Source organism: Allobosea sp. CS1GBMeth4, assembly GCF_900185715.1.
GTDB lineage: Bacteria > Pseudomonadota > Alphaproteobacteria > Rhizobiales > Beijerinckiaceae > Allobosea.
Genome location: NZ_FYAS01000002.1, coordinates 162,984 through 217,433, shown reverse-complemented (window position 1 = coordinate 217,433; position 54,450 = coordinate 162,984). Strand labels below are relative to the sequence as shown.

Here is a 54,450-nt window from a genome sequence, read left to right as displayed (position 1 = left end):
GCGATCGTCGTCGGCAGCAGGAGCAGCGACGAGGCGAAGATCGGCGGGATCACGCCGGCGGTGTTGAGCTTCAGCGGCAGGAACGAGGTCTGGCCCTCATACATGCGGTTGCCGACCTGGCGCTTCGGATAGTTGATCAGCAGGCGCCGCTGGGCGCGTTCGACGAAGACCACGAAGGCGATGACGCAGACCGCCATCACCATCACGAGCAGCAGCAGGCCGGTCGAGATCGCGCCCTGGCGGCCGAGCTCCAGCGTCTGCGCCAGCTGGGCCGGGAACTCGGCGATGATGCCGGCGAAGATGATCATCGACGTGCCGTTGCCGATGCCGCGGCTGGTGATCTGCTCGCCGAGCCAGAGCAGGAACATGGTGCCGCCGACCAGGGTGATCGTGGTCGAGACCAGGAAGAACGGCCCCGGTTCGAGCACGAGATTGCCCGAGCCTTGAAGGCCCACGCCGATGCCCCAGGCCTGGAACAGCGCCAGCACGAGGGTGAGATAGCGCGTATACTGGTTGAGGATCTTGCGGCCCTGCTCGCCTTCCTTCTTCAGCGCCTCGAAGGTCGGCACCACGCTGGAGAGCAGCTGGATGATGATCGAGGCCGAGATGTACGGCATGATGTTGAGCGCGAAGATCGCGAGCCGGCCGACCGCGCCGCCCGAGAACATGTTGAACAGGCCGAGCACGCCGGACTGGGTCTGCTTGAACAGATCGGCCACCGCATCCGGATTCATGCCGGGCAGCGGGACATAGGTGCCGAGCCGGTAGACGATCAGCGCCCCGAGCGTGAACCAGATCCGCTTCTTCAGCTCGTCCGCCTTCGCCAGCGCGCCGAAGTTCAGGTTTGCCGCAAGCTGTTCAGCCGCCGATGCCATGCGTCCGGTCCTTGGGTGAAGTCTGGTCTAGAACATGTTCCGCACACGTCCGTACCACTTTCGCGATGCGAACATGCTCGGCGATTCTGTCGCAGCGCGAGATCCGATCGTGCGAACGGAAGCGCCAGACAGGCGAACGGCGGCCAAGGCTTCGGGCCCGGCCGCCGCTCGCATGAGTCATGTAGGCGTGGAAGTCACGCCTGTGAAGCGTCGGCCGCCAGGATCTTGACCGTGCCGCCCGCCTTTTCGATCGCCTCGACGGCGGCCTTCGACGCGCCGGCCACCTCGAAGGCGAGCTTCACCTTGAGCTCGCCATTGCCGAGGATCTTGACGCCGTCGCGCGCCGCCTTCGAGATCACGCCGGCAGCGACCAGCGACTCGATGGTCACGGTGCCCTCGAGCTTGCCGGCCTCGACGGCCTGCTGGATGCGGCCGAGATTGACCTCGTTCAGCTCGCGGGCGAACAGGTTGTGGAAGCCGCGCTTCGGCAGGCGCCGATAGAGCGGCATCTGGCCGCCCTCGAAGCCCTTGACCGCCACGCCGGCGCGGGCCTTCTGGCCCTTGACGCCGCGCCCGCCGGTCTTGCCCTTGCCGGAGCCGATGCCGCGGCCGACGCGGATGCGCGACTTGGCGGCGCCTTCGTTGTCACGAATGTCAGTGAGTTTCATGGTTCGCCCCTCCTCACTTCGCGTCGACGACGCGGACGAGGTGCTTGACCTTCTCGACCATGCCACGCACGGCGGGCGTGTCCTGCAGGGTCGAGCGGCGGCGGATCTTGTTCAGGCCGAGACCGATCAGGGTCTGGCGCTGGGCGGCGTCGCGGCGGATCGGCGAACCGATCTGCTCGACGGTGAGGGTCTTCTCAGCCTTGGCCATCGAGCCCTCCTCACGCGTCCGCGCCGGCATCCGCGCCGGCATCGCGGCGGCGGGTCTGCAGGGCCGAAACCTTGAGCGAGCGGCGCGCGGCGACGCTGCGCGGCGAATCCTCGTTCTTCAGCGCGTCGAAGGTGGCGCGCACGAGGTTGTACGGGTTCGACGAGCCGAGCGACTTCGAGACCACGTCCTGCATGCCGACCGCCTCGAAGACGGCGCGCATCGGGCCGCCGGCGATGATGCCGGTACCGGCCGGGGCTGCGCGCAGCACGACCCTGCCGGCGCCGTGACGGCCCTGGACGTCGTGATGCAGCGTGCGGCCTTCGCGCAGCGGGATGCGGACCAGGCCGCGCTTGGCGGCTTCCGTCGCCTTGCGGATCGCCTCGGGCACCTCGCGGGCCTTGCCGTGGCCGAAGCCGACGCGGCCCTTCTGGTCGCCGACGACGACGAGCGCCGCGAAGCCGAAGCGACGGCCGCCCTTCACCACCTTGGCGACGCGGTTGATGTGGACCAGGCGGTCCACGAATTCGGAATCGCGCTCTTCGCGATCCTGACGGTCACGAGGTTCTCTCGCCATGTCTTCCTCTTACTTGCGCGGACGGTGCCGATCACGACCCGCCGCTCGCTCGAGCGCCCCGGAATGGAGCGGCTTTCCAAATGCGACATGCGGGAAGCCGGTGAGGCCTCCCGCATCCCGCGGTATCAACCGATCAGAAGCTCAGCCCGCCTTCGCGAGCGGCCTCGGCCAGCGCCTTGACGCGGCCATGGTACATATAGGCGCCACGGTCGAACACGACCTCCTTGACGCCGGCCTTGATGGCGCGCTCGGCAATGATCTTGCCGATCCGCGCCGCGGCCTCGACATTCGCGCCCGACTTGATGTCGGCGCGGATGTCCTTGTCGAGCGACGAGGCCGAAGCGAGCGTCAGCCCCTTCGTGTCGTCGATGACCTGCGCATAGATCTGCTTGCCGGTGCGGTGCACCGACAGGCGGGCGCGGCCATTGGCCACCGCCTTGATCGCGCGGCGGACGCGGGCCTTGCGGCGCGCAGTCGCAACTGTCTGCTTGCTCATCCCTGCCGTCCTTACTTCTTCTTGCCTTCCTTGCGGAAGATGAACTCGCCGGCGTACTTGACGCCCTTGCCCTTGTAGGGCTCGGGACCGCGATACTCGCGGATCTCGGCGGCGGTCTGGCCGACGACCTGCTTGTCGATGCCGGCGACGACGATTTCCGTCGGCTTCGGCGTCGTGATCGTCACCCCGGCCGGGATGTCGTAGTCGATGTCGTGGCTGTAGCCGAGCGAGAGCTTCAGCACCTTGCCGGCGACCGCGGCCTTGTAGCCGACGCCGTTGATCTCGAGCTTCTTCTCGAAACCAGCGGAGGTGCCGACCACCAGGTTGTTGATGCGGGCGCGCGAGGTGCCCCAGAGCGCGCGGGCGCGCTTGGTCTCGAAGCGCGGCTGGACGGCGATGGCGCCGTTCTCCAGAGCGACCGAGACCTCCTCGGGAACCTCGAAGGACAGTTCGCCCTTCGAGCCCTTGACCTTGACGAGCTGGCCCGTGACGTTGGCGGTGACGCCGGCGGGAACCGTGACGGGCTTCTTACCGATACGAGACATTGGATTTCTCCTGAGCAGCGGCCTGAAGGTCAGAAGACCTTGCAGAGCACTTCGCCGCCCACGTTCTGCTCGCGGGCAAGATGATCGGACATCACGCCCTTGGGCGTGGAGACGATGGTGACGCCGAGGCCGTCGGCCACGCGCGGCATGGTCTCGACCGAGGAGTAGACGCGACGGCCGGGCTTCGACACGCGCGAGATCGACCGGATGACCGGCTGTCCCTCGTGGTACTTCAGCTCGATGTCGAACTCGGTACGGCCATTGCCGAACTCGGTGGTCGAATAGCCGCGGATGTAGCCTTCCGACTGCAGCACGTCGAGCACGCGGGCGCGCAGCTTCGAGCCCGGGGTCGTGACGCGCGACTTGCGCCGCATCTGCGCATTGCGGATGCGGGTCAGCATATCGCCGAGCGGATCGATGATCGCCATGTGCTTACCTCCTCACCAGCTCGACTTGACGAGGCCGGGAACCAGCCCCTTGTTGCCGAGCTCGCGCAAAGCAACGCGCGACATCTTCAGCTTGCGATAGAAAGCGCGCGGGCGGCCGGTGACTTCGCAACGGTTGCGCACGCGGATGCCGGCGGAATTGCGCGGCAGTTCGGCCAGCTTCAGGCGGGCGAGGAAACGCTCGTCCATCGACTGGTTCTCGTCATTGGCGATCGCGAGAAGGCGGGCGCGGCGGCCCGCGAACTTCTTCACGAGCGCCTTGCGGCGGTTGTTCTTCTCGACGGAGCTCTTCTTAGCCATCGATATCTCCTGGTTTCCGCGTATGAGCCCGAGGGCTCACTGCCGGAACGGGAAGTTGAAGTGCTTGAGCAGGGCGCGCGCCTCGTCATCCGACTTGGCGGTCGTGCAGACGATCACGTCCATGCCCCAGACCTGGTCGACCTTGTCGTAGTTGATCTCGGGGAACACGATGTGCTCCTTGATCCCGAGCGCGAAATTGCCGCGCCCGTCGAACGACTTCGGGTTGAGACCGCGGAAGTCGCGCACCCGCGGAAGAGCGATGGTGACGAGCCGGTCGACGAACTCGTACATCTTGGTCTTGCGCAGCGTGACCTTGGCGCCCACCGGCATGTTCTCGCGCAGCTTGAAGCCGGCGATGGCGAGGCGGGACTTGGTGATGACCGGCTTCTGGCCCGCGATCAGCGCGAGGTCGCCGGCGGCGTTGTCGACCTTCTTGCGGTCGGCCGTGGCTTCGCCCACGCCCATGTTGATGACGACCTTCTCGATGGCCGGCACTTCCATGGCGTTCTTGTAGCCGAATTCCTTGATCATCGCGGGACGGACGACGTCCTCGTAATGCTTCTTCAAACGCGGCGAAAGAGCCGCCTGCTGAACCTCAGCCATCGATCAGATCCCCCGAACGCTTGGCGAAACGGACCTTGCGGCCGTCATCGAGCACCTTGAAACCGACGCGGGTCGGCTTGCCGTCCTTGGGATCGGCGACGGCCAGGTTCGACAGCTCGATCGTGGCCTCCTTGCTGATGATGCCGCCCTCGGACTGGCCGCTGGCGCGGGTGTGGCGCTTGACCACGTTCACGCCGCGCACGAGCGCGCGGTTGTCCTTCGGCAGGACCTGGAGCACTTCGCCGTTCTTGCCCTTGTCGCGGCCGGCGAGCACGACGACCTTGTCGCCCTTCTTGATCTTCGCAGCCATCACAGCACCTCGGGAGCGAGCGAAATGATCTTCATGTGGTTCTTGGCGCGCAGCTCGCGCGGAACCGGTCCGAAGATACGGGTGCCCACCGGCTCCTTCTGGTTGTTGATCAGCACGGCCGCGTTGCGGTCGAAGCGGATCACCGAACCGTCGGGGCGCTTGATGTCCTTGGCGGTGCGCACGACGATCGCCTTCATGACGTCGCCCTTCTTCACGCGGCCGCGCGGAATGGCTTCCTTGATCGAAACCACGATGATGTCGCCGATACGGGCATAGCGCCGCTTCGACCCGCCGAGAACCTTGATGCACATCACACGGCGGGCGCCGGAATTGTCGGCGACCTCGAGATTGGTCTGCACCTGGATCATGGCCTTGATCCTTCCATCTGTGTATCAGCGCGGTTTCCGGGCGAAGGCGTGACTGCCCTGCCCGGACTACGACTGACGGGGGTCGATCGCCCCCTGGCCTCAAAGATGTGACTTACGCCTTGGGAGCGTTGTCGAGCACAACCCAGCTTTTCAGCTTGGAGATCGGCTTGGACTCCTCGATCCAGACCGTGTCGCCCACCTTGAACGACCCCGCCTCGTCATGGGCGTGATAGTTCTTCGAACGGCGCACCGTCTTCTTGAGGAGCGGGTGCGTATAACGCCGCTCGACCTTGACCACAACAGTTTTGTTTTGCTTGTCGCTGACGACGACGCCCTGCAGCACGCGCTTCGGCATGGTCCCCTACTCCTCAGGCGCTCACTGCCGCGGTCTTCGACCGCTGCAGCGTCTTGATGCGGGCGATGTCCTTGCGAACCTCGGTGACCCGAGCGGTGTTCTCGAGCTGGCCGGTGGCGCGCTGGAAACGCAGGTTGAACTGCTCCTTCTTGAGCTTGAGGAGCTCGTCCTGGAGCTGGTCCGCGCTCATGACCTTGAGGTCGGACAGGCGTTGAGCCGATTTCATCTCGCCCTCCTTACTCGGCGATGCGCTGGATGAAGCGGGTCTTGATCGGCAGCTTGGCGGCGCCGAGACGGAGCGCCTCGCGGGCGATCTCCTCCGGCACGCCGTCGAGCTCGAACATGATCCGCCCCGGCTTGACCTTGGCCGCCCAGAACTCGGGCGAACCCTTGCCCTTGCCCATGCGGACTTCGGTCGGCTTCTTCGAGACCGGCACGTCCGGGAAGACGCGGATCCAGACCCGGCCCGCGCGCTTCATCGCGCGGGTGATGGCGCGACGGGCCGCCTCGATCTGGCGGGCGGTGACGCGTTCCGGCTCCTGGGCCTTCAGGCCGAACTGGCCGAAGTTGAGATCCGTGCCGCCCTTGGCGACGCCGGAAATGCGTCCCTTGAACTGCTTACGGAACTTGGTGCGCTTTGGTTGCAGCATGGCTCTTCTCGATCAGCCTTACGCAGCCTGCTCGCGACGTTCGCGGCGCTCACCACCGGAGCGGCCGCCCTCGTCCGAGAGGCGCTTGTCCTGGGCCATCGGGTCGTGTTCGAGGATCTCGCCCTTGAAGATCCAGACCTTGATCCCGCACGTGCCGTAGGTCGTGAAGGCGGTGGCGACGCCGTAGTCGACATCGGCACGCAGCGTGTGCAGCGGCACCCGGCCCTCGCGATACCATTCGAGGCGCGCGATCTCGGCGCCGCCGAGGCGACCCGAGCAGTTGATGCGGATGCCCTCGGCGCCGAGACGCATCGCCGACTGCACGGCGCGCTTCATGGCGCGGCGGAAGGCGACGCGACGCTCGAGCTGCTGGGCGATCGAGTCGGCGACCAGGGTCGCGTCGATCTCGGGCTTGCGCACCTCGACGATGTTGATCGTCACGTCGGCGTTCGTCAGCTTCGAGACCGTCTTGCGCAGCTTCTCGATGTCGGCGCCCTTCTTGCCGATCACCACGCCCGGGCGGGCCGAGTGGATGGTGACGCGGCACTTCTTGTGCGGACGCTCGATGATGATCTTCGAGACGGCGGCCTGCTTCAGCAGCTTCATCAGGGCGGCGCGGATCGCCATGTCCTCATGCAGCAGCTTGCCGTACTCGCCCTTGCTGGCGAACCAGCGCGAATCCCAGGTCCGGTTGATGCCGAGACGAAGGCCGATCGGATTGATTTTCTGACCCATCGTTCTCTCCTCAGGCCTTGGCCGCCTGAACTTCGCGCACCACGATCGTGATGTTGGCGAAGGGCTTCATGATGCGGGCGCCACGGCCGCGGGCGCGGGCATGGAAGCGCTTCATGACGAGCGCCTTGCCGACGAAGGCCTCGGAGACGACCAGATCGTCGACGTCGAGATCGTGGTTGTTCTCGGCGTTGGCGATCGCGCTCTGCAGGCACTTGCGCACATCGGTCGAGATCCGCTTGCGCGAGAACTCGAGGTCGGCGAGCGCGGTCGAGACCTTCTTGCCGCGGATGAGCTGGGCGAGAAGGTTCAGCTTCTGCGGGGAGACGCGCAGATTGCGCGCCACCGCCTTGGCCTCGTTCTCGGGCAGCGCACGGGGGGCGGAGGGCTTACCCATGGCTTACTTCCTCTTCGCCTTCTTGTCGGCCGCGTGGCCGGGGAAGGTGCGCGTCGGCGAGAACTCGCCGAACTTGTGGCCCACCATCTCCTCGGAGACGCTCACCGGCACATGCTTGTGGCCGTTGTAGACGCCGAACGTCAGACCGACGAACTGCGGCAGGATCGTGGAGCGACGGCTCCAGATCTTGATGACTTCAGACCGGCTCGAGGTACGGGCGACCTCGGCCTTCTTCAGGAGGTATCCGTCGACGAACGGACCTTTCCAAAGCGAACGCGCCATGACGGACCTCAGTTCTTCTTCTTGCGGGCGTGACGGCTCGACACGATGAACGTGTCGGTCCGCTTGTTCGAGCGAGTCTTCTTGCCCTTGGTCGGCAGGCCCCACGGGGTGACCGGGTGGCGGCCGCCCGAGGTGCGGCCTTCACCACCGCCGTGCGGATGGTCGACCGGGTTCATCGACACGCCGCGATTGTGCGGACGCTTGCCCAGCCAGCGATTGCGGCCGGCCTTGCCGACGTTGATGTTCATGTGGTCGGGGTTCGAGACCGCGCCCACGGTGGCGTAGCACAGGCCGCTGATCAGGCGCTGCTCGCCCGAGTTCAGGCGGACGATGACGTAGCCCTGGTCACGGCCGACGATCTGGGCGTAGTTGCCCGCCGAGCGCGCCAGCGCCCCGCCCTTGCCGATCTTGAGCTCGACATTGTGGACGATCGTGCCGATCGGCAGCGAGCCCATCGGGGCGGCGTTGCCGGGCTTCACGTCGACGCTGTCGCCGGCCACGACGGTATCGCCCACCGCCAGGCGCTGCGGCGCCAGGATGTAGGAGAGCTCGCCGTCCTGATACTTGATCAGGGCGATGAAGGCGGTGCGGTTCGGATCATACTCGATCCGCTCCACGGTCGCCGGCACGCCGGGCTTGCCGCGGCGCTTGAAGTCGACCAGGCGCAGGGTGCGCTTGTGGCCGCCGCCGCGGAAGCGGACGGTGATCCGGCCGAGATTGTTGCGGCCGCCCGAGGACGACTTGCCCTCGGTCAGCGCCTTGACCGGCTTGCCCTTGTAGAGCTCGCTGCGGTCGACGATCACGAGCTGGCGAAGGCTCGGCGTGATCGGCTTGAAGCTTTTCAAAGCCATGATGACGATCCCTCTCAGAGGCCCGTGGTGACGTCGATGGAGTGGCCCTCTTCGAGGGTCACGACCGCCTTCTTGACGTCGGACCGCTGGCCGAGCCGGCCGCGGAAGACCTTGACCTTGCCTTCGGTGACCAGCGTGTTGACGCTCACCACCTTGACGTCGAACAGCTTCTCGACCGCCGCCTTGATCTGCGGCTTGGTCGCGGTCTTGGCGACCTTGAACACGACCTTGTTGTGCTCGGAGAGCATGGTCGCCTTCTCGGTGATCACCGGCCCGACGATGACGTCGTAGTGCCGCGGATCGAGGTTCTTGGACTGGCTCATTTGAAGCGCGCCTCCAGCGCATCGACAGCCGAGCGCGTCAGCACGAGCTTGTCGCGACGCAGGATGTCATAGACGTTGATGCCCTGGACCGGCAGGACGTCGACATTCGGGATCGAACGCGCCGCCAGGCCGAAGTTCACATCGATCTCGGCGCCGCCGATCACCAGCGCGCTGGACAGGTCCAGCTTGCCGAAATGGCCGAGCAGGATCTTGGTCTTCGGCTCCGCGAGCTTCGCGTCGTCGAGGATGATCAGGCCGGCGTCCTTGGCCTTGGCCGAGAGCGCATGGCGCAGGGCGAGCGCCCGCACCTTCTTCGGCAGCTCGTGCGCATGGTCGCGCACGACCGGGCCGAAGGCCTTGCCGCCGCCGCGGAACTGCGGCGCCGAAGCCGCGCCGTGGCGAGCGCCGCCGGTGCCCTTCTGCTTGTAGATCTTCTTGCGGGTGCGGTCGACTTCCGAACGGCCCTTGGACTTGTGCGTGCCGGCGCGGCGCTTGGCGAGCTGGTAGCGCACCATGCGGGCGAGCAGGTCGGCGCGCGGCTCGAGGCCGAAGATCGCGTCGGACAGCTCGAGCGAGCCGGCCTTGCCGCCGTCAAGAGTGACGATATCGAGTTTCATCACGCGTTCTCCTCAGCCTGGGCCGCAGGAGCCTCGTTCGTTTCGGCCTTGCCCTCGCCGGCGACCTTGAACTTGCCCGGCAGCGGAGCGTCCTTCGGCAGCGCGCGCTTGACGGCGTCGCGGACATGGATCCAGCCGCCGGCGACGCCGGGGACGGCGCCCTCGACCAGGATCAGGCCGCGCTCGGCATCCGTCTGGACGACGCGCAGGTTCTGCGTGGTGACGCGCTCGACACCGAGATGGCCCGGCATCTTCTTGTTCTTGAAGGTCTTGCCCGGGTCCTGGCGGCCACCGGTCGAACCGATCGAACGATGCGAGATCGAGACGCCGTGCGTGGCGCGCAGGCCGCCGAAGTTCCAGCGCTTCATGCCGCCGGCGAAGCCCTTGCCGGTGGTCGTGCCCGAGACGTCGACGAACTGGCCGACGACGAAGTGGTCGGCGGTCAGCTCGGCGCCGACCGGAATCAACGCGTCGTCGCTGACGCGGAACTCGACCAGCTTCTGCTTCGGCTCGACCTTGGCCACGGCGAAATGGCCGCGCTGCGCCTTCGAGACGTTCTTGACCTTGGCACGGCCCGTCCCGAGCTGCACGGCGACATAGCCGTTCTTCTCCTTCGTGCGGTGCGCGACGACCTGGCAGTTGTCGAGCTTCAGCACGGTGACCGGGATGTGCTCGCCGGCATCGGTGAAGATGCGGGTCATCCCGACTTTCTGTGCAATCACACCGGAACGCATCGGTGCATACCTTCCCTTGGGGTCATGTCCATCCGGAGCGGCCGGAAACAGAGGACCCGATGATGGATCAGTCGATGGTCAGACGAAGTGGATACCGGTTCGTCACGCGGACCATCGACAATTCAAAGCTTGATTTCGACGTCGACGCCGGCGGCGAGATCGAGCTTCATGAGGGCGTCGACCGTCTGCGGGGTCGGATCGACGATGTCGAGAACCCGCTTGTGGGTCCGCATCTCGAACTGCTCCCGCGACTTCTTGTCGATGTGGGGCGAGCGGTTGACGGTGAACTTCTCGATCAGGGTCGGCAGCGGAATCGGGCCGCGGACCTGGGCGCCGGTGCGCTTCGCCGTCGAGACGATCTCGCGCGTCGACGCATCGAGGATACGATGGTCGAACGCCTTGAGGCGGATCCGGATATTCTGACCGTTCATGGTCCTGTTGTCTCCGTGACGTGAAAAGGCGAAAGCCCCGAAGGGCTCTCGCCCTCAGATCAGCCTGCTTACTCGATGATCGACGCGACGACGCCGGCGCCGACGGTGCGGCCGCCTTCGCGGATGGCGAAGCGCAGCTTCTCTTCCATCGCGATCGGGGTGATCAGCTCGACCGTCATGGCGATGTTGTCGCCCGGCATCACCATCTCCGTGCCCTCGGGCAGGTGCACCACGCCGGTCACGTCCGTCGTGCGGAAGTAGAACTGCGGACGGTAGTTGGTGAAGAACGGCGTGTGGCGCCCGCCCTCCTCCTTCGTCAGGATGTACGCCTCGGCCTTGAACTTCTTGTGCGGCTTCACCGAGCCCGGCTTGCACAGCACCTGGCCGCGCTCCACGTCCTCGCGCTTCGTGCCGCGCAGCAGCGCACCGATGTTGTCGCCAGCCTGGCCCTGGTCCAGCAGCTTGCGGAACATCTCGACGCCCGTCACCGTCGTCTTCTGCGTGTCGCGGATGCCGACGATCTCGATCTCCTCGCCGACCTTCACGATCCCGCGCTCGACGCGCCCCGTCACCACCGTGCCGCGGCCCGAAATCGAGAACACGTCCTCGACCGGCATCAGGAACGGCTGGTCGATCGGACGCTCCGGCTGCGGAATGTAGTCGTCGACCGTCTTCATCAGCGCGATCACCGCGTCATGCCCGATCTCCGGCGTCACGCCGTCCAGCGCGGCCTTCGCCGAGCCCTTCGTGATCGGGATGTCGTCGCCCGGGAAATCGTACTTCGACAGAAGCTCGCGGATCTCCATCTCGACCAGCTCGAGCAGCTCCGCATCGTCGACCAGGTCGACCTTGTTCATGAACACCACCAGCGCCGGAACGCCGACCTGGCGCGCCAGCAGGATGTGCTCGCGCGTCTGCGGCATCGGACCGTCCGCCGCCGACACGACCAGGATCGCGCCGTCCATCTGCGCCGCGCCCGTGATCATGTTCTTCACATAGTCCGCGTGCCCGGGGCAGTCGACATGCGCATAGTGACGCTTCGGCGTCTCGTACTCCACATGCGCCGTCGAGATCGTGATCCCGCGCGCCTTCTCCTCCGGCGCCTTGTCGATCTGGTCATACGCCGTGAACGACGCGCCGCCAGACTCAGCCAGAACCTTCGTGATCGCAGCCGTCAAAGACGTCTTGCCATGGTCAACGTGACCAATCGTACCGATGTTGCAGTGCGGCTTCGTCCGCGAAAACTTCTCTTTGGCCATCTCAGCCTCCGTCAGATTTCTTCAAATGTTCCGTCTAATGCCTTGTTCGATCAGGCGTACTTGGCCTGGACCTCGGCAGCGACCGCGGACGGCACCTGCTCGTAGTGGTCGAACTGCATCGTGTAGTTGGCGCGGCCCTGGCTGAACGAGCGCAGCTGGTTCACGTAGCCGAACATGTTCGCCAGCGGCACCATCGCGTTGATCACGACGGCGTTGCCGCGCATGTCCTGGCCCTGGATCTGGCCGCGCCGGGAGTTCAGGTCGCCGATGACCGAGCCGGTATAGTCCTCGGGGGTCACCACCTCGACCTTCATGATCGGCTCGAGCAGCACCGAGCCGCCCTTCTGCAGCGCTTCGCGCAGAGCGGCGCGCGACGCGATTTCGAAGGCCAGCGCCGACGAGTCGACCTCGTGGAAGGCGCCGTCGATCAGCGAGACCTTGATGTCCACCACCGGGAAGCCGGCGAGGACGCCCGAGCCGATCACCGACTGCAGGCCCTTCTCGACGCCCGGGATGTACTCCTTCGGCACCGCGCCGCCGACGATCTTCGACTCGAACTCGAAGCCCTTGCCGACCTCGTTCGGCTCGACCACCAGCTTGACGCGGGCGAACTGGCCGGTGCCGCCGGTCTGCTTCTTGTGGGTGTAGTCGACCTCGGCCTTCTTGGTCATCGTCTCGCGATAGGCGACCTGCGGCGCGCCGATATTGGCGTCGACCTTGTAGGTGCGCTTCAGGATGTCGACCTTGATGTCGAGGTGCAGCTCGCCCATGCCCTTGAGGATGGTCTGGCCGCTCTCCTGGTCGGTCGAGACGCGGAAGGACGGGTCCTCGTTCGCGAGCTTCGACAGGGCGAGACCCAGCTTCTCCTGGTCCGCCTTCGACTTCGGCTCGATCGCGATCGTGATGACCGGCTCGGGGAACTCCATGCGCTCCAGGATCACCGCATTGTTCGGATCGCACAGCGTGTCGCCGGTGCGGACGTCCTTGAGGCCGGCCAGGGCGACGATGTCGCCGGCATAGGCCTCCTTGATGTCCTCGCGGTTGTTCGCGTGCATCAGGAGCATGCGGCCGACGCGCTCCTTCTTGTCGCGCGTCGAGTTGACGACGCCCTGGCCCGCCTCGACCTTGCCGGAATAGACGCGGCAGAAGGTGATCGTGCCGACGAACGGGTCGTCCATGATCTTGAAGGCGAGCATGGCGAAGGGATCTTCGTCGCTCGGATTGCGGGTGGTCGGCTCTTCGGTCTTGAAGTCGATGCCCTCGACCGCGCCGCGATCCACCGGCGACGGCAGATAGTCGACGACGGCGTCGAGCAGCGGCTGCACGCCCTTGTTCTTGAAGGCCGAGCCGCACAGGACCGGGTGGAAGGCACGGCGCTGCACCGCGGTGCGGACCAGCCTGCGCAGCGTGTCCGCGTCCGGCTCGGTGCCTTCGAGATAGGCCTCCATCGCCGCATCGTCCATCTCGACGGCGGCTTCGACCAGCTTCGAACGATACTCGGCGGCCTTGTCGGCGAGATCGGCGGGGATCTCCTTCTCCTCGAAGGAGGCGCCGAGCGCCTCGCCGTTCCAGACGATCGCCTTCATCTTCACCAGGTCGATCACGCCGGCGAAGTTCGACTCGGAACCGATCGGAATCTGCAGGCAGACCGGCTTGCCGGCGACGCGGTCGATGATGTCCTGGACGCAGCGATAGAAATCGGCGCCGATCTTGTCCATCTTGTTGACGAAGACGACGCGCGGAACGTCGTACTTGTCGGCCTGGCGCCAGACGGTCTCGGTCTGCGGCTCGACGCCCTGGTTGCCGTCGAGCACGCACACGGCGCCGTCGAGCACGCGCAGCGAGCGCTCGACCTCGATGGTGAAGTCGACGTGGCCGGGGGTGTCGATGATGTTCAGGCGCATGTCGCGCCAGAAGCAGGTCGTCGCGGCGGAGGTGATCGTGATGCCACGCTCCTGCTCCTGCGTCATCCAGTCCATGGTCGCGGCGCCGTCATGGACTTCGCCGATCTTATGGCTCTTGCCGGTGTAGAACAGGATGCGCTCGGTCGTCGTCGTCTTGCCGGCATCGATGTGGGCCATGATGCCGAAGTTGCGATAGCGATCGATGGGATGAGAACGGGGCATGGGAATGCTCTGTCTTTCCGGGTCCGAACGGACGAATTACCAGCGGTAGTGCGAGAAGGCGCGGTTGGCTTCCGCCATCCGGTGCGTGTCTTCGCGCTTCTTGACGGCGTTGCCGCGGTTGTTCGCCGCGTCCATCAGCTCGGCCGAGAGGCGCTCGACCATGGTGCGGTCGTTGCGGCCGCGGGCGGCGGCGATCAGCCAGCGGATGGCGAGAGCCTGGCGGCGCTCCGAGCGCACCTCGACCGGGACCTGGTAGGTCGCGCCGCCGACGCGGCGGGAGCGGACCTCGATCGCCGGGGCGACGTTCTCGAGCGCGGTCTTGAAGACGGCGAGCGGATCGGTCTTCAGCTTGCCTTCGATGATGTCGAAGGCGCCGTAGACGATGCCTTCGGCGGTCGACTTCTTGCCCTCGTACATGACCGAGTTCATGAACTTGGTCACGACCACGTCGCCGAACTTGGCGTCGGGAATGATCTCGCGCTTCTCTGCACTGTGGCGGCGGGACATCGTCTAGTCTCCGGTCAATTCTCTTAAAACGGCGAACCGGCTGGGCCCCTGCCCGGCCGGTCCGGCACTGATTACTTCGGACGCTTGGCGCCGTATTTCGAACGGCGCTGCTTGCGGTTCTTGACGCCCTGCGTGTCGAGCACGCCGCGCAGGATGTGGTAGCGCACGCCGGGAAGGTCCTTCACGCGGCCGCCACGGATCATGACGACCGAGTGCTCCTGGAGGTTGTGACCCTCGCCCGGAATGTAGCCGATGACCTCGAAGCCGTTGGTCAGGCGCACCTTGGCGACCTTGCGCAGCGCCGAGTTCGGCTTCTTCGGGGTCGTCGTGTAGACGCGCGTGCAGACGCCGCGCTTCTGCGGGCAGCTCTCGAGCGCCGGAGCGGTGTTGCGCGCCTTGACCGGCGAGCGCGGCTTGCGGATCAGCTGGCTGATTGTCGGCATTTAAGGCCTCTCGCTCCCTTGAGCGCTAGATGAATTCGGTGTCCATTCCGGCGCCGCGCGAGGCCATGACCAAACGAAGCCGCGCCATCGGCGCCCAGATCTGGGGCCTCAGGCGCGCTCGCCATGCAGAGGAACACGGATAGCGACCGCGTTCATGCGTCCTGCCATGTCGTCGTTCGACGCTGGAATTCCGACGGAGTTTCGGTCGCGAACCTCGCTTGCAACATGGCAAGCGACAAACGTGTCCGACAGCCGTCGACAGTGGCGCGCTTATGACTCAGCTGAAGATTCGCGTCAACCCCGGAAATCGCAGGCCGAGCGCGATCTCGCCGCCGCGTGCTCCGGCCGGCTCAATCGGCCGTGCCCGCCGCCATGCCGGTTCCGCGCAGGAGGCCGACCAGTTCGGCCTGGCGGTGCAGCCCGGTCTTGGCCATGACGCGCTTCAGCGTCGAGCGCGCGGTCGCCTCCATCACGCCGAGCGCGGCCGCCGCCTCGCGCGGGCGGTAGCCTGCCGCGATCAGCGCGGCGAGCCGCGCCTCCGCCGGCGTCAGGTCGAACAGCCCCTGCACGATGTCGGCGGTCGGCACCTCCTTCACCACCACCGGCGTCACCACCAGGATGCTCGCCGCCCGCGAGAAGATGTCGTGGGCCGCGCCGCGGATCGGCGTCAGATGCAGGATCAGCGGCGGCAGATCCTCGCGCCGCGCCACCGGGATCGAGCGCACCGTCGCGCCCGCCGCCTGTCCGACGGTCTGCACCGCCGCGGCGAGCAGCCCGTCAGCGGCTGGATCGGCCAGGCCCAGCCGCGACGGGCGGTCGAGCGCCACGGCCGGGATCAGCGCCGCGAACCGGGGATTGAGCGCCAGTGCCCGGCCGTTCCGGTCGAGCACCGCGGCCGGCAGGCCGATCGCCTCCAGCGCCTGTGCGGCGCCGCGCGCCCGCTCGAACTCGAGCCGGGCGGAGAGCAGCATGGCGCGGGCGAGATGTGGCCGCATCCGGTCGAAATGCGCGATCAGCCCGTCGTCCACCGGCCCTTCCCGGCGTTCTCGCTCGGCGTGCAGGATGAAGGCCTCGCCGCTCGGCGAGGCGATCGAGGTGGCGACCCCGATGCCGAACCCCTGCGGCAGCAGGAAATCGCGATAGACCGGCTCGTTCGCCATCTCGCCGTCCGTGAAGATGTCGATGTCGCGCAGGAAGCCGGCATGGCGGCGCTCGAGCAGGCGGCGCGTCCGTTCATTGCCGGGAAAGCGGTTGAAATGCGTCGTGACGATCTCGTCGAACTCCGGCGAGGAGGAGATCCAGCGATTGGAGCTCGGCGTCACCGCGACCAGGACCGCGCCCGCGCCGCGGGCGATCTCGTTGAAGCGGCGCAGAACCTCCGGCCACAGCTCCGGCACCACCGCCGCCTCGTAGAGACTGTCGAGAAATCGCTCGTCCATGATCCCGGCCGCGCCGGCCGGTCCGCAGACGAAGGCATTCCTCCGCGGACCACGCCCCGTATGGTGTGTCAGCCCGCCCCTCGCCGCCCGGCCGCATCCGGCCGATCAGCGCAAGGCGTGCCGGCGCATCGCTGCCCCCCGACAGGTCTCGCAACGTCAACTTAGGCCGGCGGCGGCGGAAAAGGTCAAGAGCCTGAAACGAAAACGGCCGCCCGGGGGCGGCCATCTCGCGACGCGGGGAGGGCCCCGTCGATCTTGTTATTCGGCCGCCGGCAGGGCCGCCGCGGCGGCAGCCGCCGCCTTGGCCGCGGCATCCGCCTTCTGGCCGACGATGAGATCGTCGCGGCGCGTCGCCACCTGCTTGATGCGGGCGACCTGCGCGCCGGTGCCGGCCGGGATCAGCGAGCCGACGATGACGTTCTCCTTGAGGCCTTCCAGCATGTCCATCTTGCCGTTGACCGCCGCCTCGGTGAGGACGCGGGTCGTCTCCTGGAAGGAGGCGGCCGAGATGAACGAGCGGGTCTGCAGCGAGGCCTTGGTGATGCCGAGCAGGACGGGCACGCCGGAAGCCGGCTTCTTGCCCTCCTCGCGCATCCTGGCGTTGACCTCCTCCAGCTCGATGCGGTCGACCTGGTCGCCGGTCAGGATGTCGGTGTCACCCGAATCCGTGATCTCGACCTTCTGCAGCATCTGCCGGACGATGACCTCGATATGCTTGTCGTTGATGGTCACGCCCTGGAGGCGGTAGACCTCCTGGATCTCGTTGACCAGGTAAGCGGCAAGCTCCTCGACGCCCTTGATCGCCAGGATGTCGTGCGGCGCCGGGTTGCCGTCGAGGATGTAGTCCCCGATCTCGACGACGTCGCCATCCTGCAGGTGGATGTGCTTGCCCTTCGGGATCAGGTACTCGACCGGCTCGGAGCCGTCATGCGGGGTCAGCGTGACGCGACGCTTGTTCTTGTAGTCGCGACCGAAGCCGATGACGCCGGCCTTCTCGGCGATGATCGCGGCATCCTTCGGCCGGCGCGCCTCGAACAGCTCGGCGACCCGCGGCAGACCGCCGGTGATGTCGCGGGTCTTGGCCGAGTCGGTCGAGACACGCGCCAGCACGTCGCCGGCCTTCACCGACGAGCCCGGCTCCACCGACAGGATGCCGTCGACGGGCAGGATGTAGCGGGCATCGCCGCCGCGCGCGAGCTTGGCGATCTTGCCGTCCGGGCCCTGCACCGTGATGGCCGGGCGCAGGTCCGAGGTCCGGGCCGAGCCGCGCCAGTCGATGACGACGCGCTTGCTGATGCCGGTCGCCTCGTCGGTCGTCTCCGTCATCGACATGCCGTCGACCAGGTCCTCGTAGCCGACCTTGCCGTCGACCTCCGCCAGGATCGGGCGGGAATAGGGATCCCACTCGATCAGGCGCTGGCCGCGCTTGACCTTGTCGCCGTCGTCGACGCGCAGCTTCGAGCCGAACTGGACGCGGTGCACCGCACGCTCGGCGCCGTCCGGGCCGGTGATGACGATGGCGAGGTTGCGCGCCATCGCGATCAGGTCGCCGTCCGAGTTCCGCGCGACGTTGCGGTTGCGGATCTTGACCGTGCCCTCGAAGTTCGACTCGACGAAGGACTGGTCGGCGATCGTGGCCGCGCCGCCGATGTGGAAGGTGCGCATGGTGAGCTGCGTGCCCGGCTCGCCGATCGACTGCGCCGCGATGACGCCGACGGCCTCGCCCATGTTGACGGGCGTGCCGCGGGCGAGGTCGCGCCCGTAGCAGGTCGCGCAGACACCGTTCTTGGTCTCGCAGGTCAGCACCGAGCGGATCTTCACCTCCTGGATGCCGGCGGCGTTGATCCTGGAGATGTGGCTCTCCTCGATCACGGCGCCCTTGGCGACCAGGACGTTGCCGTCGATGTCGGTGACGTCCTCGGCCGCCGAACGGCCCAGGATGCGCATGCCGAGCGAGGCCACGACCTGGCCGGCATCGACGATGGCGCGCATCTTGATGCCGTTGTCCGAGCCGCAATCCGTCTCGGAGATGATCGCGTCCTGCGCCACGTCGACGAGGCGGCGGGTCAGGTAACCCGAATTCGCCGTCTTGAGCGCCGTGTCGGCCAGGCCCTTGCGGGCGCCGTGCGTCGAGTTGAAGTACTCGAGAACGTCGAGGCCTTCCTTGAAGTTCGAGATGATCGGCGACTCGATGATCTCGCCCGACGGCTTCGCCATCAGGCCGCGCATGGCGGCGAGCTGGCGCATCTGCGCCGGCGAGCCGCGGGCGCCCGAATGGCTCATCATGTAGATCGAGTTGATCGGCTTGTCGCGGCCGCTCTCGTCCTTCTTCACGGTCGAGATGCGGGCCATCATCTCCTGGGCGAGCTTGTCGGAGCACTTCGCCCAGGCATCGACGACCTTGTTGTACTTCTCGCCCTGGGTGATCAGGCCGTCCTGGTACTGCTGCTCGTAATCCTTGGCGAGGGTCCGCGTCGCGTCGACGATCTCCCACTTGTTCTCCGGCACGACCATGTCGTCCTTGCCGAAGGAGATGCCGGCCTTGAAGGCGTGCTTGAAGCCCAGCCCCATGACGCGGTCGCAGAAGATCACCGACTCCTTCTGACCGCAGCCGCGATAGACGGCGTCGATCATGTTGGAGATCTCCTTCTTGGTCATCAGCTTGTTGACGACGTCGAAGGACACCGCCGGGTGCTCCGGCAGCGCGGTCGAGAGGATCACCCGGCCGGGCGTGGTGTCGTAGATCTTCGTGTACGGCTTGCCGTCATGGCCGACGCCGGTCCAGCGATATCTGATCTTCGAATGCAGCGTGACGATCTTCTCGTGCAGCGCGTATTCGAGCTCGCCGAAATCGCCGAACACCTTGCCCTGGCCCGGCTCGCCATCCGAGATGATCGAGAGGTAGTAGAGGCCGAGCACGATGTCCTGCGACGGCACGATGATCGGCATGCCGTTCGCCGGGTGCAGGATGTTGTTGGTCGACATCATCAGCACGCGCGCTTCCAGCTGCGCCTCGAGCGACAGCGGGACGTGCACGGCCATCTGGTCGCCGTCGAAGTCGGCGTTGAAGGCGGCGCAGACCAGCGGGTGCAGCTGGATCGCCTTGCCCTCGATCAGCACCGGCTCGAAGGCCTGGATGCCGAGGCGGTGCAGCGTCGGGGCGCGGTTCAGCAGCACCGGATGCTCGCGGATGACCTCGTCCAGGATGTCCCAGACCTCGGGCTTCTCCTTCTCGACCAGCTTCTTGGCCTGCTTGACCGTGGTCGAGTAGCCCTTGGCGTCGAGGCGCGCATAGATGAACGGCTTGAACAGCTCGAGCGCCATCTTCTTGGGCAGCCCGCACTGGTGCAGCTTCATCTCCGGGCCGACCACGATGACCGAGCGGCCGGAATAGTCGACGCGCTTGCCGAGCAGGTTCTGGCGGAAGCGGCCCTGCTTGCCCTTGAGCATGTCGGCGAGCGACTTCAGCGGACGCTTGTTGGCGCCGGTGATGACGCGGCCGCGGCGGCCGTTGTCGAACAGCGCGTCGACCGATTCCTGCAGCATCCGCTTCTCGTTGCGGATGATGATGTCCGGCGCGCGCAGCTCGATCAGCCGCTTCAGGCGGTTGTTGCGGTTGATGACGCGACGATAGAGGTCGTTCAGGTCCGAGGTCGCGAAGCGGCCGCCGTCGAGCGGCACGAGCGGGCGCAGATCCGGCGGGATGACCGGGATCACGGTCATCACCATCCATTCCGGCTTGTTGCCCGACTCCTGGAAGGCCTCGATGATCTTGAGGCGCTTCATCAGCTTCTTCGGCTTGAGTTCCGACGTCGTGGTCGCGATCTCATGCTTCAGGTCGGCATTGATCTGGTCGAGGTCGAGCGCGCGCAGCATCTCGCGGATCGCCTCGGCGCCGATCATCGCCGTGAAGGTGTCGGCGCCGTATTCCTCCTGGGCGCGGACATACTCCTCCTCGGTCAGCAGCTGCCGGTCCTTGAGCGGGGTCAGGCCCGGCTCCAGCACCACATACGATTCGAAGTAGAGGATGCGCTCGAGGTCCTTGAGCGGCATGTCCATCAGCAGGCCGATGCGCGAGGGCAGCGACTTCAGGAACCAGATATGCGCGACCGGGGCGGCGAGCTCGATATGGCCCATGCGCTCGCGCCGGACCCGGGCGAGCGTCACCTCGACGCCGCACTTCTCGCAGATCACGCCCTTGAACTTCATGCGCTTGTACTTGCCGCACAGGCACTCGTAGTCCTTGATCGGCCCGAAGATGCGGGCGCAGAACAGGCCGTCGCGCTCCGGCTTGAACGTGCGGTAGTTGATCGTCTCCGGCTTCTTGATCTCGCCGAACGACCAGGATGCGATTTTCTCGGGGCTGGCGATCGAGATCTTGATCGCGTCGAACGCCTGCTGCACCGGCTGCTGGCCGAAAAGGTTCATGACCTCTTGCTTCATAGCCTGTCTCCTGTGGCCGGCGGGGTTCTGGGGGAAACCGCCCTGCCCGGCCCTTGATCCGTTCGCCGGCGGCGGCACTGCCGCCGGCATGAGTGACGAACGCGTGCGGCCCCTTGCGGGCCCGCAGCCTTATTCGGCCGCCTCGGCCGGCGGCAGTTCGCCCGGCTTCTGCTTGTTGTTGACCAGCTCGACGTTGAGGCCGAGCGAGCGCATCTCCTTGACGAGCACGTTGAAGCTCTCGGGAATGCCCGCTTCGAAATTGTCCTCGCCGCGCACGATCGACTCGTAGACCTTGGTGCGGCCCGCCACGTCGTCCGACTTCACCGTCAGCATTTCCTGCAGCGTGTAGGCGGCGCCATAGGCCTCGAGCGCCCAGACCTCCATCTCGCCGAAGCGCTGGCCGCCGAACTGCGCCTTGCCGCCGAGCGGCTGCTGGGTGACCAGCGAGTACGGGCCGATCGAGCGGGCGTGGATCTTGTCGTCCACCAGATGGTGCAGCTTCAGCATGTAGATGTAGCCCATCGTGACCTTGCGGTCGAACGGCTCGCCGGTGCGCCCGTCATAGAGTGTCGACTGGCCCGACGAGTGAAGCCCCGCCTGCTCCAGCAGCCGCTCGATGTCGGACTCCTTGGCGCCGTTGAAGACCGGGGTCGCGATCGGCACGCCACGGCGCAGGTTCTGGCCCATCTCGACCAGCTCCTCGTCGCCCATCGAGGCCACGATCTCGTTGTCCTCGTAGACCGCGTCGAAGGCCGAACGCAGGGCCTTGGAGTCGTGCGCCTTGCGATAGGCGTCGATCGCCTTGCCGATCTGCTTGCCGAGGCCGGCGGCGGCCCAGCCCAGATGGGTCTCGAGGATCTGCCCGACATTCATGCGCGAGGGCACGCCCAGCGGGTTCAGCACGATGTCGGCATGGGTGCCGTCCTCGAGGAACGGCATGTCCTCGGCCGGAACGATGCGCGAGACCACGCCCTTGTTGCCGTGGCGGCCGGCCATCTTGTCGCCGGGCTGGATCTTGCGCTTCACCGCGACGAAGACCTTGACCATCTTCATCACGCCCGGAGGCAACTCGTCGCCGCGCTGCAGCTTCTCGACCTTGTCGAGGAAGCGCTGCTCGAGGCGCTTCTTCGACTCGTCGTACTGCTTCCGCATCGCCTCGATTTCGGTCATCAGGGCGTCGTCCGCCGTGGCGAACAGCCACCATTGCGAACGCGGGAACTCGCTCATCACCTCGCGGGTGATGACCGTGTCCTTCTTGAAGCCCTTGGGACCGGCGAGGCCGGTCTTGCCGGTCAGGATCTCGGCCAGGCGCGCGAAGGTGTTGCGGTCGAGGATCGCCTGCTCGTCGTCGCGGTCCTTGGCGAGACGCTCGATCTCCTCGCGCTCGATCGCCTGGGCGCGCTCGTCCTTGTCGACGCCATGGCGGTTGAAGACGCGGACCTCGACGATCGTGCCCTGGACGCCCGGCGGCACGCGCAGCGAGGTGTCGCGCACGTCCGAGGCCTTCTCGCCGAAGATCGCGCGCAGCAGCTTCTCTTCCGGCGTCATCGGGCTTTCGCCCTTCGGCGTGATCTTGCCGACGAGGATGTCGCCAGCCGCCACTTCGGCGCCGATATAGACGATGCCGGCCTCGTCGAGGTTCTTCAGGGCCTCTTCCGAGACGTTCGGAATGTCGCGCGTGATCTCCTCGGGCCCGAGCTTGGTGTCGCGGGCCATGACCTCGAATTCCTCGATATGGATCGAGGTGAAGATGTCTTCAGAGACGATCTTCTCCGAGAGCAGGATGGAGTCCTCGAAGTTGTAGCCGTTCCACGGCATGAACGCGACCAGCACGTTGCGGCCGAGCGCGAGCTCGCCGAACTCGGTCGACGGGCCGTCGGCGACGATGTCGCCCTTCTTGACGATGTCGCCGACGCGCACCAGCGGACGCTGCGTGATGCAGGTCGACTGGTTGGAGCGCTGGAACTTCTGCAGACGGTAGATGTCGACGCCCGGCTTGGTCGGGTCCATCTCGTCGGAGGCGCGGATGACGATACGGGTCGCGTCGACCTGGTCGACGATGCCGGCGCGGCGGGCCGCGATGGCGGCGCCGGAGTCGCGGGCGACCGCGGCCTCCATGCCGGTGCCGACGAAGGGCGCGTCGGCGCGCACCAGCGGCACCGCCTGGCGCTGCATGTTCGAGCCCATCAGCGCGCGGTTCGCGTCGTCGTTCTCGAGGAACGGGATCAGCGCCGCGGCCACCGAGACGACCTGCTTGGGCGAGACGTCCATGAAGTCGACCTTGTCGACCGGCACGACGATGACCTCGCCGGCGCGGCGGCAGACGACGAGGTCGTCGGTCAGCCGGCCTTCCCCGTCGACGGCGGCGTTCGCCTGGGCGACGTTGTACTTCGCCTCCTCCATCGCCGAGAGATAGATGATCTCGTCGGTCTGGCGGCCGTCGCGCACGCGCCGGTACGGGCTCTCGATGAAGCCGTACTTGTTGACGCGCGCGAAGGTGGCGAGCGAGTTGATCAGGCCGATGTTCGGGCCTTCCGGCGTCTCGATCGGGCAGATGCGGCCGTAATGCGTGGTGTGCACGTCGCGCACCTCGAAGCCGGCGCGCTCGCGCGTCAGGCCGCCCGGGCCGAGCGCCGACAGGCGGCGCTTGTGGGTGACCTCCGAGAGCGGATTGGTCTGGTCCATGAACTGCGAGAGCTGCGAGGAGCCGAAGAACTCGCGCACCGCGGCGGCCGCGGGCTTCGCATTGATCAGGTCCTGCGGCATCACCGTGTCGATGTCGACCGAGCTCATGCGCTCCTTGATGGCGCGCTCCATGCGCAGCAGGCCGAGGCGATACTGGTTCTCCATCAGCTCGCCGACCGAGCGCACGCGCCGGTTGCCGAGATGGTCGATGTCGTCGATCTCGCCCTTGCCGTCGCGCAGGTCGACCAGCGCCTTGACGACCGCGAAGATGTCCTCCTTGCGCAGGATGCGCACGGTGTCCTCGGCGTCGAGGTCGAGCCGCATGTTCATCTTGACCCGGCCGACGGCCGAGAGGTCGTAGCGCTCCGCGTCGAAGAACAGCGACTGGAACATGTTCTCGGCGGTCTCGAGCGTCGGCGGCTCGCCGGGGCGCATCACGCGGTAGATGTCGAACAGCGCCTCCTCGCGGCGCGAGTTCTTGTCGACCTTGAGGGTGTTGCGGATATAGGGGCCGACCGTGATGTGGTCGATGTCGAGCACCGGGATCTCGTCGAACCCGGCCTCGAGCAGCGCCTTCAGGCTCTTCTCGTCGATCTCGTCGCCGGCCTCGGAGAAGACCTCGCCGGTGGCCGGGTTGACCAGGTCCTCGGCGATGTACTGGCCGTAGAGGTCCTCGTCCGTGGCGCGCAGGAACTTCAGGCCCTTCTCGGCGAGCTGGCGGGCGGTGCGCGCGACCAGCTTCTTGCCGGCCTCGATCACCACCTCGCCGGTGTCGGCGTCGATCATGTCGACGGTCGCCTTGAAGCCCTTCATGCGCTCGGCGTCGTAGGGAACGCGCCAGCCGTCCTTGTCGCGGGCATAGGTCAGGTGGTTGTAGAAGCGCGCGAGAATCTCCTCGCCGTCCATGCCGAGGGCGAACAGCAGCGAGGTGACCGGGATCTTACGCTTGCGGTCGATACGGGCGTAGACGATGTCCTTGGCGTCGAACTCGATGTCGAGCCAGGAGCCGCGATAGGGGATGATGCGGGCGGCGAAGAGCAGCTTGCCCGAGGAATGGGTCTTGCCCTTGTCGTGGTCGAAGAACACGCCCGGCGAGCGGTGCATCTGCGAGACGATGACGCGCTCGGTGCCGTTGACGATGAAGGTGCCGTTGTCCGTCATGAGCGGCATCTCGCCCATGTAGACGTCCTGCTCCTTGATGTCCTTGACCGACTTGGCCTGGGTGTCCGGGTCGATATCGAACACGATCAGGCGCAGCGTCACCTTGAGCGGCGCCGAGAAGGTCATGCCGCGCTGGCGGCACTCGTCGACATCGTATTTCGGCGGCTCGAACGTGTACTTGACGAACTCCAGCAGCGACGCGCCCGAGAAGTCGCCGATCGGGAACACCGACTTGAAGACCGATTGCAGGCCTTCGTCGCCGCGGCCGCCCTTCGGTTCCTCGACCATCAGGAACTGGTCGTAGGACGCCTTCTGAACCTCGATGAGGTTCGGCATCTCCGCCACTTCCTTGAGCTTGCCGAAGAACTTGCGGACGCGCCTGCGACCCTGGAGGGAAGTTACCATCATGTTCCTCGCGATCTCGGACGGCTCACCCGGCGGTCCGGGGACTGGCGGGCGGGCCGCCGGGTGAGCCGCTCGGCGCCTCATGCGCGCCGACGTTCGAACTGGATCGACCTGCGCCGCACCGGCAGCAGGTCCTGCAATGCGTCGCTCCGCATTCCGGAAACGACGCAACAGCCCCGGAGGCGGCGTGCCGCCCCGGGACTGTCCTTGTCGACTAGATACGGACCGGCATCAGCCGGCCCGGCTCACTTGAGCTCGACCTTCGCGCCGACGGCCTCGAGCTGCTTCTTGAGCTTCTCGGCCTCGTCCTTGGCGACGGCTTCCTTGACCGGCTTCGGAGCGGCCTCGACCAGGTCCTTGGCCTCCTTGAGGCCGAGGCCGGTGATGGCGCGGACTTCCTTGATCACCTCGATCTTCTTGTCGCCGGCCGAGGCCAGGACAACGGTGAACTCGGTCTGCTCCTCGGCGGCGGCGGCGCCGGCGGCAGCGCCACCAGCGGCCGGGCCGGCGGCCACGGCGACGGCGGCGGCCGCCGAGACGCCCCACTTCTCTTCGAGCATCTTGGCGAGGTCAGCGGCCTCGAGAACGGTGAGCGACGAGAGTTCGTCGACGAGCTTGGCGAGATCGGCCATTTTTCAGCTTCCTGATATGAGAGGTTCGAACGATTGAGGTGTGACGGCTGCTCAGGCAGCGCTCTTGTCGGCGTAGGCCTGGACCACGCGCGCCAGCTTTCCGGCCGGGGCGTTCGTGAGCTGCGCGAGCTTCGTCGCCGGGGCCTGGATGAGGCCGACCAGCTTGGCGCGCAGTTCGTCGAGCGAGGGCATCGTGGCCAGGGCCTTGACGCCATCGGGGTTCAGGGCGGTCTTGCCCATCGCGCCGCCGAGGATGACGAGCTTGTCGTTCTCCTTGGCGAAGGCGGTGGCGACCTTCGGCGCCGCGACCGGATCGCTGGAATAGGCGATCAGGGTGGGACCCGTCAGCAGCTTGCTGATGGACGCGACGTCGGTGCCTTCAAGAGCGATCTTGGCCAGCCGGTTCTTTGCGACCTTCACGGTGGCGCCATTGGCCTTCATCTCGCGACGAAGCTTCTGGAACTGGGCCACCGTCAAGCCCGCATAGTGGGCCACGACGACGACCGACGTCTTCGAGAAGACGTCGTTCAGCGTCGCGACGGCATCAGATTTTGCCGCTCTATCCACTGGGCTCTCTCCGGTAGGCGACAGGTTGTGAGACCCGCCGCCGGTTGCACGTGCCGCTCTCGGAAGTGACCGGTTGACACCGACCCCTCGCCGGAGCGACGCTCAGTGCCCTGTCCCCTGCCATGGCCGAAGCCGTGATCGGGCGAGATGGTTCGAACCTCGTTCGGCGCCTTCCGGCACCGGAAGAGTTCTTGCACCGTCTATGCAGGCCTCTTGGCGAAATTATGCCCTCCGACCGGAGCCGAAGGCGCACCTGCAGTCTCAGACAGGACTGGATGCCCGGCCTTCGGGGATCGCTCCCCTCGCCCGCGACACCCATTCTTCGATGGCGAGCCATCGAAAAACGCGAAATGGGACCTCCTCGTGCCGAGCACGCGGAAGCCCCGTCACTCATGGAAACTCGGAGGAGGCTCATAAACCCTCCCCCGGCTTCTGCCAAGTGGTAATCCTCGCGCCGAAGCGCAAGGCGGGGCTGCGGCCGCGATCAGGCGGCCGCCCGGCTCCGTCAGCCGCCGAGGACCGTGTTCGGCTCGATCTTGACGCCCGGACCCATGGTCGAGGAGATCGCGACGCGCTGGATATAGGTGCCCTTGGCCCCCGCCGGCTTCGCCTTCGAGACCGAATCGACGAAGGCCTTGATGTTCTCGCCGAGCTTGTCGGCGTCGAACGAGGCCTTGCCGACGGCGGCGTGGACGATGCCCGCCTTCTCGACGCGGAACTCGACCGAGCCGCCCTTCGAGGCGGCGACGGCGGCGGTGAGGTCCATGGTGACCGTGCCGACGCGCGGGTTCGGCATCAGGCCGCGCGGGCCCAGCACCTTACCGAGGCGGCCGACCAGGCCCATCATGTCCGGCGTCGCGATGCAGCGGTCGAAATTGATCTCGCCCTTCTGCACGGTCTCGACCAGGTCCTCGGCGCCGACGATGTCGGCCCCGGCCTTCTTGGCCTCCTCGGCCTTGGCGCCGCGGGCGAAGACGGCGACGCGCAGCGTGCGGCCCGAGCCGTTCGGCAGGTTGCAGACGCCGCGGACCATCTGGTCGGCGTGACGCGGATCGACGCCGAGATTCATCGCGATCTCGACGGTCTCGTCGAACTTGGCGTTGGCGCGGGCCTTGACCAGCGCGACGGCCTCGGCGAGCGGGTAGAGCTTGGTGCGCTCGATGCCCTCACGGGCCTTGACGACGCGCTTTCCGACATGTGCCATTGTCGTTTCCCCCTCAGCCCACGACTTCCAGGCCCATCGAGCGGGCCGAGCCACGGATCATCGCCACCGCCGAGTCGACGCTGTCGCAGTTGAGATCGGCCATCTTCTTCTCGGCGATCTCCTGGAGCTGGGCGGTCGTGACCTTGCCGACATTGCCGCCCTTGCCCGGGGTCTTCGAGCCGGAGGTCAGGCCGGCCGCCTTCTTCAGGAAGTACGACACCGGCGGCTGCTTCATCTCGAAGGTGAAGGAGCGGTCCTGATACGCGGTGATGATCACCGGGATCGGCATGCCCTTCTCCATCTGCGCGGTCTTCGCGTTGAAGGCCTTGCAGAATTCCATGATGTTGAGGCCGCGCTGACCGAGCGCGGGACCGATCGGCGGCGACGGATTGGCCGCGCCCGCCGGAACCTGAAGCTTCACGTAGCCCGTGATCTTCTTCGCCATGATGGCTGCTCCTGTCGTCCGCCCCGGTGCCGACCGGAACGACGACGCCCCGCCCGTGAGCCACTCTCGCTCCGGATCGGGGTGTTGCAGGGCGTGGTGCGGCGCGAAGCTCCGGCTGGCTGACCGGCACGCCTCCCACGCATGTGAGGGCCGCCCTATGGCACAGGCCGATGCGAAAGGGAAGCCCCGGGCGCGATTGCCGGACCGGAGGGCGCGGTCAGGGCTGGCCGGCCTCCGCATTGGCGTCGCGCGCCAGATAGTCCCCGATCGCCACGCCGATATGGAGGACGACGAGCGCCACCAGCGCGAAGGCGAGCCAGGCATGGCCCGTCAGCAGCGCGTCGCCCAGCCCCGCCTCCTCCGGCCCGATCTGCGGCAACGACAGGCCCAGGAGCAGCCGCCGCGCTCCGAAGCCGGAGGAGCCGGCCCAGCCGAGCAGCGGTACCGCCAGCAATGCCAGATAGAGCAGCGCATGCACCGCCCGGCTCGCCACCTGCCTGTGCCAGCGCCCGGCGAGATGCGCGGACAGGCGATAGCCGATCCGGATCAGCACGGTGCCGAGCAGCAGGATGCCGGCCGTCCTGTGGCAGAGATAGAGGAGATCGGCGGTCGGCCCCTCGCCGATCTGGGTCATCACCACGCCGCTGACGAACAGGCCGAGCACGAGCGCCGCGGTCAGCCAGTGCAGCACTTGCGCCAGGACGGGCAGCGCCGCCGGAACCGCTGCGCCTCCCCTCGCCTCCGGGATCGCCAGGCTCATGCGCTCACGGGCTCCCTGCGTGCGATGAAGCCGTCGACGGCCTGGCGCAGCTCGGCCGCCTGGCGATCGAGATCGGCCGAGGCCGCCGTGACAGAGCCCGCCGTCTGGCGCCAGTTCTCCAGCGTGCCGGCGAGTTGCTCGACCTGCTCCGCCACCAGCCTGTCGTCGCCGGCCGTCCGCGTCGTCGTCTCGCTGATCGAGCGCGAGCCGATGTCCTGGCGCTTGGTCAATTCGGCGATGGAGAGCGCCGAGCTGTCGACCTTCTCGACCGAGGCCACCAGGGCGCCGACCCGCAAGGTGATGCGCTGGGCGGCGACGGTGATCTGGTCGAGCCCGCGGCGGACATCGTCGGTCGCCTCCGCCGTGCGATGCGCCAGCTGCTTGACCTCGCCCGCGACCACCGCGAAGCCCCTGCCCGCCTCGCCGGCCCGCGCCGCCTCGATCGTGGCGTTGAGTGCGAGCAGATTGGTCTGGCTGGCCACTGTCCCGATGATGTCGATGACCTGGACGATCTTGCCGACGGCCTCGCTCAGGACGACCGTGTCCGCCGTCGCCTCGTCGACCAGCGCCTTGGCCGCGTCGGCGATCTCGGAGGTGCGTTGCGCCTCGCTCGCCGCGGTCGCGAGCAGCGCCGAAACCTCGGTGATGGCGTTGGCGACATGGTCGACATGCCCGGAGACGCGCTGCGTCGACTGCGCCGCCGCACCGGCCCGCTCGTCGACGAGCCCCGAGAGCTGCGTGAACGCCGCCGCGGCCTGCGACAGCCGCGCCGCATGCTGCTCGAGCGCCTGGGCGATCGCGGCGATCCGCTCCTGGAAGGTAGCGTTCCTGGCCTGGGCCGCCTCCTGGCGCGCGACCTCGTCGGAGAGGGCGGCCAGCCGGGTCCGGGCGGCCTCGTGCTCGGCCTGCTGGCCGTGCAGATGCGCGAGCAGCGCCCGGCCGAGCATGCCGATCTCGTCGCGCCGCATCGCGAGGCTCAGCAGCCGCTGCTCCTCCGGGCTGCTGCCCGCCAGGGCTCGCGCCATGGCCGTGATCGGGCGGACCAGCCAGCGATGCTCGAGCGTGACGATGACCACCAGGCTGAACAGGCCGAGCAGCGACAGGAGCAGCCGGTTCCGGTGGGCGCTCTCGACATGCTGCGCCAGCCGGGCGCTCAACCGGTCGATCTCCCGGCCCAGCCCGCGCCGCAGCGCCGAGCGCTTGTCGAAGATCACCCTGAGCTCGGCCCTCGCCGTCGCCGTATCCGGCGTCAGCCGGATCGCCGTGGCGCGCGCCGCGATCGCCAGCGCGTCGGCCTGCAGCCGCTCGTCCAGCTGCGTGGCGATGTCTTCGGCCGCGATCGCGATCACCTCGAGGTCGGACGGCTCCGCCCTGCCGCCGGAAAAGATGGCGTCGCTGACGCGCTCGAAGGCGAGCGACGTCGCCTCGAGACGGCTCGCGAGGTCGCTCTGCACCGCGAGCGCCTGCGTGAAGCCGTGAAGCTTGCGCCAGCCGACCAGCTCGATCGCGACATAAAGACAGGACAGCGCGCCGAGGAGCACGCCCCACAGCGCCAGGCGCTGTCCGACCGTCGCCTTGAATGTCCTGGGGAACATGCCCACCCGCGCCGATAGCCGGAGCGGATGGTGCCATACACGCCTGAAGGAGGCGTTAACTACGAGAATCGCGCAAAAAGGGTGCCGTCTCCGGCACCCTCGGCAAGGTCCTGCGCCGTCCTGGCCTCAGAGCTTCTCGACCTGGCCGTATTCCAGCTCGACCGGCGTGGCGCGGCCGAAGATCGAGACCGCGACCTTGAGGCGGGCGCGGGCATGGTCGACGTCCTCGACGACGCCGTTGAACGAGGCGAAGGGGCCGTCGGCGACCTTCACCTGCTCGCCGACCTCGAACACCACCGTCGGCTTCGGCCGCTCGATGCCCTCGGCGACCTGGCCCTTGATCCGCATCGCCTCATGCTCGGGAATCGGCATGGGCTTCGCCTTGTCGGCGCCGAGGAAGCCGGTGACCTTGGGCGTGTTCTTGATGAGGTGGTAGACCTCGTCGGTCATCTCGCACTTCACCAGCACATAGCCCGGAAAGAACTTGCGCTCGGTATCGACCTTGCGGCCGCGGCGGACCTCGACGACCTTCTCGGTCGGCACCAGCACCTCCTCGAACTTGTCGGAGAGGTGGCGCTGCGCCGCCTGGTCCTTGATCGACTGGGCGACCTTGTTCTCGAAGTTGGAGTAGGCGTGGACGATGTACCAGCGGGTGCTCACGGATGATGCCTTCGTTCAACGTGCGCCGAGGATGAGGCCGAGACCCCAGCGGATGACCGTGTCGGTGAAGAGGAAGAACAGGCTCGACACCAGAACCATCAGCAGCACCAGCCCGGTGGTGATCAGCGTCTCGCGGCGCGAGGGCCAGGTCACCTTGGCGGCTTCGCTGCGCACCTCCTGCAGGAACTGGAAGGGATTCGTCTTCGCCATCGGGCTTGTCACCTCGGTTCCGGATTGCCGCGGCAGCGCGGCGATTCGGCGGTCCTGAAAGATTCGCGGCGCGGGGCCCAGGGAGCCGCGCGCCGTCGTTAGGGCGCTTCTTACAACGCGAATGCCCGCTCGCCAAGGGGTTTCGACTCGCCGCCTCAGGGCCGCTCGGCGGCGATCAGCAGGAAGGCCGGGCGCTCGCGCTCCCTCGCCCAGTCCGGCTCGGCCGCGATCTGCCCGGGCGTCGGCCCCCATTCCTCGACATGCCGCAGGCGAAGGCCGAGTCCGATCAGCAGATTGAGATAGCTCGCCAGCGTCCGGTGCTGCTTGACCACGCCCTCGGCCAGCCAGTCGGTGACGCGCGGCCCCTCGTCGAGATAGGCCCCGACCGGCCAGACCGGCAGGCCGGAGGCATCCTCGGACCAGGTCTGGTGGCGCGGCGCCGTCATGATCGGATGCTCGACCGAAAAGACGAAGCGCCCGCCCGGCTTCAGCGCCCGGGCGACGCGGCCGAACACGGCCGGCAGATCGACGAGATAGTGGAAGGCGAGCGAGGAATAGACCAGGTCGAAGCGCCCGGACGGCGGTTCGTAGCGTTCGAGATCGGCGCGCTCGTAGCGGACTGCCGCCGCATCCGTCTGCGCCGTCGCCCGCGCCAGCATCCGCTCGGAGACGTCGACGCCGACGATGTCGGCTGCGCCCTTGCCCGCGGCGAAGCGGCAGAACCAGCCGAAGCCGCAGCCGAGATCGAGCACCGCCGCGCCGGCGAGAGGTGGCAGCAGCGCGCGCAGCGCCGGCCATTCCGGCGCGCCGTCGAGCCCGCGCTGCGAGCGCGGCAACTGGCTGTAGTTCTGGAAGAAGCCGGCGTCGTCGTAGATGTTCTGGGTCATCGCGGATCGGACGGACGGCTGGCAGGGGCGGCAGGGCTCGAACCTGCGACACCCGGTTTTGGAGACCGGTACTCTACCAACTGAGCTACACCCCTGTAGCGCCGGTTGCTTAGCCCGAACCCCGCCGGCTTTTCAAGTCGAAATCGCAACGGCGTCGCACGAAGTTGACTCAACTCGTCAGCCGATCGCGATAAGGCCCGAGCGTCTCGGCATATTTCGCGACGAGGTCGAGCCCGAAGGTGCTCGGCCGCAGTGCCGGCCCGCGATCGTGGATCGTGAGTCCCGCCCGCGCGCCGAAGATGCGCTTGCCGTAGCAGATCAGGCTCTCGATCGACTGCATGATGAAGACGATCGCCGGCAGCACGGCGCGATAGGCCTCCTCCGCCCCGGCCTCGTCGCCGGCGAGGAAGCGCTCATGGACCCGCAGCGCCCAGTCGATCGTGTCCGGCGCCAGGATGAAGCCGACGCAGCCGGCGCGCAGATTGTCGGCGAGCTCCAGCCCGCCGCGGCCGTTCATCACCGGCAGGCGGCCTTCCGTGACCTCGAGCAGCTGACGGATCTCGGTCGCCGGCCCTTCGCCCTTGATCAGGCAGATGTTCGGATGCTGGCGGACGAGTTCGGCGATGTCGCCGGCGGAGAGGCCGCGCCCCATATAGGCCGGCGCGTTCTGGATCGCGACCGGCAGCGTGGTCGCCTCGGCGATGCGGCCGAAGAAGCGGATGTATTCGGCCGCGCCGAAGGCGCCGACCATCGGCGGCTGCAGGATCACCCAATCGGCCCGGGCGGCTTCGGCCGCCCTGACCTGCTCGACCTGCTCGGCGACCGAGCCGCCGAAGATGGTGAAGGCGAGCGGCGCCTTGCCGGCGACGTCCTCCGCCACCCATTCCATCACGGTGAGGCGCTCGGCGAGGCTGAGCTTCGAAACCTCGGTGGCGAGGCCGAGCGCGGCGATCCCATGCACGCCGAGGCCGAGGCAGATCTGCGTCTGGCGCCGCATCGCCGCGCGGTCGAGCCGCTCCTGCGCATCGAACAGGGCGAACGCGATCGCATGGATGCCGGTGAATGGCGGCGTGAAGCCCATCATGTCCTCCCTGATGCGGCACCGACGCGTCGGCGCCGCCTGCCGTCAGTTCAGCATAGGAATCCGGCCATGGGCAGGCACCCGATCTCTCTGCCGGCCTGCATGAGGCGGGCAACGAAACGGGCGGTGTCGCCACCGCCCGTTCACGCCCTGCCGCAGGGGCGGTCTATCGTTCACTTCGGCAGGCGGCCGATGATCTTCTGCTTGCCGTCGACCACCTCGGCCAGGAAGCTCTCGCGCTGGACGTCGCCCTTCTCGTCGAAGCTCGTCTCCATCAGGATGCCCGGCTCCTGCTCCGGCGTGATCGTCGCGCCGTGCAGGGTCGCGGCGATCTTGGTCGGCTCGAACCTGCCGAGCTTCTCCGTCGCCCATTTCACCGCATGGACGGCCATGTAGCCCTTGATGCCGTTATGATCGGGCACGAATTTGAAGCGGGCCTGGAAGCGCTTGCCGAAGTCCTGAAGGGCGGGGATCGGCGCATCGACGGTCTGGCCGACATGGCCGCGCACGCCCTCGGCCGCCTTGCCGGCGAGCTCGATCACCTTCTGGCTCAGGATCGTGGTCTCGCCGATCACCGGCTTGCCGACATTCTGGTCGCGCATCGCCACCAGCAGCCGGGCGCTCTCCTCCTCGTTGAGATAGACGAAGACCGCGTCGACCTCGGCATTCTTCACCTTGATCGCCTCGCCGGCGAAATCCGCCTGGCCCTGCTCGGTCGAGAGGTCGACCGGCACCGCGATGCCGCGGCTCTTCAGCTCCTTCAGGATCGCCTCGTGCCCGCCCTTGCCGAAATCGTTGTTGACCCAGACCACTGCGACGGACTTCGCCTTGACCTCGTCCTTGAGATAGGCGGCGATCTTCGGCATCGCCGCCGACTGGCTGAGCGAGGTCCGGAAGATGAAGGGGTTGCCCTGGGCGGTGTAGGCCGTGCCGTCGCCGGCGGCGAGCTGGGCGATCCCCGCGCGCTGGGCGATCTGCATCGAGGCCATGATCGAGCCGGTATAGACCGGGCCGAGCACCGCATGGGTCCCCTCGTCGACCGCGCGCTGCACGGCGGCGCGGGCATTGGCCGGGTTCGTCTGCGTGTCATAGGCGACGAAGTCGATCTTGCGCCCGAGGATGCCGCCCTTGGCGTTGATCTCCTCGACCGCGAGCTCGATGCCGCTCTTCCAGTTGGTGCCGGCAGTGGCGCCGGGGCCCGAGAGCTCGGCGATGGTGACGAGCTTGACCTTGTCCTGCGCCGCGGCCGGCGCGGCGGCCAGTGCGAGCGCCAGGGCGGCAGCCTTCAGGGCGATATTCATGCGCCTCCTCCCGAGGTTCGATGGGCCGTTATCGGCTCTCCTTACGCGAGCATAAGCACTGGGACACTGTATGCAAGATGATTTGGCAGGTGCGGGCAATCGCGTGAAGGGACGTTCGATGGCTCGTGCCGGGCGCCGGCCCTCCCCCCGCTTGCGGTGGGGAGGGTTGGGTGGGGGGCAGTGCCGCTCGGCGCTTCGCTGAAAGAAGTCCCGAGCCCTGCTTTCCGGCCCCCCATCCCTAGCCCTTCCCCACCGCAAGCGGGGGGAAGGGAATGAGCCTCAACCGGCAGCATCGCTATCTTCAGCCCGGTGCCGCGCCGCTCCGCAGCACGTCGGCATAGACGTCCCTTGCCCGCATGATGTGCCGGTGCAGGATCGCGTCGAGATCGGCCAGGCGGCCGGCGGCGAAGGCCTCGACCATCTGGCGGTGCTCGGCCATGGACCGCTCCTGCTCGCCCTCCAGCGGCACCGACAGATGCGTGCGCAGCGCCGCGACGCGGCCGGAGACGCCGCGATAGGCATTGCCGAGATAGCGGTTGCCGCAATGCCGGAAGAAGACCTCGTGGAAGCCGGTATCAGCCCGGGCATAGTCGCGGCGGGAGCCGCCGGCCTGCGCCGCCTCCATCGCGGCGAGCGCCTCCCTCATCGCGGCGAGCGCCGGCTCGCGCGCCCTGGCGAGGCATTCGCGCAGCGCCTGCGTCTCCAGCATGAAGCGGAAGACGCAGAGCTCGGCGACATCCTCCTCGGTCGGCGCGAAGACGAAGGTGCCCTTCTTCGGCACGATCGTCACCAGCCCCTGCAGCTGCAGGCGCGCCAGCGCCTCGCGCACCGGCGTGCGGCTGACCCCGAGCGCCTCGCTCAGCGCCTCCTCGGACAGGCTCTCGCCGAAGCGCATCTCGGCGTCGACGATCGCCGCGCGCAGCCGGTCCTCGACGATCGCGACCAGCGATTTCGGCTGCTCGACCCGAAGATCAGGCATAGCGCTCCCGCCCCAGGAAGGCCTCGTAGCTCGGCAGGTCGAGCATCGCCGGTTCCAGCGCCCGCGTCGTGCCCGAGCGCTTCAGCTCGCGCGCGAAGGCCGTCATCATATGGGCATAGGCCAGCGTCGACGAGACCGGGTAGCTCAGCACCCGGAAGCCGAACCGCTCGAACTCTTCGGCGGTCAGCGGCGGCACCCTGCCCTCGACATAGTTGAACATCAGCGGCGCCTCGATCTCGCGCAGCGCCCGCTTCATCTCGTCCTCGGATTGCAGCATCTCGAGCAGCACGAGATCGGCGCCGGCCTGCGCATAGGCCCTGCCGCGCGCGATCGCCTCGTCGAGGCCGAGCGGCAGCCTTGCATCCGAGCGGCCGATGATCAGGAAATCGGGGTCGCGCCGGCTCGCAACGGCGATCCGGATCTTCTCGGCGTGCTCCTCGCGCGTGACCAGCGCCAGGCCCTTCATCGCGCCGCAGCGCTTGGGCGTGACCTGATCCTCGAGATGGATCGCGGCGACGCCGGCGGCCTCGTATTCGGCGACGGTGCGGGCGACGTTGTTGAGATTGCCATAGCCGGTGTCGGCGTCGGCGATCAGCGGCACGGTCACCGCCGCGGCCAGCGCCCGGCCGCGCGCCACCATCTCCGTCATGGTCAGGAGTCCGATATCGGGCGCGCCGATCAGGCTGGCGGAGAGGCCGTTGCCGGTCATGTAGACCGCCTCGAACCCGGCCTGCTCGATCGCCCGCGCGCCGATGGCGTCATGGCAGCCGGGCGCGACGACGAGGCCGGGCCGGCGAAGCCTGTCGGCGAGCGAATGGCGCGGGCTCATCGGGGGTCTCCAGGCCGTATGCAAGATACAGGAGCCTCGCATGGCGGCCACGGAGACGCCAGTCCCTCTTCCGTCGTCATTCCGGCCGGAGCGCAGCGAAGCGCCGGCATCCGTCGTAGGACTCGGCGCTCTGCGATGGATTCCGGAGCTGCGCGGCTTCGCCGTTTGTCCGGAATCACGACCCTGTGGGTCTCGGAAACGAAAAAGGGCGGCGTTGCCGCCGCCCTTTCCGTATTCGTCGCAGAGCCGGAGCTTACTCGATGATCGACGCGACGACGCCGGCGCCGCAAAGTTCGCGGTTTCCGCGAACGTCGTTGCCGCTTCGATCACTCGATGATCGAAGCAACAACCCCTGCTCCAACCGTGCGGCCGCCTTCGCGGATGGCGAAGCGCAGCTTCTCTTCCATCGCGATCGGGGTGATCAGCTCGACCGTCATGGCGATGTTGTCGCCCGGCATCACCATCTCCGTGCCCTCGGGCAGGTGCACCACGCCGGTCACGTCCGTCGTGCGGAAGTAGAACTGCGGACGATAGTTGGTGAAGAACGGCGTGTGGCGCCCGCCCTCCTCCTTCGTCAGGATGTACGCCTCGGCCTTGAACTTCTTGTGCGGCTTCACCGAGCCCGGCTTGCACAGCACCTGGCCGCGCTCCACGTCCTCGCGCTTCGTGCCGCGCAGCAGCGCACCGATGTTGTCGCCAGCCTGGCCCTGGTCCAGCAGCTTGCGGAACATCTCGACGCCCGTCACCGTCGTCTTCTGCGTGTCGCGGATGCCGACGATCTCGATCTCCTCGCCGACCTTCACGATCCCGCGCTCGACGCGCCCCGTCACCACCGTGCCGCGGCCCGAAATCGAGAACACGTCCTCGACCGGCATCAGGAACGGCTGGTCGATCGGACGCTCCGGCTGCGGAATGTAGTCGTCGACCGTCTTCATCAGCGCGATCACCGCGTCATGCCCGATCTCCGGCGTCACGCCGTCCAGCGCGGCCTTCGCCGAGCCCTTCGTGATCGGGATGTCGTCGCCCGGGAAATCGTACTTCGACAGAAGCTCGCGGATCTCCATCTCGACCAGCTCGAGCAGCTCCGCATCGTCGACCAGGTCGACCTTGTTCATGAACACCACCAGCGCCGGAACGCCGACCTGGCGCGCCAGCAGGATGTGCTCGCGCGTCTGCGGCATCGGCCCGTCCGCCGCCGACACGACCAGGATCGCGCCGTCCATCTGCGCCGCGCCCGTGATCATGTTCTTCACATAGTCCGCGTGCCCGGGGCAGTCGACATGCGCATAGTGACGCTTCGGCGTCTCGTACTCCACATGCGCCGTCGAGATCGTGATCCCGCGCGCCTTCTCCTCCGGCGCCTTGTCGATCTGGTCATACGCCGTGAACGACGCGCCGCCAGACTCAGCCAGAACCTTCGTGATCGCAGCCGTCAAAGACGTCTTGCCATGGTCAACGTGACCAATCGTACCGATGTTGCAGTGCGGCTTCGTCCGCGAAAACTTCTCTTTGGCCATGACACCTTGTTCCTGACGACGCCCGCGCGGGGCCGGAAAAACGCGGTCGCATTAGGGGGTTTTGCCGCGAAGCGCAAGCTGGAGGGCGCCGGCGCCGGAGACGGCCGGGCAGCCTCGCCTGCGTCGGCGCGCCCCGCCTCCGGGGCGGCTCCGCCCATCTCCCGGCCGCCGAGGCGCTCCGGCCCCGTGCTCGACCGTGCAGTCGGCGCGCGTGCCGGCGCCCCTTCGATCCAGGAATGCTCTAGCGAAACGGCTGCAGCCCGCCGGGCCCGAGCCGGAACAGCGACCGGGTGACCGGATAATCGTCTTTCGTCGCGGCGAGCTCCCGCAGCGCGGCGACGGCCTTGGGGTCGTCGCCGTCGCCGAAGGCGAGCACGCTGCGCCCCGGCATCGCGATCACCACGGTCTTGGGCAGATCGGGAACATCCTTCCAGGGGTTCGGCAGCAGCAGCAACGAGACATTGTAGTCCGGCGGCTCGAAATTGAAGGTGCGGATCAGGCCGTAATCATGGATTGCGATGGTCTTGGCGCGTCGCTCGAGATTGGCCAGCGCCGCCTTGAACACCGCGGCGTCGTCCATGCCGTAGCGCCGCCCCTCGCCGACCGAGACGAAACGGGTGATCCGCGGCAGGTCGAGCGCCGGCACGACGATGACGTCGCCCGCGAGCGGCAGGTGCAGCAGCTTGCCGTCCGGCACGCCCTGCTTGCGGGCCAGCGCCGAGAACTCCTCGACATAGGAACGATTCTTGAGGACCGGCAGCAGCGCATCGCGGAAGCGGGCGATCTCGGCCGGGCCGGGCCGGTTCGGGTCGCCGCCGTCCGCGAGTCGGTCGAGCTTCTGCAGCAGGCTGTCGAAGGCCTTCTGCCGGTGCCGCGCGTCGGGCTCGGCGTTGAGCTGGGCCGACAGGGACGCCAGCCCGAACCGCATCTCCCGGCCGCCGGCGATCACGACGAGGTCGCCGGCATCCCGGCGCGAGGCGCCGATGCCGGGCCGGCCGCGGCTCGCCGCCTGCAGCATCTCGGCGAGCTCGGCCTCGCTGATCGGCCGCGCCTCGTTCAGCCGCCTGCGGTCCAGCGCCGCCGCGGCGGCCGTGAAGCCGATCAGACAAGCCAGTGCCAAACCCATTGCCCGAAAAAAGCTGCCCATGACGCCCCCTCGCCACACGCATTAAGATATTATTTACGCTACGACACAACCAGTGCGAGCGCAAGCCCCTGCCGCCGTCTCGGCGACCGGCTGGCACGACCGGGCGACTGGGTCCCGGAGCGCTTTCGGCCGGGCTGCACCGTCATTGCGGGCGCAGCGAAGCAATCCGGGAGGAAAGAGCCCTGCTGCCGCCGGATGGCGTCGGCACTGCGCTCCTCGCGATGGCGGTTCGCGCGCTCCAACTCGAGCGAGGAATGCTCTAAACTCTCAGCATCGATCACGTATCTGCATTTGGACGATTCCGCCCAAATGCAGCGTGATCTAGAAGCGGCCTTCCCTCCGACGTCACGGACATGTCCCATGAGCCAACCCAAGCCCGGCCCGCGCATCGCCATCACCTATTGCAGCATGTGCAACTGGCTGCTCCGCTCCGCCTGGATGGCGCAGGAGCTGCTGCAGACCTTCGGCCAGGATCTCGGCGAGGTCGTGCTGATCCCGCGCACCGGCGGCATCTTCCAGATCCACTATGATGGCGAGCTGCTCTGGGACCGCACCGCCGATGGCGGCTTCCCGGATGTGAAGCAGCTCAAGCAGCGCGTGCGCGACCGGCTCGATCCCGAGCGCGATCTCGGCCATCTCGACGACCACAAGAAGAAGCTCGTCGAGAGCTGAGGGGCCGCGCGCCCGACGTCATCGTGAAAGCGCTCCCGAGGCCTTCTCGAAAGTCGCTCCAGCGAGTCGGCTGGCGATGTTTTCGAGAACCGGAGCGCAGCGGACATCGGTCCGTGAGCACCGGAAGCGCAGAAAACGCCGTCAGACGTCCGCTGGAGTAGAGTTTCGGGACGGCCTCAGATCCCGCCGCCGCAGTCGCGCGCCAGGATCTGGTCCATCGAGCGCGAGGGCTCGGCGCAGCCGGCCTCGCCCACCACCTTGGCCGGCACGCCGGCAACCGTGGTGTTGCGCGGCACCGCCGCGAGCACGACCGAGCCGGCCGCGACGCGGGCGCATTGCCCCACTTCGATATTGCCGAGGATCTTGGCGCCGGCGCCGATCAGCACGCCCTTGCGGATCTTGGGATGGCGGTCACCGCCCTGCTTGCCCGTGCCGCCCAGGGTCACGTCCTGCAGCATCGAGACATTGTCCTCGATCACCGTGGTCTCGCCGACGACGAGGCCCGTGGCATGGTCGAGGAAGACGCCCTTGCCGATCGTCGCCGCCGGGTTGATGTCGGTCTGGAACACCTCGGAGGAGCGGCTCTGCAGATAGAGCGCGAAATCGCGCCGGTCCTGCCGCCACAGCCAGTTCGCCAGGCGGTGCGTCTGCAGCGCGTGGAAGCCCTTGAAATAGAGCACCGGCTCGATCAGCCGGTAGCAGGCGGGGTCGCGGTCGAGCACGGCGAGGACGTCGGCGCGGATGCCCTGCCCGATCTCGGGATCGGCCGCGATCGCCTCGTCGAAGGCCTGGGCGATCAATTCGGCCGGCACGGCGCCATGGCCGAGGCGCGCCGCGATCCGGTGACCGACCGCCGCCTCGAAGCTCGGCTGGTTCGAGATCGTCGCCAGGATGAAGCTCGCCAGCGCCGGCTCGCTCGCGATCGCCTGCTCCGCCTCGTTGCGCAGGCGCGACCATACGGGGTCGAGCCGGTCGAGCCCGGTCGCAGGGTCGCGGATGTCGATGATCGGGCGCCCGGGTGGCATGGCGGTCTCCGCTGCGGTTGGCGCTCGGGCAATTCCTGCCACGAAAGCATCGTGCCGGAGCACATGGTCCCGCCTTCTAGCGGAATCAAGCCGCGAAGAACAAGAATCAATCTGCGAGCGCATCCGCCCAAGCCATTGCTGTAGAATAATATTCTCCAGATGGAGAAGGATGTTCTACGGCCGGTGCTCCAGGAACGCGACCACGGCCTGCTTGTGCGTGCGGTCGCCGACGGCGAGATTATGGTCGCGTCCCTCGATCGCGAAGCTCTCCGCGCCGGGGATCAGCGCCGCCAGCTCCGGGCCGGAGCCGGCGACATCGTCCCTGGTCCCGACGCTGACCAGGGTCGGCGCCGCGATGCGGCCGACCTCCTCTGCCGTCAGCGTCTGGCGCGAGCCGCGGATGCAGGCGGCCAGGGCCCTGAGGTCGCTGCCGGTGCTCTCGGCGAAGGCGCGGAACATGCGCTGCATCGGGTCGGTCAGGTCGGCGAGCGAGGGCGCCTCCATCGCGTCGGCGATGCCGAGCGGCAGGCCGACGCCCTCGACCAGATGGATGCCCAGGCCTCCGAGCAGGAGCGAGCGCACGCGCCCGGGATGGGCGAGCGCCAGATGCGCCGAGATGCGCGCGCCCATCGAATAGCCCATGATGTCGGCGCGCTCGATGCCGAGATGGTCCAGCAGCCGGCGCGCATCCTCGGCCATGACGGTGGAGCGATAGGCCTGCGGGTCGTAGAGCTTCTGGCTGCGGCCATGGCCGCGATTGTCGAACAGCACGACGCGCCGCCCGGCATGGGTCAGCGTCTTCGTCCACTGCGTGTTGACCCAGTTCACCGCATGGCTCGAGGCGAAGCCGTGAATCAGCAGGATCGGATCGCCCCCGCCCGCGCCGGTCGGGGCGAGGTCGAGATAGGCGATGGTCACGCCGTCGGAATCGAATGTCTGCATCGGCCCTGCCGCCAGGCTGTTGTGTCGCGGCAGCTCTGCCATGGCGGCGCGGCTTTGGGTAGCCGCAGCCGGCGCAGAGAGGCGGCTCGAATCCATCGAGGCCTCACTCTGGGGAGCCCCGCAGGCGCGTCTCGAAGGATGAGGGCCCAGGAGAAGCCCGCGCCCCCTTTCCGCCGCGCCGCGCGCCGCTTATGACGAACCGCATGAGCGAGCAAGCGCACCCTTCGGCCGGCGGCCGTATCGAACTGGTCGACCTCGGCCGCGGCATCGCGCTGCTCGCGATGTTCGTCTACCATTTCGCCTATGATCTTTCCTATTTCCGGCTGATCCGGGTCGATGTCGTCTCCGATCCCGCCTGGCGCGCCTTCGCCCGGCTGATCGCCGGCTCCTTCCTGGTGATCGTCGGCTTCAGCCTGGTGCTGGCGACGCGCAAGGGCTTCGACCGCGGCGCCTATCTGCGCCGGCTCGCCCTGGTCGCCTGCGCGGCGATCCTGGTCACCTCGGCGACCTGGTTCGCCCTGCCGGACATCTTCATCTTCTTCGGCATCCTGCACCATATCGCGCTGGCGAGCGTGCTGGCCCTGCCCTTCCTGTTCCTGCCGACAGCCGTGATCGCGATCGCCGCGGCGGTCGTCTTCGCTTTGCCCTTCATCCTGGGGCACGACCTGTTCACCCAGGACTGGCTCGCCTTCCTCGGCTTCGGCCCCTGGCCGCTCACCGCCGATTTCGTCCCGCTCTTCCCCTGGTTCGGCTGCGTGCTCGCCGGCATGGTGCTGGCCCGGCTCGTTCTCCCGACAGCGCGGGAGAGCGGCTGGGCACGGTGGCGGGCGGGCTCGGCCCCGGCCAGGCTCATCGTCCTCGGCGGCCGCAACAGCCTGTTCGTCTATCTCGTCCACCAGCCGCTCTTCATCGGCGCGCTGTTCCTGTTCATGCAGGCGACCGGGCAGATGGCCGGCCCTAAGCTGCCCGACGCCGAGGCCGCGCCGTTCCTGGCCGCCTGTCAGCGCTCCTGCACCGGGACCGGCACGCCGAAGGAGATCTGCGAGCGGGTCTGCTCCTGCTCGATGGACGGGCTCAAGCAGGCCGATCTCTGGGTCAAGGCGCTGGCCGATGCCCTGAGCCCCGCCGAGACCGAGCGGGCCCGCGAGATCGGCCTCGCTTGCGCCCGCCGCCCCTGATCTTCCCGTCGTTCCGCGGCGGCGACGCCGCAGAGCGCCAAATCCGCCTCGCGCGCGCTGGCGCGACCCGCGGCGAGGCATTATGGTGCCGCCGAATTCGCAAGGACGAGACTCATGGCAGCCGATCACGGCACCCCGCATTTCCACAACGAGCCCGGCGTCGCCGTCATCCATGTCGGCGCGCGCGAGTTCATGTGCATCGGCGCCAAGCCGCCCTTCGACCATCCGCATGTCTTCCTCGACATGGGCTCGGACGACGAGATCGTCTGCCCCTATTGCTCGACGCTGTTCAAATACGAGCCCTCGCTCGGCCACGGCCACTGCAAGCCGGCCGAGTGCGAATACCACGACGCTGCCGCCAAGGCGGCGTGAGGACATCCCGCGAGCATGTTCCGCAAAAGTCGGAACCACTTTTGCGAGGAGAGCATGCTCAACTTATTGATCCTGCGCGAACTCTTTCGTTGAGCCGATATTGGCTGAACGGAATGCGCGCTGGGCTCGGCGGGGCATGATATCGTGACCACTCTCCCGATCCTGATCGCCGGCGCCGGCATCGGCGGCTTGACCGCCGCGATCGCGCTCGCCCGCCGCGGCATCCCCGTCATCCTCGCCGAGAAGCGCACCCGCTTCGACGAGGCCGGGGCCGGCATCCAGGTCTCGCCCAATGCCGGGCGCGTGCTCGAATCGCTCGATCTCGGCCTCGCCCTGCGCCGCACCGCGATCCGGCCGGAGGCTCTGGAGATCGGCCATTGGCGCGGCGGCGCCCCCCTGCTCGCCATGCCCTTCGCCCCGCCGGTTGAGGGCGCGACGCCCTCGCGCTCGCTGAGGCGGGCCGACCTCCACCAGCTGCTGCTCGATTCGGCCAGGACCCTGCCCAATATCCGCTGGCTGATCGGCCGCGGCCTCGTCGACGCGCACGAGACCGAGGCGGGCATCGCGGCCGTCCTCGCAGGCGAGAGCGGCCAGACCGAGACGGTCGACGCGATGGCCCTGATCGGCGCCGACGGGCTTTGGTCGCGCGCCCGCTCCCTGATCGGCGACGTCCGCGAACCCGGCTTCACCGGCTGGGAGGCCTGGCGCTCGCTGATCCCCGCCGAAGGGTTGCCGGAGGCGCTGCGCCGCCCGGTCGTCGCGCTGCATCTCGGCCGCGCCCGCCATGCCGTGCACTATCCCGTCGCCAGCGGCAGCGAGATCAACCTCGTCCTCGTGCGTGCCGCGGCCGAGGCTCGTCCCGGCTGGTCGCGCGAGGGCGATGCCTCGCAGTTGAACGAGCTCGCGGCCAGCGCCGGCGCCGGCCTGCGCGAGCTGATCGGGCGCGCGCCGAACTGGCGGATCTGGTCGCTCTACGACCGGCCGCCCGCGCTTATGGCGAAAGGCCGCATCGCCCTGCTCGGCGACGCCGCCCACCCGATCCTGCCCTTCCTCGCCCAGGGCGCGGCCCTCGCGATCGAGGACGCCGCGGTGCTGTCGCATGAGCTCGCCACGCGGCTGGCGCGCGAGGGAACGGGCGCGGTGCCGGCGGCGCTGGCGGATTACGCCCGGGCCCGCGGCGAGCGCGCCATGCGCGTCCAGCAGGCCAGCCGCAAGAACGGCGAGGCCTATCATCTCGGCCGGCCCTGGAGCTATGCGCGCGACTTCGCCATGCGCCGCCTCGGACCCGACGGCATGCGCCGGCGCCATGCCTGGATCTATGACTGGCGCGCACCGGGCTGAGCTGTCGCCGTCATTCCGGGGCGCCGCGAAGCGGCGAGCCCGGAAGCCATGAACACGGCATCGTCACCAGGGCGCAGTTCGACGCGTCTCGTCGACAAGCATCAGTGTTCATGGCTTCCCGGCTCGGGCCTTTGGCCGGCCCCGGAAAGACGGATGTCGTTCCACCGCAAACCCGGATCTCGTTGACGAAATCGTCATCGCCCGGGCGTCCCTGATCTCGTCAGCGCCGCATTCGCTTCCTAGATTGTCGGCGGGTGACGCGAAACGAAACGAGCCATGATCCGTATCGACCTCAACAACGCCGCCAGCGCCAGGCTGGTCCGCTTGCCGCGCTGGGCGAGCTGGCTCGTCATGGCCGGGGCCTTCGTCGTCGGGGTGCTGCTCTTCCTGGTCGCGGCGAGCCTGGCGCTGATCCTGGTGCCGGTCGTGATCGCCGGCGGCGCCTTCGCCGCCTGGCAGATGCGCCGCCGCATGCGCGCCGCCGGCATCGACCCGCAGAACCCGTTCGGCCGCGAGCCGCCCGGAGCCGCCCGCGTCGAGATCGTCGACGCGGAGTATCGGGTGATCGAGCCCGGCGAGCGGCGCTGACGGGAACAGTCGGGATCGTCCGCCTCAGCCACGCGCCGCAAGCTCCGCCCGCAGCCTGGCATTCTCCGCTTCGAGTTCCTCGAGCCTCTGCCGTATCGGCGCGAGCGCCGGCGCCAGCTCGGCCTCGCTGAAGCGCGGCGTGATGTGCTGCGGGCAGTTCCAGTCGAAGGCCTCGACCGCGATGGTGACGCCGCGCTCGGGCACGGCGCGATAATCCGGCAGGATCAGCCGCCGTGCCAGCTCCGGCTCGGCCGCGAGATCGTGGAAGCGCGCTCGGCCGAAGATCTTGAGCCGGGCCCGGTGGCCGTAATCCATCAGGAACAGGCAGAGCCGGTCATCGGCCGTGAGATTGCCGAGGCTGAGATATTGCCGGTTGCCGCGCAGATCGGCGAAGCCGAGCGTCGCCTCGTCGAGCACGCGCAGGAAGCCGGCGGGCCCGCCGCGATGCTGCAGATAGGGCCAGCCGGTTTCCGACACGCTCGCCAGATAGAAGGAATCGCGCGCCGCGATGAAGTCGGCCTCGGCCTCGCCGAGCCGGTCGTTATGCGGCTCGCCCTGCTCCTGCCTGGCGTAGGTGCGCCGGCTGCCCTGCGCCTCCTGCGCCGCCCTGACGGCGGGCGTGGTCGCGATCTCGAGGAAACGGTGTGTCATCTCGCTGGCCTCCGCCGTCGAGATGACCATTCCATGATCGGATCACAATCGCCGCTGGAGGCAGTTCAGAATTCCGCCCGGCGCAACAACCACCGTCATGCCGGCAGTCGCGCCAGCACGATCCCGGCAGCGGCGCAGCCCGCCAGCACCGGGATCATCCCGAGCTTGAGGCGCAGCAGCGCGATCATCGCCGCGACGGCGAGCACGGCCGCTCGCCAGTCGAGCGAGGCCAGCACCGGCAGATCGGGCGCCAGCGGGCCGATGACGACCGGCTGCACGACCCGGAACAGGACGTGCAGGCCGAACCAGAGCGCGAGATTGGCGATGACGCCGACCACCGCCGCCGTGATCGCGGTGAGCCCGGCCGAGAGGGCGCGGTTGCCGCGCAGCGCCTCGATATAGGGCGCCCCGAGGAAGATCCAGAGGAAGCAGGGCGCGAAGGTGACCCAGACCGTCAGCAGCCCGCCGAGGCTGCCGGCGACGAGCGGGTCGAGCCCGCCATGCGCCCGCCAGGCGGCGACGAAGCCGACGAATTGCAGCACCAGGATCAGCGGGCCCGGCGTGGTCTCGGCCAGGCCGAGCCCGTCCACCATCTCGCCGGCGAAGAGCCAGCCATAGCCGTCGACCGCCGCCTGCGCGACATAGGCGAGCACGGCATAGGCGCCGCCGAAGGTGACCACCGCCATGGCGCTGAAGAAGGTGCCGATCTGGGCGAAGACGCTGCCGGCCCCGCCGCTCAACCAGAGCAGCGCCACCGGCCCGAGCCAGAGCGGCAGCCAGAGCGCCAGCACCTTGAGTGCCCGCGCCGCGGAGGGCTCCGCATGGCTGAGCTCGCCGCGCTCGAACATCAGGTCGACGACGCCCTTGAACTCCGGCGCGCCGTCCTGTCCGGCGTGTCCGCCGCCGCCGAACAGCGCCGGGGCCCAGCGCTGGCCGAGCCAGCCGATCAGGCCGGCTCCGAGGATGACGAGCGGGAACGGCGCCTTGAACAGGAAGAGCGCGAGGAAGGCGGCCACGGCGATCGCGATCATCGCCCGGTTCTTCAGCGCCCGCCTGCTGATCCTCAGCCCCGCCTCGATCACCACCGCGAGCACCGCCGCCTTGACGCCGAAGAAGGCCGCGTCGACCAGCGGGATCTGGCGGTAGAGCACATAGAGCAGGGAGAGGCCCCACATCACCAGCGCGCCCGGCAGGATGAAGAGCAGGCCGGCGATCAGCCCTCCCGCCGTCCGGTGCATCAGCCAGCCGATATAGGTGGCGAGCTGCTGCGCCTCGGGGCCCGGCAGCAGCATGCAGTAGTTGAGCGCGTGCAGGAAGCGACGCTCGCCGATCCAGCGCCGGTCCTCGACCAGCTCCTTGTGCATCAGGGCGATCTGCCCGGCCGGCCCGCCGAAGGAAAGCAGGCCGACCCTGAGCCAGACCCGCGTCGCCTCGGCGAGGCTCGGCGTGGCGGGGGGGGCCGTCGCCGCCCCCTCGTTCGTCGCGGCCGTCATCGTCCGGTCCTCAGCTCTTCACCGGCACGGACGGCCAGTTGTGGGTTTCTTCGCTCGCATCGCGGCACCAGCGATAGAAGGCGTCATAGAGAAGCATGCCGGCCTCGAGCTGTGCCAGATCGTCGCGATACATCCGTGACAGGCCGAGCGACGCCGCGAGGAAGCCGGCGGCCTGCGGCGCGAGGTCGAGCCGGGCCGTGTCGGCCGCCCGCACGATCGTCGCGAGCTGGTCGAGCGCCGGCGACGACAATCCGAACGCCTCGATCATCGTGTCGAAGCTGCAGCGCTCGCCGCGATGGCTCCAGAACACGCCGTCAATGTCGAACGGCGTCGCCCCGAAGCGATCGGCGACCGCCGGCACCTCCGAGGCCGAGACGAACAGGAAGACCGCCTCGCGGTCGACGAAGCGGCGGATCAGCCAGGGACAGGCGATGCGGTCGACCTTGGGCCGCGCGCGTGTCACCCAGAGGGTGCGCCCTCCGGCATCGCGCTTCGGCAGCTTGCCGGGTTCGACCAGCAGCCCGCCGGCCTCGCGCCAGGCCTCGAAGCCGCCGGCGAGGTTCTCCGCCGCGACGCCCTCATGGCGCAGCCAGGCGGCGACGCCTTCGCTGAGCTTCTGCCCGCGCTGGCAGATGACGACGACCTTGCCGCCGGCATAGGCGCCGGCCCATTCAGCAACGTCGCGATGGCTGCGCCGCTCGCTCGCCGGCAGCAGGCGCGGATCGGCGGCGACATCCTCGTCGATGCGGACATCGATCAGGATCGGCGCGTCCGGCAGGCCGACGAGCCGGGACAATTGCGCAGGCGTGATCTGGATGTTGGAAGACATGAGCGTCCATCCTTGTACCAAGGAGAGTGGACGCGATCCTTGGGCTGACGCCTCACGGGGCGGTCGCGACTGGCCCCTGCGGAGAGTTTAGATCACCGGGATTTCGTGGCGTCAATCGCACTCGCGTCATGCTCGCCCTTGTGGCGAGCATCCACGTCTCGAACACCGCATTGCATCCGGAAAGACGTGGATGGTCGGGACAAGCCCGACCATGACGACAAAGCTGCGTTCGCCGGATCAATCCACCCGGCTGACCAGCAGCTTGTCGATCCGCCTGCCGTCGAGATCGACCACCTCGAAGCGCCAATGGCCCTTCTGAAAGCTCTCGCCGACATTGGGCAGCCGGTTCATCTCGGCCAGCACGAAGCCGGCGACGGTCTGGTAGTCGGCGTCGCGCGGCACATGGATGCCGAGCTCGTGCGAGAACTCGTCGACCTGCATCCAGCCGGCGACAAGGAAGGAGCCGTCGGCCCGCGGCACGATCGCCGGCTCCTCCTCGTCCTCGTCCTGGAAGGCGCCGGTGATCGCCTCGAGCACGTCGCTCGAGGTGATGATCCCCTCGAAATGGCCGTACTCGTCGAAGACCAGCGCCATGTGGACATGCGTCGCGCGGATCGCGCGCAGCACGTCGAGCGCGCCGGTGGTGTCGAGCACGACCGGAGCCTCGCGGACCAGGCCGCGCAGCTCGACCTTGTCGTCGGCCAGGGCCTCGAACAGCTCCTTCATCTCGATGATGCCGATGATCGAATCGGCCTCGCCATCCTGTGCCGGCAGCCGGTTGCGCCTGGTCGCGCGCACCTGGCTGCGGATCTCCTCGAGCGAATCGGCGAGATCGATCACCTCGACCTCGCGGCGCGGCGTCATCAGCGCCCGCGCCGAACGGTCGGCGAGGCGCATCACGCCGGAGATCATCTCGCGCTCGTCGCGCTCCAGCACGCCGGCGGTCTCGGCCTCCGCGATGATGGTGCGGACCTCCTCCTCGGTGACGGTCTCCTCAGGCTCGCCCTTCTGGCCGAGCAGCGCCAGCATCAGCCGGCCCGAGGCGTCGAGCAACCAGACCAGGGGCGAGGCGACCTTGGCGATCAGCGCCATGGTCGGGGCGACGCGCGCGGCGACCCGCTCGGCGTCGCGCAGGGCGATCTGCTTCGGCACCAGTTCGCCGACGATCAGCGAAAGATAGGTGATCAGCACGACGACGGTGCCGACGCCGAGCGCGTCGGCCACAGTGTTCGAGAGGCCCTGCGTGCCGAGCCATTCCGACAGGCGGGCGCCCAGCGTCGCGCCCGAAAAGGCGCCGGAGAGCACGCCGACCAGCGTGATGCCGATCTGGACCGTCGAGAGGAAGCGGCCGGGATTCTCGGCCAGGCGGATCGCCGTCGCGGCCCCCTTGCTGCCCTGATCGCTGAGGACCTTCAGCCGTGCCGGGCGGGACGAGACCACCGCGAGTTCGGACATGGCGAGCACACCGTTGATGACGGTGAGGACGACAACGATCAAGATCTCCGTTAACAAAACCGGCTCGGGAGCTGCAGCGCCGCACTCTGTATCGGCCTGCTTCTGCGCCGCTTATAACGCATCGACGGTCGAACGCGATGGGAGAAGGCGATGCCCCAGGACGATTCCCGCCAATTCGCTCCGGCGACGCAGCGCAATCGCGAGCCGATCCTGGCCGTGCTGAGCGAGGTCCTGCCGGCCAGCGGCCTGGTGCTCGAGGTCGCGAGCGGCTCCGGCGAGCACGCCGTCCATTTCGCCGCCGCCTTCCCCGGCCTCGTCTTCCAGCCGAGCGACCCCGACCCCGCGGCGCTCGCCAGCATCGACGCCTGGGCGGCGGAGAGCGGCCTGCCCAATCTGCGCCCGGCCATCCGCCTCGATGCCACCGCCCGGGATTGGCCGGTCGCCCGGGCCGAGGCGGTTCTCTGCATCAACATGGTCCACATCTCGCCCTGGGCGGCGACGGAGGGGCTGATCCGGCAGGCGGCGCGGCTCCTGCCGGCCGGCGGCCCGCTCTATCTCTACGGCCCCTATCGCCAGGGCGGCGTGCCGCTCGCCCCCAGCAACGCCGTCTTCGACGACAGCCTGCGCCGGCGCAATCCGAAATGGGGCCTGCGCGAGCTCGAGGCCGTGGCCGAGCTCGCCGCCGCCGCCGGCTTGGGCGAGCCGCAGGTCACGGCGATGCCGGCGAACAATCTCAGCGTGGTGTTCCGCAAGCGATAGCGCGCGCCTCCCTTCTCCCCTTGCGGGAGAAGGTGGCTCGGCGAAGCCGAGACGGATGAGGGGGGGCACAGCTCTTGAAAGCTTCGGAAAGCGTCGCGGAACGCTCATGATCAGCGTCGCGCGCCCCCTACCCCGGCCCTCTCCCGCAAGGGGAGAGGGAGGCGATCGCGCTCTCAGCCGCCGTCGCAGCTCGTCTCCTGCGTCGCGCAGATGCGGTCGACCCAGGCGCGGAAGCGGCCGGCCTCCGCCCCCGCCCTGGCGGCCGGCTCGATCGCGAGGCCTGACAGAACCTCGCTGCCCGCCGGGAACGGCCCGTATTCGACCAGCGCCCATCGTCCGCTGCAGCCGAGGAGCCGGCCGTTCCGGACGAAGGCGTCGCCGTCGAAGCCCATGCCGTCCTGGCCGGAGAGGATGGCGGCCGCCCTGGCATCCGGCCTCTGCCGGCCGGCCGTCGCCTGCGACTTCACCGTCAGCTTGCGCCCGCTCACCCAGCCCGAGCCCTTGAACATCGGGCGCGGCGCCGCCTCGGTCAGAAGCTCGTTGTCGCGCGCTTTGGCGATCCTGAACCAGCCATTGGCGCCGGCGCTGACCTCGACCTCGACCATGGCGCGCACCGGCGGATCGTCGCCGCTGAGCTTCACCGGCGGCAGCGTGCCGACCACCCTGTGGCTCGTGCCCGGGCCGGCGCGGACATTGAGCCCCTGCGGATCGGTCTCGCTGACGAAGGCGCCGAAGGAGCAGGCGACCTGCCCGGCCGGCGCCGGCGCGACGCCGTCCGGCTGCGCCCGCGCTCCGGGGGCTGCGAGCAGAAGAGCGGCGATCAGGCCGAGGGCGTCACGACGCTGCATTGACCAGCACATAATAGAAGGCGCTGGGCTTGCCGACCGCCTTGAGGAAGGTCGGATAGCGGTTCTTCGGCACGGTCTGGCAGCCGGCCGACCAGGTGTTTGGCTCGAGGACCGTGTCCGCCCCGCCGCGGTGGATGTACATGCTGGTCCCCGCCCCTTTCGTGTCGATGCGGCTCTTGTCGTCCTGCGTGAAGCGCCCGTCGCCATCGGTGTCGCGCTCGGCGACCTGCGTCGTCTTCACCTGGAAGGCCCGGTCGCCGAGGAAGCCGCCCTTCTTCTCGAAATACTGGTAGGTGCCCTCGATCAGCCGGCCGGCATCCTTGATGCGGTCATTGTTGACGTCGACGCCGTCGGCCTTGCTGAACTTCACGCCCTTGTAGCGCTTGTCGCCGCTGCCCGCACGCTGCGAATACTGCGCGCCCGGCTCGGTGCAGATCGGAAAGGTCGAGAGCTCGCGGAAGCGCCCGGTCCGGCGCATCACCACGACGAGGTCGTCATAGGAACCCTTGCCATGGTTGGCGATGGTGCTGCTCTCCTTGCGCAGCGCCAGGAGGACGAGGCGGCCGAAGGCGAGGTCGAAGCGCGCCTGCGCCGAGCCGAAACGCCAGAAGATCGCCGAATAGGAATCGAATGCCTGCTTCGGCGTCCGGAATTGCGGCCGGTCGGCCGAGGGTCGCCGGAAGCGGGCGTCGAGGATCTCGCCGTAGAAGCCGCGCCAGTCACGCAGGCTGCGCAGCCGCGCTTCGCCGGCCGGGCTGAGATTCACCTCGACGACGCGCCAGAAGAAATCCTGCAGGTCGGGAGGCACCGCCGCGACGATGTCGCGCCACTGCGAGAAGGCGATGACCCGGTCCTGGCGCAGGCAGCGGTCGAACTGCCGGGCGAAATGGGCGAAATCGAGCCTGGCGAGATCGGGACGGCGGACGCTCATTCTCCGCGCTCCGGTCCTTGGCGCAGCCGCATCGAACCCTCCACCGCTGCATCGTCCCCGCACGACCATAAGGCGGCGCCGCCCGAAAGGTCAGCGGCGTGCGACCGGTCTCTCGACGGAATGTGGCGGTCTGACGTGTCTTCGCCCGGGCCCGGCGCGTCCCCCCGGCCTTCATTCGCCGGGCGGCCGCCCGCGCGGCCTTCCGGAACGAGGGCTGCCTGGTGCCTCCGAAGGCTCTCAGAGCACCATGGGCAGCACGAAGAAGCCGCCGATGACGACCACCGCCAGCGCCAGCGCGGTCATCGGCAAATGCTTCTCGATGAAGATGCGGATGTTGTCGCCATAGAAGCGCAGCGCGACCGCGATCATCGCGAAGAAGGTGACGCGCGAGATCACCATGCCGAGCGTGAACTTCCAGATGTCGAAATGCAGGAAGCCGGACATGATCGTGACGATCTTGAACGGGATCGGCGTCAGCCCCTTGGTCAGCAGCACCCAGAACCAGTAGTCCTGCGAGGTGTGGATCAGGTGCGCCGCCTTCTCCTGCAGGCCGTAGATGCCGATCAGCCAGGCGCCGACCGACTCATAGAGCAGCGCGCCGATCGCATAGCCGAGATAGCCGCCGGTGACCGCGCCCAGCGAGCAGACGCCGGCATAGAACCAGGCCCGGTCGGGCCGCGCGATGCACATCGGGATCAGCAGTGGGATCGGCGGCAGCGGGCTCACCGAGCTTTCGATGAAGGTGATGGCGAAGAGCAGCCAGGGCGCAGCCGGGTGGGACGCGTACGAAACGCACCAGTCATAAGCACGCTTGAGCATGAAGTGAAAAACCGATCCTGGGTTCTCGCGCCGGTTGCAGGGCGGCCCTGCGTCCCATGCATTAATCCATCTGGCGCGATCAGGCCAGAGATTCTCTTGGGCTAGAGCCCGTTCCGATCGGCTTGCACCGCAGGCCGACCGGATGCAGCTCCGGAGTCCATCGCGCATCCCGGCGTCGAATGCGCGACGGATTCGTGTCGGGATTGCGGAGCGGCTCAGCGGAGCCGCTCGAGCGCCTCCATGATCTTGAGCTTGCGCGCCTCGGCGGCGGCCTTGCGCTCGCGGTTCTCCTCGACGATCTCCTCCGGCGCCCGCGCCATGAAGTCCGGATTGCCGAGCTTGCGATCGACGGCGGCGATGTCCTGGTCGAGCTTGCCGAGCTCCCTGGTGAGGCGCGCCCGCTCGGCGTCGAGGTCGATGATGCCGGCGAGCGGCAGCGCCGCCACCTCGCCGCGCACGATGATCTGGGCCGACTGGCCCGGCGCCTCCTCGGCGAACTCGATCGCGGAGAGCCGCGCCAGCCGCTCGATCATCGGGGCCCAGACCTCGACCGCCGCCCTCGTCGCCGCGCTCGCCTTGACCAGCACCAGCGGCACCTGCGTTCCGCCCGGGACATTGGTCTCGGAACGGATCGAGCGGATGTCGGAGATCAGGTCGACCACGAAGCCGATCTCGGCCTCCGCCGTCTCGTCGACCAGCGCCGACAGCTCCGGCCAGCGCGTCAGGCAGACCAGGCCCGCCTCGCCGGCCGGCACGGCGCGGGGCGCCCCGGCATTGGCCTTCTGCGCCCAGAGCTCCTCGGTCAGGAACGGCATGAACGGGTGCAGCAGCTGGCAGATCAGGTCGATGACATGGGCGACCGTCGCCTGCGTCTCCGCCCGCGCCGCGGTGCCGGCCGCGTCGAGCTCCTCGGCCTGCAGAACCGGCTTCGACAGTTCGAGATACCAGTCGCAGAACTGGCCCCAGACGAAGCGATAGGCCGCGTCCGCCGCCTCGTTGAACTTGAAGCTTTCGATGCCGGCGGCGACCGCCTCGGCCGTGCGCGCCGCCTCGGACAGAATCCAGCGATTGAGCGGCAGCCTGGCCGTGGCCGGATCGAACCCCTCCGCCCGCAGGCAGCCATTGATCTCGGCGAAGCGCGCCGCGTTCCAGATCTTCGTCGCGAAATTGCGATAGCCCTCGACGCGCGAGGTCGCGAGCTTGATGTCGCGCCCCTGCGCCGCCATCGCCGAGAGCGTGAAGCGCAGCGCATCCGCCCCGTATTTGTCGACCAGCACCAGCGGATCGATGACGTTGCCCTTCGACTTCGACATCTTCGCGCCCTTTTCGTCGCGAACGATGGCGTGGATGTAGACGTCGCGGAACGGCACCTCGCCCATGAAGTTGAGGCCCATCATCATCATCCGGGCGACCCAGAAGAAGATGATATCGAAGGCCGTGACCAGGGTCGCGGTCGGGTAATAGCGCTTGAGCTCCGGCGTCTCCTCCGGCCAGCCCAGG

Annotated in this window: 60 protein-coding genes and 1 tRNA gene (2 of these 61 running past the window's edge); 6 read left to right on the top strand and 55 right to left on the bottom strand. The window is 67.9% G+C overall.

The features are described from left to right. The 45 genes from secY to CS1GBM4_RS00910 all read right to left on the bottom strand — a co-directional run. Positions 1-875 carry the 5' portion of a preprotein translocase subunit SecY gene (gene secY, locus CS1GBM4_RS01130; protein WP_186416831.1) on the bottom strand. It extends 463 nt beyond the left edge of the window, so the window shows 875 of its 1,338 coding nt (coding positions 1-875); its start codon is at positions 873-875; its stop codon lies beyond the left edge, outside the window. Between the two features lie 194 nt (positions 876-1,069). Beyond that, positions 1,070-1,543 carry a 50S ribosomal protein L15 gene (gene rplO / locus CS1GBM4_RS01125; RefSeq protein WP_186416830.1) on the bottom strand — a complete coding sequence of 158 codons (474 nt, stop codon included), beginning with the start codon at positions 1,541-1,543 and terminating at the stop codon, positions 1,070-1,072. A 13-nt stretch (positions 1,544-1,556) separates the two neighbouring features. After that, positions 1,557-1,751 (bottom strand): 50S ribosomal protein L30, encoded by a 195-nt coding sequence (gene rpmD / locus CS1GBM4_RS01120; protein ID WP_186416829.1) that lies wholly within the window; start codon positions 1,749-1,751, stop codon positions 1,557-1,559. 10 nt (positions 1,752-1,761) lie between these two features. Next, positions 1,762-2,325 (bottom strand): 30S ribosomal protein S5, encoded by a 564-nt coding sequence (gene rpsE / locus CS1GBM4_RS01115; protein ID WP_186416828.1) that lies wholly within the window; start codon positions 2,323-2,325, stop codon positions 1,762-1,764. 133 nt (positions 2,326-2,458) lie between these two features. After that, positions 2,459-2,821 carry a 50S ribosomal protein L18 gene (gene rplR / locus CS1GBM4_RS01110; protein WP_186416827.1) on the bottom strand — a complete coding sequence of 121 codons (363 nt, stop codon included), beginning with the start codon at positions 2,819-2,821 and terminating at the stop codon, positions 2,459-2,461. Positions 2,822-2,832: 11 nt separating this feature from the next. After that, entirely contained in the window at positions 2,833-3,366 is a 534-nt protein-coding gene (rplF, locus tag CS1GBM4_RS01105; protein WP_186416826.1) for a 50S ribosomal protein L6, read from the bottom strand. A gap of 29 nt (positions 3,367-3,395) precedes the next feature. Next, a complete protein-coding gene (rpsH, locus tag CS1GBM4_RS01100; protein ID WP_186416825.1) occupies positions 3,396-3,794 on the bottom strand; it encodes a 30S ribosomal protein S8 in 399 nt (132 codons plus the stop codon). 12 nt (positions 3,795-3,806) lie between these two features. After that, positions 3,807-4,112, bottom strand: coding sequence for a 30S ribosomal protein S14 (gene rpsN, locus CS1GBM4_RS01095; protein ID WP_186416824.1), 306 nt, complete (start codon positions 4,110-4,112; stop codon positions 3,807-3,809). Between the two features lie 36 nt (positions 4,113-4,148). Continuing rightward, positions 4,149-4,715, bottom strand: coding sequence for a 50S ribosomal protein L5 (gene rplE / locus CS1GBM4_RS01090; RefSeq protein WP_186416823.1), 567 nt, complete (start codon positions 4,713-4,715; stop codon positions 4,149-4,151). Beyond that, positions 4,708-5,025 carry a 50S ribosomal protein L24 gene (gene rplX / locus CS1GBM4_RS01085; protein WP_186416822.1) on the bottom strand — a complete coding sequence of 106 codons (318 nt, stop codon included), beginning with the start codon at positions 5,023-5,025 and terminating at the stop codon, positions 4,708-4,710. The genes rplE and rplX overlap by 8 nt, the downstream gene beginning before the upstream one ends. Next, on the bottom strand, positions 5,025-5,393 hold the full coding sequence (gene rplN / locus CS1GBM4_RS01080) for a 50S ribosomal protein L14 (RefSeq protein WP_057193256.1): 369 nt from the start codon (positions 5,391-5,393) through the stop codon (positions 5,025-5,027). Before rplN ends, rplX begins: the two co-directional genes overlap by 1 nt. Before the next feature lie 112 nt (positions 5,394-5,505). Next, on the bottom strand, positions 5,506-5,748 hold the full coding sequence (gene rpsQ, locus CS1GBM4_RS01075; protein ID WP_186416821.1) for a 30S ribosomal protein S17: 243 nt from the start codon (positions 5,746-5,748) through the stop codon (positions 5,506-5,508). Between the two features lie 13 nt (positions 5,749-5,761). Next, positions 5,762-5,974, bottom strand: a complete 213-nt coding sequence (gene rpmC, locus CS1GBM4_RS01070; RefSeq protein ID WP_186416820.1) for a 50S ribosomal protein L29 — start codon at positions 5,972-5,974, stop codon at positions 5,762-5,764. A gap of 10 nt (positions 5,975-5,984) precedes the next feature. After that, positions 5,985-6,398, bottom strand: a complete 414-nt coding sequence (gene rplP, locus CS1GBM4_RS01065) for a 50S ribosomal protein L16 (RefSeq protein WP_186416819.1) — start codon at positions 6,396-6,398, stop codon at positions 5,985-5,987. 18 nt (positions 6,399-6,416) lie between these two features. After that, the gene (gene rpsC / locus CS1GBM4_RS01060; protein ID WP_152013680.1) at positions 6,417-7,133 is read right to left on the bottom strand and encodes a 30S ribosomal protein S3; all 717 of its coding nucleotides are present in this window, start codon (positions 7,131-7,133) and stop codon (positions 6,417-6,419) included. A gap of 10 nt (positions 7,134-7,143) precedes the next feature. Continuing rightward, the gene (rplV, locus tag CS1GBM4_RS01055) at positions 7,144-7,527 is read right to left on the bottom strand and encodes a 50S ribosomal protein L22 (RefSeq protein ID WP_186416818.1); all 384 of its coding nucleotides are present in this window, start codon (positions 7,525-7,527) and stop codon (positions 7,144-7,146) included. A gap of 3 nt (positions 7,528-7,530) precedes the next feature. Then, positions 7,531-7,809 carry a 30S ribosomal protein S19 gene (rpsS, locus tag CS1GBM4_RS01050; protein WP_186416817.1) on the bottom strand — a complete coding sequence of 93 codons (279 nt, stop codon included), beginning with the start codon at positions 7,807-7,809 and terminating at the stop codon, positions 7,531-7,533. Between the two features lie 8 nt (positions 7,810-7,817). Further along, positions 7,818-8,660, bottom strand: coding sequence for a 50S ribosomal protein L2 (gene rplB / locus CS1GBM4_RS01045; protein WP_186416816.1), 843 nt, complete (start codon positions 8,658-8,660; stop codon positions 7,818-7,820). A 14-nt stretch (positions 8,661-8,674) separates the two neighbouring features. After that, positions 8,675-8,983, bottom strand: coding sequence for a 50S ribosomal protein L23 (locus tag CS1GBM4_RS01040; protein WP_092159641.1), 309 nt, complete (start codon positions 8,981-8,983; stop codon positions 8,675-8,677). Beyond that, positions 8,980-9,600 (bottom strand): 50S ribosomal protein L4, encoded by a 621-nt coding sequence (rplD, locus tag CS1GBM4_RS01035; RefSeq protein WP_186416815.1) that lies wholly within the window; start codon positions 9,598-9,600, stop codon positions 8,980-8,982. The genes CS1GBM4_RS01040 and rplD overlap by 4 nt, the downstream gene beginning before the upstream one ends. After that, entirely contained in the window at positions 9,600-10,334 is a 735-nt protein-coding gene (gene rplC / locus CS1GBM4_RS01030) for a 50S ribosomal protein L3 (protein ID WP_186416814.1), read from the bottom strand. The genes rplD and rplC overlap by 1 nt, the downstream gene beginning before the upstream one ends. 122 nt (positions 10,335-10,456) lie before the next feature. Further along, the gene (gene rpsJ / locus CS1GBM4_RS01025) at positions 10,457-10,765 is read right to left on the bottom strand and encodes a 30S ribosomal protein S10 (protein WP_043237115.1); all 309 of its coding nucleotides are present in this window, start codon (positions 10,763-10,765) and stop codon (positions 10,457-10,459) included. Positions 10,766-10,833: 68 nt separating this feature from the next. Continuing rightward, the gene (gene tuf / locus CS1GBM4_RS01020; RefSeq protein ID WP_186416795.1) at positions 10,834-12,024 is read right to left on the bottom strand and encodes an elongation factor Tu; all 1,191 of its coding nucleotides are present in this window, start codon (positions 12,022-12,024) and stop codon (positions 10,834-10,836) included. 50 nt (positions 12,025-12,074) lie between these two features. Beyond that, on the bottom strand, positions 12,075-14,150 hold the full coding sequence (gene fusA, locus CS1GBM4_RS01015) for an elongation factor G (protein WP_186416813.1): 2,076 nt from the start codon (positions 14,148-14,150) through the stop codon (positions 12,075-12,077). Between the two features lie 36 nt (positions 14,151-14,186). Then, a complete protein-coding gene (gene rpsG, locus CS1GBM4_RS01010; RefSeq protein ID WP_186416812.1) occupies positions 14,187-14,657 on the bottom strand; it encodes a 30S ribosomal protein S7 in 471 nt (156 codons plus the stop codon). A gap of 71 nt (positions 14,658-14,728) precedes the next feature. Continuing rightward, the gene (gene rpsL / locus CS1GBM4_RS01005; RefSeq protein ID WP_038358286.1) at positions 14,729-15,100 is read right to left on the bottom strand and encodes a 30S ribosomal protein S12; all 372 of its coding nucleotides are present in this window, start codon (positions 15,098-15,100) and stop codon (positions 14,729-14,731) included. Between the two features lie 350 nt (positions 15,101-15,450). Further along, the gene (locus CS1GBM4_RS01000) at positions 15,451-16,539 is read right to left on the bottom strand and encodes a helix-turn-helix transcriptional regulator (protein ID WP_186416811.1); all 1,089 of its coding nucleotides are present in this window, start codon (positions 16,537-16,539) and stop codon (positions 15,451-15,453) included. Between the two features lie 258 nt (positions 16,540-16,797). Next, complete coding sequence (rpoC, locus tag CS1GBM4_RS00995; protein WP_186416810.1) at positions 16,798-20,982, bottom strand: DNA-directed RNA polymerase subunit beta'; 4,185 nt, start codon at positions 20,980-20,982, stop codon at positions 16,798-16,800. 129 nt (positions 20,983-21,111) lie between these two features. Next, positions 21,112-25,233: a DNA-directed RNA polymerase subunit beta gene (gene rpoB / locus CS1GBM4_RS00990; RefSeq protein WP_186416809.1), complete on the bottom strand. Its 4,122-nt coding sequence runs from the start codon at positions 25,231-25,233 to the stop codon at positions 21,112-21,114. A 245-nt stretch (positions 25,234-25,478) separates the two neighbouring features. Next, positions 25,479-25,865: a 50S ribosomal protein L7/L12 gene (rplL, locus tag CS1GBM4_RS00985; RefSeq protein WP_186416808.1), complete on the bottom strand. Its 387-nt coding sequence runs from the start codon at positions 25,863-25,865 to the stop codon at positions 25,479-25,481. Between the two features lie 51 nt (positions 25,866-25,916). After that, a complete protein-coding gene (gene rplJ / locus CS1GBM4_RS00980; protein ID WP_186416807.1) occupies positions 25,917-26,432 on the bottom strand; it encodes a 50S ribosomal protein L10 in 516 nt (171 codons plus the stop codon). A 505-nt stretch (positions 26,433-26,937) separates the two neighbouring features. Beyond that, positions 26,938-27,636 (bottom strand): 50S ribosomal protein L1, encoded by a 699-nt coding sequence (gene rplA / locus CS1GBM4_RS00975; RefSeq protein ID WP_186416806.1) that lies wholly within the window; start codon positions 27,634-27,636, stop codon positions 26,938-26,940. Positions 27,637-27,649: 13 nt separating this feature from the next. Continuing rightward, entirely contained in the window at positions 27,650-28,081 is a 432-nt protein-coding gene (gene rplK, locus CS1GBM4_RS00970) for a 50S ribosomal protein L11 (RefSeq protein WP_186416805.1), read from the bottom strand. Positions 28,082-28,298: 217 nt separating this feature from the next. Next, positions 28,299-28,841 (bottom strand): cytochrome b/b6 domain-containing protein, encoded by a 543-nt coding sequence (locus tag CS1GBM4_RS00965; RefSeq protein WP_186416804.1) that lies wholly within the window; start codon positions 28,839-28,841, stop codon positions 28,299-28,301. Further along, entirely contained in the window at positions 28,838-30,436 is a 1,599-nt protein-coding gene (locus CS1GBM4_RS00960; RefSeq protein ID WP_186416803.1) for a methyl-accepting chemotaxis protein, read from the bottom strand. Before CS1GBM4_RS00960 ends, CS1GBM4_RS00965 begins: the two co-directional genes overlap by 4 nt. Before the next feature lie 126 nt (positions 30,437-30,562). After that, positions 30,563-31,096: a transcription termination/antitermination protein NusG gene (nusG, locus tag CS1GBM4_RS00955; RefSeq protein WP_186416802.1), complete on the bottom strand. Its 534-nt coding sequence runs from the start codon at positions 31,094-31,096 to the stop codon at positions 30,563-30,565. Positions 31,097-31,111: 15 nt separating this feature from the next. Then, on the bottom strand, positions 31,112-31,306 hold the full coding sequence (gene secE, locus CS1GBM4_RS00950) for a preprotein translocase subunit SecE (protein WP_186416801.1): 195 nt from the start codon (positions 31,304-31,306) through the stop codon (positions 31,112-31,114). Between the two features lie 155 nt (positions 31,307-31,461). Further along, a complete protein-coding gene (locus CS1GBM4_RS00945) occupies positions 31,462-32,193 on the bottom strand; it encodes a class I SAM-dependent methyltransferase (RefSeq protein ID WP_186416800.1) in 732 nt (243 codons plus the stop codon). A gap of 19 nt (positions 32,194-32,212) precedes the next feature. After that, positions 32,213-32,288, bottom strand: a tRNA-Trp gene (locus CS1GBM4_RS00940). Between the two features lie 74 nt (positions 32,289-32,362). Continuing rightward, entirely contained in the window at positions 32,363-33,274 is a 912-nt protein-coding gene (locus CS1GBM4_RS00935; RefSeq protein ID WP_186416799.1) for a dihydrodipicolinate synthase family protein, read from the bottom strand. 173 nt (positions 33,275-33,447) lie between these two features. Then, positions 33,448-34,575 (bottom strand): ABC transporter substrate-binding protein, encoded by a 1,128-nt coding sequence (locus CS1GBM4_RS00930; protein ID WP_186416798.1) that lies wholly within the window; start codon positions 34,573-34,575, stop codon positions 33,448-33,450. A gap of 301 nt (positions 34,576-34,876) precedes the next feature. Then, positions 34,877-35,554: a GntR family transcriptional regulator gene (locus tag CS1GBM4_RS00925; protein ID WP_186416797.1), complete on the bottom strand. Its 678-nt coding sequence runs from the start codon at positions 35,552-35,554 to the stop codon at positions 34,877-34,879. Continuing rightward, the gene (locus CS1GBM4_RS00920; protein WP_186416796.1) at positions 35,547-36,383 is read right to left on the bottom strand and encodes an isocitrate lyase/PEP mutase family protein; all 837 of its coding nucleotides are present in this window, start codon (positions 36,381-36,383) and stop codon (positions 35,547-35,549) included. The genes CS1GBM4_RS00925 and CS1GBM4_RS00920 overlap by 8 nt, the downstream gene beginning before the upstream one ends. Positions 36,384-36,709: 326 nt before the next feature. After that, complete coding sequence (gene tuf / locus CS1GBM4_RS00915; RefSeq protein WP_186416795.1) at positions 36,710-37,900, bottom strand: elongation factor Tu; 1,191 nt, start codon at positions 37,898-37,900, stop codon at positions 36,710-36,712. Between the two features lie 241 nt (positions 37,901-38,141). Further along, positions 38,142-39,020: a hypothetical protein gene (locus CS1GBM4_RS00910; RefSeq protein WP_186416794.1), complete on the bottom strand. Its 879-nt coding sequence runs from the start codon at positions 39,018-39,020 to the stop codon at positions 38,142-38,144. 387 nt (positions 39,021-39,407) lie between these two features. Between CS1GBM4_RS00910 and CS1GBM4_RS00905 the strand changes: the two genes are divergently transcribed. After that, on the top strand, positions 39,408-39,719 hold the full coding sequence (locus CS1GBM4_RS00905; protein ID WP_186416793.1) for a SelT/SelW/SelH family protein: 312 nt from the start codon (positions 39,408-39,410) through the stop codon (positions 39,717-39,719). Between the two features lie 176 nt (positions 39,720-39,895). On the opposite strand, the gene cysE is transcribed toward CS1GBM4_RS00905, so the two are convergent. Beyond that, the gene (gene cysE, locus CS1GBM4_RS00900) at positions 39,896-40,744 is read right to left on the bottom strand and encodes a serine O-acetyltransferase (RefSeq protein ID WP_186416792.1); all 849 of its coding nucleotides are present in this window, start codon (positions 40,742-40,744) and stop codon (positions 39,896-39,898) included. A 174-nt stretch (positions 40,745-40,918) separates the two neighbouring features. Beyond that, positions 40,919-41,686 carry an alpha/beta hydrolase gene (locus CS1GBM4_RS00895; RefSeq protein WP_186416791.1) on the bottom strand — a complete coding sequence of 256 codons (768 nt, stop codon included), beginning with the start codon at positions 41,684-41,686 and terminating at the stop codon, positions 40,919-40,921. A gap of 203 nt (positions 41,687-41,889) precedes the next feature. Between CS1GBM4_RS00895 and CS1GBM4_RS00890 the strand changes: the two genes are divergently transcribed. The 4 genes from CS1GBM4_RS00890 (at position 41,890) to CS1GBM4_RS00875 (ending at position 45,165) form a co-directional block, all read left to right on the top strand. Continuing rightward, positions 41,890-42,864, top strand: a complete 975-nt coding sequence (locus CS1GBM4_RS00890) for a heparan-alpha-glucosaminide N-acetyltransferase (protein WP_186416790.1) — start codon at positions 41,890-41,892, stop codon at positions 42,862-42,864. A gap of 114 nt (positions 42,865-42,978) precedes the next feature. Further along, the gene (locus CS1GBM4_RS00885; protein WP_186416789.1) at positions 42,979-43,236 is read left to right on the top strand and encodes a zinc-finger domain-containing protein; all 258 of its coding nucleotides are present in this window, start codon (positions 42,979-42,981) and stop codon (positions 43,234-43,236) included. Positions 43,237-43,380: 144 nt separating this feature from the next. After that, positions 43,381-44,577, top strand: coding sequence for an FAD-dependent monooxygenase (locus CS1GBM4_RS00880; protein WP_244606993.1), 1,197 nt, complete (start codon positions 43,381-43,383; stop codon positions 44,575-44,577). Between the two features lie 276 nt (positions 44,578-44,853). Next, positions 44,854-45,165: a hypothetical protein gene (locus CS1GBM4_RS00875; RefSeq protein ID WP_186416788.1), complete on the top strand. Its 312-nt coding sequence runs from the start codon at positions 44,854-44,856 to the stop codon at positions 45,163-45,165. Positions 45,166-45,189: 24 nt separating this feature from the next. On the opposite strand, the gene CS1GBM4_RS00870 is transcribed toward CS1GBM4_RS00875, so the two are convergent. The 4 genes from CS1GBM4_RS00870 to CS1GBM4_RS00855 all read right to left on the bottom strand — a co-directional run bounded on the left by CS1GBM4_RS00870 (position 45,190) and on the right by CS1GBM4_RS00855 (position 49,635). Further along, positions 45,190-45,816, bottom strand: coding sequence for a pyridoxamine 5'-phosphate oxidase family protein (locus CS1GBM4_RS00870; protein ID WP_186416787.1), 627 nt, complete (start codon positions 45,814-45,816; stop codon positions 45,190-45,192). 95 nt (positions 45,817-45,911) lie between these two features. Then, complete coding sequence (gene chrA / locus CS1GBM4_RS00865; protein WP_186416786.1) at positions 45,912-47,309, bottom strand: chromate efflux transporter; 1,398 nt, start codon at positions 47,307-47,309, stop codon at positions 45,912-45,914. 10 nt (positions 47,310-47,319) lie between these two features. Next, positions 47,320-48,138, bottom strand: coding sequence for a sulfurtransferase/chromate resistance protein (locus CS1GBM4_RS00860; RefSeq protein WP_186416785.1), 819 nt, complete (start codon positions 48,136-48,138; stop codon positions 47,320-47,322). A gap of 237 nt (positions 48,139-48,375) precedes the next feature. Continuing rightward, entirely contained in the window at positions 48,376-49,635 is a 1,260-nt protein-coding gene (locus tag CS1GBM4_RS00855) for a hemolysin family protein (RefSeq protein ID WP_186416784.1), read from the bottom strand. Between the two features lie 108 nt (positions 49,636-49,743). On the opposite strand from CS1GBM4_RS00855, the gene CS1GBM4_RS00850 reads away from it, so the two are divergent. Beyond that, positions 49,744-50,352, top strand: a complete 609-nt coding sequence (locus CS1GBM4_RS00850; protein ID WP_186416783.1) for a DUF938 domain-containing protein — start codon at positions 49,744-49,746, stop codon at positions 50,350-50,352. 173 nt (positions 50,353-50,525) lie between these two features. On the opposite strand, the gene CS1GBM4_RS00845 is transcribed toward CS1GBM4_RS00850, so the two are convergent. From CS1GBM4_RS00845 to CS1GBM4_RS00830, 4 genes are all read right to left on the bottom strand, one after another. Next, positions 50,526-51,200, bottom strand: coding sequence for an SH3 domain-containing protein (locus CS1GBM4_RS00845; protein WP_186416782.1), 675 nt, complete (start codon positions 51,198-51,200; stop codon positions 50,526-50,528). Further along, complete coding sequence (locus tag CS1GBM4_RS00840) at positions 51,187-52,131, bottom strand: hypothetical protein (protein ID WP_186416781.1); 945 nt, start codon at positions 52,129-52,131, stop codon at positions 51,187-51,189. Before CS1GBM4_RS00840 ends, CS1GBM4_RS00845 begins: the two co-directional genes overlap by 14 nt. A 237-nt stretch (positions 52,132-52,368) precedes the next feature. Then, positions 52,369-52,950, bottom strand: coding sequence for a DedA family protein (locus CS1GBM4_RS00835; RefSeq protein WP_186416780.1), 582 nt, complete (start codon positions 52,948-52,950; stop codon positions 52,369-52,371). Positions 52,951-53,165: 215 nt separating this feature from the next. Next, positions 53,166-54,450 carry the end of a valine--tRNA ligase gene (locus CS1GBM4_RS00830; RefSeq protein ID WP_186416779.1) on the bottom strand. 1,544 nt of this gene lie beyond the right edge of the window, so 1,285 of the gene's 2,829 nt are visible here — the last part of the coding sequence; its start codon lies off the right edge, out of view; its stop codon occupies positions 53,166-53,168.

Coding starts and splice junctions, on each gene's coding strand:
- rplO (WP_186416830.1), bottom strand. CDS start 1,543: ATGAAACTCACTGACATTCGTGACAACGAAGGCGCCGCCAAGTCGCGC.
- rpmD (WP_186416829.1), bottom strand. CDS start 1,751: ATGGCCAAGGCTGAGAAGACCCTCACCGTCGAGCAGATCGGTTCGCCG.
- rpsE (WP_186416828.1), bottom strand. CDS start 2,325: ATGGCGAGAGAACCTCGTGACCGTCAGGATCGCGAAGAGCGCGATTCC.
- rplR (WP_186416827.1), bottom strand. CDS start 2,821: ATGAGCAAGCAGACAGTTGCGACTGCGCGCCGCAAGGCCCGCGTCCGC.
- rplF (WP_186416826.1), bottom strand. CDS start 3,366: ATGTCTCGTATCGGTAAGAAGCCCGTCACGGTTCCCGCCGGCGTCACC.
- rpsH (WP_186416825.1), bottom strand. CDS start 3,794: ATGGCGATCATCGATCCGCTCGGCGATATGCTGACCCGCATCCGCAAT.
- rpsN (WP_186416824.1), bottom strand. CDS start 4,112: ATGGCTAAGAAGAGCTCCGTCGAGAAGAACAACCGCCGCAAGGCGCTC.
- rplE (WP_186416823.1), bottom strand. CDS start 4,715: ATGGCTGAGGTTCAGCAGGCGGCTCTTTCGCCGCGTTTGAAGAAGCAT.
- rplX (WP_186416822.1), bottom strand. CDS start 5,025: ATGGCTGCGAAGATCAAGAAGGGCGACAAGGTCGTCGTGCTCGCCGGC.
- rplN (WP_057193256.1), bottom strand. CDS start 5,393: ATGATCCAGGTGCAGACCAATCTCGAGGTCGCCGACAATTCCGGCGCC.
- rpsQ (WP_186416821.1), bottom strand. CDS start 5,748: ATGCCGAAGCGCGTGCTGCAGGGCGTCGTCGTCAGCGACAAGCAAAAC.
- rpmC (WP_186416820.1), bottom strand. CDS start 5,974: ATGAAATCGGCTCAACGCCTGTCCGACCTCAAGGTCATGAGCGCGGAC.
- rplP (WP_186416819.1), bottom strand. CDS start 6,398: ATGCTGCAACCAAAGCGCACCAAGTTCCGTAAGCAGTTCAAGGGACGC.
- rpsC (WP_152013680.1), bottom strand. CDS start 7,133: ATGGGTCAGAAAATCAATCCGATCGGCCTTCGTCTCGGCATCAACCGG.
- rplV (WP_186416818.1), bottom strand. CDS start 7,527: ATGGGTAAGCCCTCCGCCCCCCGTGCGCTGCCCGAGAACGAGGCCAAG.
- rpsS (WP_186416817.1), bottom strand. CDS start 7,809: ATGGCGCGTTCGCTTTGGAAAGGTCCGTTCGTCGACGGATACCTCCTG.
- rplB (WP_186416816.1), bottom strand. CDS start 8,660: ATGGCTTTGAAAAGCTTCAAGCCGATCACGCCGAGCCTTCGCCAGCTC.
- CS1GBM4_RS01040 (WP_092159641.1), bottom strand. CDS start 8,983: ATGAGCCAGTCCAAGAACCTCGATCCGCGGCACTACGACGTCATCGTC.
- rplD (WP_186416815.1), bottom strand. CDS start 9,600: ATGAAACTCGATATCGTCACTCTTGACGGCGGCAAGGCCGGCTCGCTC.
- rplC (WP_186416814.1), bottom strand. CDS start 10,334: ATGCGTTCCGGTGTGATTGCACAGAAAGTCGGGATGACCCGCATCTTC.
- rpsJ (WP_043237115.1), bottom strand. CDS start 10,765: ATGAACGGTCAGAATATCCGGATCCGCCTCAAGGCGTTCGACCATCGT.
- tuf (WP_186416795.1), bottom strand. CDS start 12,024: ATGGCCAAAGAGAAGTTTTCGCGGACGAAGCCGCACTGCAACATCGGT.
- fusA (WP_186416813.1), bottom strand. CDS start 14,150: ATGCCCCGTTCTCATCCCATCGATCGCTATCGCAACTTCGGCATCATG.
- rpsG (WP_186416812.1), bottom strand. CDS start 14,657: ATGTCCCGCCGCCACAGTGCAGAGAAGCGCGAGATCATTCCCGACGCC.
- rpsL (WP_038358286.1), bottom strand. CDS start 15,100: ATGCCGACAATCAGCCAGCTGATCCGCAAGCCGCGCTCGCCGGTCAAG.
- CS1GBM4_RS01000 (WP_186416811.1), bottom strand. CDS start 16,539: ATGGACGAGCGATTTCTCGACAGTCTCTACGAGGCGGCGGTGGTGCCG.
- rpoC (WP_186416810.1), bottom strand. CDS start 20,982: ATGAAGCAAGAGGTCATGAACCTTTTCGGCCAGCAGCCGGTGCAGCAG.
- rpoB (WP_186416809.1), bottom strand. CDS start 25,233: ATGGTAACTTCCCTCCAGGGTCGCAGGCGCGTCCGCAAGTTCTTCGGC.
- rplL (WP_186416808.1), bottom strand. CDS start 25,865: ATGGCCGATCTCGCCAAGCTCGTCGACGAACTCTCGTCGCTCACCGTT.
- rplA (WP_186416806.1), bottom strand. CDS start 27,636: ATGGCACATGTCGGAAAGCGCGTCGTCAAGGCCCGTGAGGGCATCGAG.
- rplK (WP_186416805.1), bottom strand. CDS start 28,081: ATGGCGAAGAAGATCACGGGCTACGTGAAGCTTCAGGTTCCGGCGGGC.
- CS1GBM4_RS00965 (WP_186416804.1), bottom strand. CDS start 28,841: ATGAGCCTGGCGATCCCGGAGGCGAGGGGAGGCGCAGCGGTTCCGGCG.
- CS1GBM4_RS00960 (WP_186416803.1), bottom strand. CDS start 30,436: ATGTTCCCCAGGACATTCAAGGCGACGGTCGGACAGCGCCTGGCGCTG.
- secE (WP_186416801.1), bottom strand. CDS start 31,306: ATGGCGAAGACGAATCCCTTCCAGTTCCTGCAGGAGGTGCGCAGCGAA.
- CS1GBM4_RS00945 (WP_186416800.1), bottom strand. CDS start 32,193: ATGACCCAGAACATCTACGACGACGCCGGCTTCTTCCAGAACTACAGC.
- CS1GBM4_RS00935 (WP_186416799.1), bottom strand. CDS start 33,274: ATGGGCTTCACGCCGCCATTCACCGGCATCCATGCGATCGCGTTCGCC.
- CS1GBM4_RS00930 (WP_186416798.1), bottom strand. CDS start 34,575: ATGAATATCGCCCTGAAGGCTGCCGCCCTGGCGCTCGCACTGGCCGCC.
- CS1GBM4_RS00925 (WP_186416797.1), bottom strand. CDS start 35,554: ATGCCTGATCTTCGGGTCGAGCAGCCGAAATCGCTGGTCGCGATCGTC.
- CS1GBM4_RS00920 (WP_186416796.1), bottom strand. CDS start 36,383: ATGAGCCCGCGCCATTCGCTCGCCGACAGGCTTCGCCGGCCCGGCCTC.
- tuf (WP_186416795.1), bottom strand. CDS start 37,900: ATGGCCAAAGAGAAGTTTTCGCGGACGAAGCCGCACTGCAACATCGGT.
- CS1GBM4_RS00905 (WP_186416793.1), top strand. CDS start 39,408: ATGAGCCAACCCAAGCCCGGCCCGCGCATCGCCATCACCTATTGCAGC.
- cysE (WP_186416792.1), bottom strand. CDS start 40,744: ATGCCACCCGGGCGCCCGATCATCGACATCCGCGACCCTGCGACCGGG.
- CS1GBM4_RS00895 (WP_186416791.1), bottom strand. CDS start 41,686: ATGCAGACATTCGATTCCGACGGCGTGACCATCGCCTATCTCGACCTC.
- CS1GBM4_RS00890 (WP_186416790.1), top strand. CDS start 41,890: ATGAGCGAGCAAGCGCACCCTTCGGCCGGCGGCCGTATCGAACTGGTC.
- CS1GBM4_RS00885 (WP_186416789.1), top strand. CDS start 42,979: ATGGCAGCCGATCACGGCACCCCGCATTTCCACAACGAGCCCGGCGTC.
- CS1GBM4_RS00875 (WP_186416788.1), top strand. CDS start 44,854: ATGATCCGTATCGACCTCAACAACGCCGCCAGCGCCAGGCTGGTCCGC.
- CS1GBM4_RS00870 (WP_186416787.1), bottom strand. CDS start 45,816: ATGACACACCGTTTCCTCGAGATCGCGACCACGCCCGCCGTCAGGGCG.
- chrA (WP_186416786.1), bottom strand. CDS start 47,309: ATGACGGCCGCGACGAACGAGGGGGCGGCGACGGCCCCCCCCGCCACG.
- CS1GBM4_RS00860 (WP_186416785.1), bottom strand. CDS start 48,138: ATGTCTTCCAACATCCAGATCACGCCTGCGCAATTGTCCCGGCTCGTC.
- CS1GBM4_RS00850 (WP_186416783.1), top strand. CDS start 49,744: ATGCCCCAGGACGATTCCCGCCAATTCGCTCCGGCGACGCAGCGCAAT.
- CS1GBM4_RS00845 (WP_186416782.1), bottom strand. CDS start 51,200: ATGCAGCGTCGTGACGCCCTCGGCCTGATCGCCGCTCTTCTGCTCGCA.
- CS1GBM4_RS00840 (WP_186416781.1), bottom strand. CDS start 52,131: ATGAGCGTCCGCCGTCCCGATCTCGCCAGGCTCGATTTCGCCCATTTC.
- CS1GBM4_RS00835 (WP_186416780.1), bottom strand. CDS start 52,950: ATGCTCAAGCGTGCTTATGACTGGTGCGTTTCGTACGCGTCCCACCCG.